Source organism: Bacillus sp. ISL-18 (assembly GCF_018613415.1).
GTDB lineage: Bacteria > Bacillota > Bacilli > Bacillales > Cytobacillaceae > Neobacillus.
The window spans coordinates 97155-154825 of record NZ_JAGGQG010000004.1; the positions used below are offsets into that span (position 1 = coordinate 97155).

Here is a 57671-nt window from a genome sequence, read left to right on the forward strand (position 1 = left end):
CCTGGGGGCTCTTTTTTCTCTTACTCGGTCGTCAATAGCCTCCTTTGTCTACCTGGGGGGCTGTTTTTACTCTCGCTGGGTCGTCAATAGCCTCCTTTGTCTACCCAAGTACTTCTTTTCATAGCCACTAGGTCGTCAATCAAATCTATTCACAACCCGTATCGCTCCTCTTATTCTTCCATCATAACATTCTTAAAATGTTATAAAATAAAAAAAAATCGAGCTTTTTCTTTACGAAAACAGCCCGATTATACGATATTATGCCCCGTTTCACGGCCCAAATTCATTTACCCTTTACCACTGAAAACCCCACTAAGTGCGGACCAAATCTGATCTTTTACTGTGAGAAGATTAGTGGTCAATCCAAGATCAAGATGAAAGGGCAGGCTGATAAAATTCAATGTGAGAAAGTAGCCGGCAAACAAGGTCTGGCCAAACAGGATTAGTCCTAAAATAACGGCCGGAATAAATTTGGTTTGAACCAATGCTGCCTTCCTTTTCGGATTGCTTCTCGACATAAAAGCTTGTCTGCACACTTTAAATGCACTAATCATCGACTGCATAGATAGCACCGATGCCAGAAATATACTAAGATGAACGAGAATCATTTCTACGTTAACATATGCAGGTAAAACCGGTACGTAGCGGAAATAGACGGGCAGGGCCAATAGAGCCATAACGGACAGTCCCCAAACCATACCGAATGCGTTGCGGACCCACAACAGTAATGCAACCACACTAAGTCCTAAATACAGATAAATAACGAAATGATAGTCTCCTCTCGTTACCAAATAAAACAACCCAATCGCGACCAGCGAGGCCCCCGTGTAACCTGCATACGAAATAAGTGCTCTTTTAAACGGTGAAGCAGCACTCCCCGTTGTCTGTCCAGAACCATCCCGATAAAGATGAATCTTACCACCTTCCAAGCAAGCACTGATCACGAGGTTAACTAAGTTATGGAAGTGGGCAAAATAGGTCCTTAAAAAGGGAAGCATGCTTCCCAGCAACGCTGCACCTAAATAAATCAAAATCAACGTGGTCGTATCCAATGTAAATCCCCCTCTCTTAGCTAGATAGAAAGAAAAGCACCAGCCCTATAAGGCGGTGCTCCTCCCTTGAATTATAATGCGGCCACTTTTTCCTTTTCACTCTTTAACTTTTCAAGTTCCTTATTTAGCTCTTCCTCGCTCACATAGTGATCGAATGTGGCATCAAACGGAGCTAACGGAGTGGCAAATTGATTGCCTGCCTGTACTTCTGCTTCCATCATTAAGATCTTTTCTTCCGCACGCGCCACTCCTCTTGCAATATCATCGGTATTGAAAGAAACGGTCACTTTCTGGATTTGTTTCATCGACTGAGCCACATTCGCACGGGATGCTAACAAGATTTTCTTTTGCTGCATTTGGTTATACGTTTCCTTGAGCTGGTCCAATTTTTCAACAAGGATTTGCGTTTGTCCCTTAATCGACTCTAATTGCTGCACGTATAGTTGCAGCTGATTTTCTTTGGTCATCTTTTCTTGCACGGCCAGCTTCGCGATAGTCTCTTCCCCTTGTTCCAGTGCCAGCTTCGCCTGACGTGTACGCTTGTCCACTACTAATTTCGTTTCAGCAATGAGTGCAGCCTGCTCTTTCTCTACAAAAATTTGTCGAGCTAAGGCATTCTGACCTTTAACAATTTCCTGTTCCATTTCTCTGGAATACTCATTTAACATCGCAATTGGATCTTCAATCCCGTCTAGTAATCTATTAAGTTCCGCCATTGTAATTGTTTTTAATCGTTTAAAAATACCCATTTTATTCATTCTCCTTTTTAGTTAAAATACTTTTTTCCCATTGATCCAAAATATCAGCATTTTGGTTTGTGACTGGTATATGCGAACCTGCAAGCGAGGGATCAATAAACTGTTGCATCGAAGACGATTTCGACTTCTTTCTAAGCCATCTTACTAGTAGGACAAGGACAGCTAGTCCAATAATAAGGAAAAGCCAAGGAAATCCACCGCCATGGTGCGGACCATTCATCATCTGGTGACCCGCAAATCCGCCGCGGCCTCCCATTTCACCATGTCCTCCTGGACCTCTAGCAAAAGCGCTGCTTCCTCCTAGAAGAAAATGAAGTACGTTGATCACCATGACAGTTGACGCAACGATTACTCCCCAGAAGATTCCTTTTTTCACTTTTGTATTCATCTCATTTTTGCCTCCTTTCGTTACCTGATGTAATGAATTTTAGACGGGAATGGTGAAAACTTGGTGAAAAGAGAAATTTATTTTTAAAAAGAGGAGAAATTCTACAATATTGAGGATGAAGTTCTACAATTTTTCCATTAAAAAAGCCAGCATACTAGATGCTGACTTTTTACAACATGATTAAATTAACTTTAATCCACTCACAAAAATCAATACCGCCACAACCGCCCGCAGCGGTCTCGCCGGAACTTTTGCGGAAATCGTACTTCCGATTAGGACTCCAGGAATAGAACCGATTAATAGATTGCCCACAAGCATATAATTCACATTTCCATAACCAATATGAAGCATCCCTGCGGCCGTTACCAGTAGAAACGCATGCGTAATATCGGTACCCACCATCTCGGATGTCTTCATTTTATAAAGATAGATCATTGCGACAGCGAATAAAGAACCGGAACCTAATGAAGTGAGTCCGACAATAAATCCAAACACGCAGCCTATTAAAATGGTTAGACCCTTTTTTTCGTTCAAAGGCTTCGTCTGCCAGCGATTAGGCCGTAACCGCTTCTCCATAAACGTTTTAATAATAATCGCAATCGAGACAAATACCAATACATATCCAAGGGCATGGCGGATGATCTGTTCTTGGTTATGGTAAGAGGCTTCAAAGAAGTGAAGGGCCGCGATGGCGATGACCGCACTCGGTATACTTCCCATTGCGAGATACTTAACCATTTGAACATTCACTGTTTTTTGTCTCCAATGCTGCACAACACCGAATAGTTTCGTGATTGAATTATAAACAAGGTCTGTTCCAACGGCAATCGATGGATTAACCCCTATTAAAATTAACACCGGTGTTAGGAGTGCTGCTCCACCCACACCAGTCATCCCTACCAGAAAACCCACCAATAAACCCATCAACGCAATCCCTATACTCATAGCGCACGCCCTATCTTGATTCTAATTCCAAGTATTTATATAGGATTATATATAATTATAGGAATCTTGTAAACAACCAATTTCCTATAAATTCTGGTAATTTATTAGATGGCTAAATTTTGTATAATAGAGAAAAAATCCGACCCCATTCTAGGCCGGATCTCTTCGAGCAATATGGCCAATCAACAGCAGCCAGTTTACTCACTATATGAAAATAGTAAATGAAACGTTTGATTTATTTTTTAGGCTCAGCTGGAACCGATATTTCTTTAAGGGCTTCTCCTGCCTCATCACTCGACTGTTGATTTACCGCCAAATCGCCAAGAGAGACCATTCCCACCAATTTTTCATTTTCCACGATCGGAAGGCGGCGAATTTGTTCATGGGACATGATTTTGGCAGCTTCCTCAACAGACATGTCTTTGGTGCCTGTCACCACGATATTATTTGATAGTAAATCAGAAACGGGTGATGCATCCGACACTTCACTTGCTAATCCTTTTATCACTAAATCTCGGTCGGTAATGATTCCCACTAACTTCTCATTTTCACAAATGGGAATGGCACCTACATCCAATTCTTTCATTTTTATCGCGACTTCTTTACAAGTACTTTCAGGAGTACAGCAATCCACATCGGTTGTCATAACATCAGCAACATTCATTTTAATGCCTCCTTTATTACTTCTTATGTGATTACTACCCGTCCTATTTTATTGCTAAACATCTTCTTTAAAAACCAATACCTATTTCTAAGGGAATTGGATTTTATCCCCAAGAAAAGAGATGATTCTACATAATTCAGCTAGGATTCTACAAAATAAAAAGGAAATTCTACAAAATCGAGGCCGATTCTACTTAATTCAACCAGAATTCTACGAAAACCAGAACTTATTCTACAAAAACTGTAAATTAATTTCCAATCCATCAAAACCCCCCCCAGCTGGGAGGTTTCAAAATTATGCTATATGCTTGCCACTTTCCACATTTTCATTCTTATCCTTCATCCGGCTAAAGATATTCGCCAAAACCGAACCAGATAAATTATGCCAAACACTGAAAATCGCACTAGGTACAGCTGCTAATGGCGAGAAATGAGCCGTGGCGATTGCTACTCCCAATCCGGAATTCTGCATGCCGACTTCCATTGCCACAGCCTTCTGTTTCGCCAGATCCATTCCGCATAAACGGGCAAAGAAAAAGCCAATCAAGAATCCTAATAGATTATGAAGGATGACAACTCCAAAAATAAGCAACCCAGTTTCGGCAATCTTAGAAGCGCTGCCTGCTACAACAGCCGATACAATCAACACAATCGCAATAACGGAAACAAGCGGCAAGGCTTTTGCACCAGCTCTCGCCTGTTTGCCAAAAAACTTTTTAATAATAAAGCCGATTGCCAATGGAACGATGACCACTTGTACAATCTGAAGGAACAAGGAAGCCACACTAACATCGACCCATTTGCTCGCAAATAGAAGAATTAACAATGGTGTGACAATTGGTGCAAGAATCGTAGAAACAGAGGCAATCCCAACAGCCAGCGCCACATTTCCTCTTGCTAAAAACACCATTACATTCGAAGCTGTTCCACTCGGGCAGCATCCTACTAAAATAACCCCTACGGCGACTTCCTTCGGTAAATGAAGTCCGACCGCCAATAAAAACGCTAGCAGCGGCATGATCACAAAGTGACCAACGACCCCGAGTGCCACTTCTTTTGGTCTCTTAAATACTTCTTTAAAATCCGATAACTCAAGCGTTAGGCCCATTCCAAACATCACAATCCCTAAAAGCGGAACAATATAGCCTCCAAGCCAGACAAAGTGTGTTGGAAAATTAAAAGCGATTACGGCAAAGATTAACACCCACAACGTAAAGGTTTTTCCAGCAAAGCCGCTGATTTTCTCGATGACTCCCATAAATGAATCCCCCTAAATTATTTCGTTTTTCCAAATATTTAATATTTTTATATATTAGAATAAATATTTAAAAAAATCAATATTTTCTATACAATAATTATTTTTCTGGAAAACGGGACATAATGCAAAGGCTTACAGCTTAAAAGGAGAATTTTAGTAGATCGTTCATCTGTGCATTTTTGAAAATTTTCTATATAATTAAAATTATATTTTTTAAAAGGAGCAGACAAAATGCCAAAAACACTTACGAGAGCACCCTTTAAAGCCGACCATGTCGGAAGCTTCCTTCGTCCAGAACGATTGAAGCAAGCTCGTCTTCAAAAAGAAAACGGTGAAATCACCGCGGAACAGCTTCGTGTGATTGAAGATGAAGAAATCATTAAATTAGTAGAAAAACAAAAAGAAGTAGGGCTTAAGGCCGTAACCGATGGCGAATTGCGCCGCGCTTGGTGGCACTTTGACTTCTTAGCGGGACTCGAAGGCGTTGAGTTTTTTGAAACCGACGCAGGGATTCAATTTAATGGTGTTCAAACAAGAGCCCACGGCGTAAAAGTAACGGGTAAACTTGACTTTGGCCAGCATCCATTTATCGAAGACTATAAATTCCTGCACAGCATTGCAGGTGACCACACAGCGAAGTTCACGATTCCTAGTCCGAATATGCTGTTTTTTAGAGGAATTATTGAGGAAGCTGCTTATTCTGACAAAGAGAAATTCTTCGATGATCTAATTAAGGCCTACCAAAAAGCGATACAAGCATTTTATGAGGCAGGCTGCCGGTATCTGCAACTAGATGATACGTCATGGGCTGTTTTCTTTTCTGAAAAAGGCCAAGAGCAAATCGCAGCAAAAGGCTACACTCCTGAAGAGTTGATTAAAATTTTCACACGGGCAATCAATGAATCGATTGCGGGCAAGCCGGAAGACATGGTGATCACGATGCATATCTGCCGTGGAAACTTTAAGTCTACTTATACAGCAAGCGGCGGCTACGACAATGCCTCTGAATATATCTTTGGCGAATTAAAGGTGGATGGCTTATTCTTAGAATTTGACGATGAGCGCTCTGGCGGCTTTGCACCGCTTCAACACGTGAATCGCAAGGATTTACAAATTGTTTTAGGATTGATTACTTCTAAGTTTGGTGATTTGGAAGACCCAGAACAAATTAAAGCACGAATTGCCGAAGCAGCAAAGTATGTGGATTTAGACCAACTATGCCTAAGCCCGCAGTGCGGATTCTCCTCAACCGAAGAAGGAAACCTTCTTACAGAGGAACAGCAGTGGGACAAGATTAAACATGTTATTTCCATTGCCAATGATGTTTGGAAATAAGCATAGGGACGGTTCTCTTGCTTCCTTTTCGGAAGCAAAAGAACCGTCCCCATGCTCACCCTTTTGGCATGTCGAGTGCTTGGTAGGCTAGCTGATACTTGCCGCCTTCAGCTACCTCTGCGTGGTACAAAGCCTTGAGGGCAAAGTTTTTCTCAAGCTCGTGTTCTTCCATCAACACTTTTAATCGTATTTGCAATTCCTTATTGTCCTTGATCAGCTGCTTCATTTGAGATTTGATAAACTTCATGATCGATATAACTCCCTTCTAATCCTATATATCTGTCTGGTAGGCATTCTTCCGAGCCATGGGTTGGGAGCGAAGACAGGTTTGTTATTATGACAATTTCTTAATAAACACAACCTTTAGATAGTTGCCCTCCGGAAATTCCTTGATGGTTTTAAAATCTTTCGGAAGGGAAAATTCCTCCACTACTTGATAGTTCCTGCTGGTTTCTTTAAAGGCCTGATCAATAAAACTTTTAAACTTCGTCATATTAAACGAACTAGAATTGGTAGACGCTACGATTACCCCCTCATCCTCTGTAATGGCAATAGCCTCTTTTAAAAGATTCTTGTAATCCTTTTCCGCGCTGAATACCATTTTCTTTGACCTCGCAAAGCTTGGAGGATCCAGGATAACCATATCAAACAAGAGCTGCTTTTTCACGGCATACTTAAAGTAATGGAACACGTCTTCGACAATGATATCCTGTGCGCCATCATCCAGCCCGTTCACTCTAAACTGCTCAATGGTCTTAGGTAAGCTTCTATTGGCTAAATCCACACTTGTCGTTTTAACCGCGCCTCCTACGGCAGCAAAAACAGAAAACGCTCCTGTATAGGAAAACGTGTTCAGTACGCTCTTTCCTTTCGCGTAAACATCGCGGATTCGTTTTCTGACATCTCTTTGATCTAAAAATACTCCAACCATCGCACTTTCATTTAAGTAAACCGCGAAGTTTACTCCATTTTCTTTTACGATAATCGGGAAGGTTCCTCTTTCTCCCGCGACGAAATCATCTTCTTCAATGTATTTCCCGCTGACAGCAAATCGTTTCTTTTGATAAATGGCTTTAAATGGAGTCAATTCTTTTAGAGCATTGATAATATACTCCCGAAAGCGGTAAATTCCTTTGCTATACCAGGTGATTAAATAATAACCATCAAAATACTCGATCGTTAATCCGCCTAAACCATCGCCCTCGCCATTTACGACTCGGAAAGCATTAGTATCCGGGTTATTAAAAAACGACTTTCGATCGTTGATTGCTTCTTTCAATTTATTCACAAAAAACCTTTGGTCGATTGGTTCATGCTCATTACGGCTAAGAACCCACCCATACCCTTTGTTTTGTTTGCCAAAATAGCCTCTCGCGATGAACTTATTCCGTTCATCAACAAGGCGGACAAGCGTTCCTTCTTCCGTACCTTCGTCCAAATTAATCAAGGCTTCCCTTGAAATAAGCGGATAACCGCTTCTATACTTATTAACAAACTTACCCTTTACCGTAAAACAAACATCATTCTTCATCTTGTCATCCAATCAAAATTATTTGGAGAAGCATGGGGACGGTTCTCTTGCTTCTTTGAAGCAGAAGAACCGTCCCCATGCTTCCAACCTACTATTATTATAAAGCATAATGAGGACGTTTAAACGATTAAGTTGGGACAAACCGTTTTAGTGGTCCGACGAGGTTCATAGATTTGAAAAAACGGGGATTTAAAGAAGGTAGCACGAGGGCTGTTTTCTTGCTTCCGGATTGATCTGGAAGTACAAGAACCGTCCCCATGCTTCTTATCGAAACTTTGTAACTGGAATGTGAAAGTATAGGATTAGAAAGGCGGTACATACGAAGCATAGGACCCATGCCCAAAGCGGCCGGGTATGGTGGAGGCGTAGTCCTATGAATAGAAATAGCCAAACCACGCATGACCAGCCAAAGTTCCATCCATGAGTATAAGAAATAAGTTTAGCACATCTAAACAAATACTCCATGATCACCTCAACAATAAACCAGATGCCAATATAGAAGACTTGCTTAGGCCAACGTGATTGATACGGGTATAATGATAAGTAAAGTAAGGTCAGGTTGGGGAAGGTAATAAAGGTTAACAGAAATTCCGCCATGGTATGGTTGGGAACGATTATCGAACCTTGAAAAGTCCATAATGGGTATTCAGACATAAGGACAGAAATAAAAAAATCCACAGCTATAAGGAAAAGGATGGTGGGATAGTATTTCTTCCAGTTTCTCCAATCAGCAAATCGCCAGGCGCAAATCAGATAAATAAAGGGAAGCACCATTCTTAAGTAAGATATTAAGGTATGTAACATGACATTTCCCACCCTTCCAACTCGTTCCAACTACCTATTAGTATTATTCATATGGTGGGCGTTTAAACAATAAGAAATAGAACGGTATTTTTTTTGAACGTATTTGATATAAAATAGGTTCTTCTTAAAAATAATCACTCAACCCAAAAGGAACATAAAAAAATGGCTTGGAGGTAGCTCCAACCCATTTCTAAATGACCCCATTTCCTTCTGTAAGCTTCTTCTTCTTATCTGAAGGAAACATTCCAAGCATCAGAACAACTGGCACGATATTAACAACCGCCAAAACCGTCCCTTGGAAGTCCGTACCACTCATTAACCCGTGTGCTGTTACTAAAATATACAGAATCGGGTTAAGAGCATGCAGCTTCTGCCACCGCTTGTAACCAATTTTCTTCCGGAATTTTGATGTGACAATCGTTAAAATTAAGAAATACGTCGCAATCGATCCTAATCCCATCGAAATCGTTTCATAGCTGCCGCTAAACGGAATTAGGATATCCGTCCAACTAAATTTCATGAAAGCATCAATCAATAAAATGCCTAAGTGACCGCCAGTCATAATCAAGGACCAGTCCGAGACTACCTCATGAAAATGAAGGAGACTAGTCACTTTCTTTTTCCGTTTCTTCTGTACCGCCGAATATAGTCCCGTTAATGCGGCCAAATATAATAATAGATATGCCACAATTCCAGTTGCCCGAATGGCGTACCATTCTAAAGACTCCATTTTATTCGCCACCTCTCCAAATATCTTTTGCTTCATTAATAAGAACTGCTGGCTTCTTTTTGACAGAAAGCAAGGCTTTCCCGCGCTCTTCTCCCAATAAAAGGACCACTTTTGCTAATACATCCGCTTCGACAGCCGTTGGCGCTGTTACAGTAGAAGAGATAATTGTGCTCGCAGAAGGTTCGCCTGTAGTGGCATCAATCAGGTGATGCTTACTTCTCCCATTCACCTTCCATCTTCTTTTCATTGAAGTAGAAGTAGCAATGGCTCCATCCAATACTTGGATGGAAGAGAGCATTTGCGATGAATCAAGAGGATCTTCAATGCCAATATTTAAGGGCCGCGGCAGACTTCCAAAAATCCGGATATCTCCGCCGACATTCACAAACCCAAATCCATACTGGGATAAGACATCCGCTGCGCGGTCCACCACCCAGCCCTTTGCAATTCCTCCTAAATCAATTCGAGTATGAAGCACCACCGTTTGCCGATCCTCATCTAATTGATATGGTCTCACTTTTGTAAACACGGGGGCTGTTGGGGAGGGAGCCGTCAACTCCCGCCCTTTAATCCACTCAATTGATTGGGTATAGCCGCTGTTTTCAATCGCTGATAAAATACCAGGATTAAAAACGCCATTTGTTTCTTCATAAAATCGAAGTGTCTCTTTTAAAATGCTAAATAATGGATCCGATACCTCGACTTCTTTTTCTAGCTGTTGATTTAACCGGGATAATTCACTATCTACTTTAAACCGGCTGCATGTGTCTTCGACAGATGCGAATAATTTGTATACGGGCATGAGGTCATTGGCAAACAGTTCTTGATTGATCGATAGTTGGACGGTTGTACTCATGGAATTGAAGTTATAATTATTCATTGTTGGGTTCCTCCTGTTGTAGTATTAAATGATCAAATGAGAGATCCTTAAACTTCATCAGGTTCCACCAGTGGTAGTATCAAAGCCTCCATGTTGACTTGGAAACGAATTGTCTTGTGAAACTTGTTGATCTGACGCTTGAGTTCCATTGGTGTCTGTTGACCTAGTTGTATCAGTAGTTGTATTGGTATCAGTAGATGGATTAGGGATATCATAGGTGATTGATGAATCTTGGTTACTGCTTCTTTGAGCTGATTGTGTTGTATTTTGGGTTGTCGCCACAGCGGCTGTGTTGGTTGTTGTATCTTTTTTTATTCCCATATATGACATCATTCCGGCAACGAGAGCGAGACTTGCAAAACTCACTCCCCAAGAGGTAAATTTCTGTTTTTTCATTGGTAGGACTCCTTTCAGTTTGAAATGCTTTCTTTATGTCCATGTCTGTATTATGAATCGACAACCTTAACTAAACCTTAAAAAATCCCAGAAATTGAAAAGAACTTCTTCATAGTGAAAAAGCCAATTGCTACAAGGAGTAGAAATTGGCTTTTTATAATTTTGAAAATAAATGTTTAATGTGATTTGGAACTAACGCCATTCGAGATATCTAGAACAAATGATGATCCAGAATAAGAAATAGCCCATTTTATCAGATAAAATGGGCCATTTCTTTTTGTCTAATCGACATGACTTCGACTCTATTTTATTTATACTTTTTTAATCAAACGTTTGGTTAAAAAAGTAAGATTTCACGTTTTAAATGAGTTTTACTCCTAAACTTGCGAAAAATATGGTCGAAGAATGTTAGTAATTTTTGCAGAAAAAATTACAATTTCCCGGAAAATTCTATTGTTTTTGATTGCACTTCCATCAATCTCATTTTTTCGCGATGATTCAACTTTAATCAAACAGTTGATTAAAAGCGAACTAAACTGCACCATTACTGGATTTCTCTCACAAAATGCTTGAAAAAATTGTCGAGAGTTGTCTCTTAATTAAGGAAACCCTACAATCAAATGACTTAGTCACAGGATTACTTCACACGAATTTTTTGACCGGCGATAATGACATTCGGGTCAGTAATTCCGTTCCAAGCTTGCAGTTGCGCGACAGATATTCCAAAAACTAAGGCGATTTGGGATAACGTATCGCCTGATTTTACCTGATAATACACAGGCCCTGACGAATGATTATCAGTTAACCTTAAAATTTGTCCAACATAAATAAGATTAGGATTTTCGATGTTATTTAATTTCACTAAATCCTCCACCGTTGCTCCAAATCTCGCCGCAATTTTGCTTAAGGTATCGCCTGGTTGAACAGTATAAGTAGATGTAGGAGAACTTTCAGGCTGTGATGCTGCTGCTCTGCTCCATGAGCCTGCATAATTGGCGAATTCATTATAATCTACTTGGATACCTGCTAGTGGTAGATTATGTTGATATTGAAGAATATGATGAAAATCTGCTACTTGGCCGCGGGACCAAGAAGTAGTCTGCCAATAAAAATCGACTGCCTTATGGTCATAAAGCATGGTAAGCACAGAATAAGAGCCATACACTCCTACTTTAAAACTTTGGTCAATGCCATTACGAACACTTGTAAAATAGGTTAAGATCGAGTCCATGTCTGCTGGCTCGACATCATAATCAACAGCAAAGTAAATCGCACTGCCTTCTGTCTGTACAAGCGCCTTTGCGTAGCGTGAGGCTTCCTGTGCATCTGAAATCCCTCGGGCCTTGGTAAAATAAGCGGCGTTAGTCGGATTGGTTTCCCAAATACTCACCAACTGTAACCCCTCGTTGAGGATGGCATCAGCTTCCGCTTTGTCCATCGACTTCCAGCTATCTCCAAGATAACGTCCAACATACTGAATACCAGCTGATTTAAGACCTGCGGCTAACGGACGATTAAGTTTTGTCGCACAGTCCACTCCGTTTAAATTTCGAATAAGATCACCTCCATAATCAGGGGGACGGTTCTCATGCTTCGGAAGCATAAGAACCGTCCCCGTGCTTCCCCGTGCTTCCAGCTTTCACTCAGGGTCAGGTGGTCCAATGACGACTGTTTCATCAATGGGGGATAATACTTTGGCTAGTTTCTGAGCATTTACATCGTAAGCGAGTTCAAAAACATCTGGAGGTGTTAATCGCAGCACATCAGAGCCCTCAATCGACTGGATTTGACCATCATTGAAGGCAACTAAAAGATGGGCTTCCTTGGTAACACAAGTAATCCAGTGCCACCAGCCCTTTGGCAGGAAGGTGACCTGACCTGGTTTCACATGATAGGTCTGCAGCTCTAAGGTTGACGGATTCAAAATTGAAATGATCACTTCCCCAGAGATAACGAAATCAAGCTCATCCGCATTGGGGTGCCAGTGCGGTTCGCGAATATGTTCCCGGCTCAGAAATAGGTCTCCTAGAGCCAAATCCTGCATCTCTGGTATTTGAGCGGAGGTAACTTCGTAAAGTACGTTTTGCGGATTTCGCTGAAAGCCCACATTATCGCTGACATCAAAAAACAGTTCCGGCGACGTCGTGGAGCCCCACCGCATTCCTTCTCTTCGTCGATTCATGGGTGAAAACATTTCTCTAATCATATCACTTATTGGAGCACCATTTATTGGTCCGATTACGACAGTCTCAGTAATCGGCGCCAGTACCTTGGCTAGCTTTTCAGCATTTACACCATAAGCCAATTGAAAAACCTCTGGGGGAGTTTTTCGAAGGACATCGGAGCCAAAGGTATTTTGACGCTTTTTTGTGTCGTATAAGGCCACAACATGAGCTTCCTCCGTAATGGAGATGATCCAATGCCACCAGTTTATCGGAATAAAAACAACATCCCCTGGTTTTACACGATAAGTTAGCAATTGCGGGGTGAACGGATCGAGTACAGAGATGATCGCTTCACCACTCACCACATAATCCAGTTCAGCCGCATTGGGATGCCAGTGCGGTTCTAAAATGTGGCCCCTGCTAAGAAAAATGTTATCTAAGCTAATATTTCTCAACACAGGTAACTGTGACGAGGTAACTTGGAAGATAATATTCTCAGCATTCCGCTTAAAGAACACACTTTTTCTGGTATCAAAGAAAAGATTGGCGGTGTTCGTTGTTGTTTTCCCATTAGATGATTTTGTGTTACCGGTTTGATTATTTTTCATCTGTTAAAATAAACCTCCTGTCCGAAATTACAGGTAAAAGGCTGTCTTCCTAAAAACCCGTCATCTATGAATATGCCAAGCAGGACAAGTGTGATTGGGTAAAATGCCTGTAACATTGGAACATGTAAGGTTTATTTATTAAATACGGTGGAAATGGTGTAGTTTATAATGAGGAATGAGAGATAGGATTTAAAAGGGCTGATACGGATAAAAAGGCATAAAAAAAAACGATCCCCAATTTTTATCTTTGAGAGTCGTTTCTAAACAAATCAGCCACAAACTGTAATTCATCTTTACTCATTGGTTTTAAAGTTAATGCTGTAGCTGCCATGTATTTTCCGTAAGTGTTCATAAAGTTTTCCATTTTCTTGATCATTTGATTACCACCTTCCAAAATTTATATCCTTATTATCGTTCAAAAGGGGTCCATTTGACAAAGTCTTGGAAAACGGAAACATTCACCAAAAAAGCGGGAACATTTTCTTTGTAAGCGTATATTTTACAGTGTTTCCTCACCTTTTCGCCGTTTTTCTTTATTTTTCACTTTGAAGGAGCATGGGGAAGGAGCATGAGGAGCATGGGGACGGTTCTCGTGCTTCGGAAGCAAGAGAACCGTCCCCATGCTCCCTATTCCCCAATCCTTCCCCTTTAATCAAACAGTTGATTAAAAATGAGCAAAGCCGTACCACTATTGACTCTTTCTCTAAAAAAGCCAACGCCAGCTATTGCAGGCAACCGGCTTTAGAATAGGGAAACTCCCCTGCTACTTATGAAAAAGTAACCTTATTTTTTCCTGTTCGTTTGGATACATAGAGTGCTTCGTCAGCGGAACGAATCATTTCCGAAGGTGGAACCTGCTGATCATCCCATACTGCCGCTCCGATACTGCAGCCTACCTTGATTTTTTGATCATGAAGGTCAAAGGGCTGATTCAGACTGTTGATAATCTTTTCAGCTACCACCGTTGCATCCTGGACAGAGTCATCGATCGTGGTATACAATATAACCAAAAACTCATCTCCACCCAGGCGGAACACTCCCTCATTACTCCGGACACAATGTTTCAATCGCTTAGCGGTTTCTTGCAGCAAACGATCACCGACCTGATGGCCTAAGGTATCATTGACCTGTTTAAATCCATCCAAATCGAGGTACAAGAAGGTAAGCCTATTCCCCATTTGTTTAGCTGTTTGCACTGCTCCTTCAAGAAACTGATCGAGAGCAATCCGATTCATCAATCCTGTAAGCGTATCATGGTGCGCTAGATTTTCCATCTTACCCAGATCTGAAACCGTGCGAACCAACGATTCCACCAGATCACGAAGCGATAAAGATAGAATCTCAATATCCTTAATTCCCTTATAATAAGGTATTTCCACCTTCTCTCCTGCTCGTAAGCGATTGGCAGAGTAGGAGATTTGTTGAAGCGGCTTGGTAATTAAGGCCGAGGCAAACCAGCCTAATAAGGCAAAAATAATCGATAAGACGACTCCGATCAGTAAGATGGACTTCTGTAATTCATGGACAGGAGCAAAGGCTGTTTTTTCTGGTACACGGACCAAAATGGACCAGCCCAAACCAGGATAGTTCTGATAACCATCACCAAACGCATAGCCAGTTAAATACTTCTGACCGTTTGGCCATGTTTCGATCCGCCAGTTATTCTGACCCTTTTTGGCAAGCTTCAAACTTTCTAAGTTTAACGGCCTGCCTATATTGGCAGATGGACCTAAGAGAACAATTTGATCTTTCTGGCTGACCACAAAGATTTCTGCCCCGTCTACCTTCTCTTTTAACGGTTTCAAAATTTCCTTTTGAACTTCACGGGACCATTCCCAGCTGAGGTGCGCTGCGATAACGCCGTTAAGCTTGCCGTCCGCTGTGACAATCGGTCTACTGATATCAACAAATTGCAATGGTTCACCACTGGGATTTGGCAGCAGTTTAGCCAGTAAGACCGCATCGTGAACATCTCCGACAAATGATCCTTTTATTCCTTCTTGATAAACTGGGCGTTTCGAAATGTCGCCGCCTGTTAAAATTCCATTGGTTGCCGCTAAGACCTTCCCGTTGAAATCCGTTACACCAACCCATGAAAAGGCAGGAATGCTCTCTTGCAGCTTGTTTAGAAGCACTTGAACCTGCTGGGGGTCAGCCGGGTTCTGGATATCTTTCAGCTGACTGATCACATTAATTTCCCCAGCCCTCGACCACATAAAGTGATCTAATTTATCCGCCATATTATAAGCCGTGGCAGAAAGCGTATTTCCGATCTGGTCCTCTACTTTTTGACTCGCTTGCGTTCCAATCATCATACTTAAAATAGCGGTAATTCCAAAGATTCCAACTGCAAATAGGACCGCTACATAGGTGCGCAGTTTTAAATTCACATAACTCCTCCATTCTAACTGGGAGAAAAGATAGTTTAGCAATTTCATATTATACTAAGTTTCAACCTTTTTTGAACAGTGTCTTTCTATGGATTGAATTGAACAAGGAAACAGAGTAAAGAGGAGGGTTTTGAAATCCTCTTCTTTCCCATTTTAGACTATGATACGCCTGAAGCCGTTACAACTAATTGAACGTTTGATTAACTTTTACAAGTGATGCCCGGTAGGTTTCACCGCAATTATAAAGAAAGCCGGCTAGCCTATCCTTGACCTGGTCCTTTTGCCTATTTTTCTAACAATCAAAAACGTCACCAGCAGGACGAGAAAAGCCCCGACAGAGTCAAATAAAAAGACATCCTTTATCGAAGCGGTTCTGCCTGGCATAAAGGATTGGTGATATTCATCCGTCATCGCATAAAGTACTGTTAGGATCCATGCAAGGATATAGGCGAATCGGTAGACTTCAAGACACTTAAAAAATAAAAAGGCAAGGAAGCCGAATACCGTAATGTGGGTGAGTTTCCGCACAATAAAGTTTAGCTGATCTACAACTGCATGGTTTACTCCGTCTATATGTAAGAACACCAGTATTTTTTGAAGAGTATCGGACGTATTTTTCCCCGTAGAATAAGGAACCTGTGTAAACATAAAAATAACTGCCATCCATAGGATCGCCGCCACAATCCACCATTTTCTTCTATTCATCTATATCATCTTCCTCCGTTTCTATCAATAACTCCTATAGTACTACCTAGCTGCTTAAGAGGACAATAGAATCTTGTAGGAGCATAGGGACGGTTCTCTTGCTTCCTTTTTTGGAAGCGTAAGAACCGTCCCCATGCTTCCCGTGATATAATCATAATTGGAGTAGTGTAAAGCCATCTTTTAAAATCTTTAAAAGGTGTAGCTGATCCGCATTCTCCTCTGTGGATACTGGTGTCCTTTTGGAGCCAGTGCATCTAGGGTTCAACCCCCTAAAGGGAATCCGCTCACGGCTGATATGGGTTTTGGCCAGTTTTGCAGGTAGGACCTCCATTGGCCAATCCAAGCTGTGGGTGGATTCCAAAATCTTAGAGAGAAGGTGGTAGAATGTTTGATATTATGATCATTGCGTTATTAATTATCTTAATTTTCTTGCTATTCATTTTATCCAAAAGACTTATTAAAACGATTACTATTTTTCAATATGAACGTGGAGTTAAGTTTCACAAGGGAAAGTTTCAGGAATTTGTAGGGCCGGGAAAGTATACATACTTTACTTCAACCACCCATTTGGAGATTTTTGATATGAGACCTGCCATTCTCCCATTAAACGGTCAAGAATTATTAACGGCTGACAATATTAGTGTAAAAATTAGTTTAGCAGTCAAATATCAAATTCTAGATCCCCAAGCACTGATTTCAGAGTATCAAAACTTCCAAGACTATTTATATATGAGCATACAGTTTAAACTCCGAGAAGTGATATCTTCAATTGAAATGGATGAGCTATTGAAAAGCCGCCAAAAAATAAACGATGATGTCAGAAACTTACTGTTGGAAGACAAATCATTAATTGGGGTTTCTATTCATTCAGTGGATTTGAAGGATATTATGTTATCAGCAGAATTAAAGAAAGTTTATTCAGAGGTGCTTAAAGCAAAAAAAGAGGCCCTTTCGTAATTAGAGAGGGCACGCGGGGAAACGGCAACATTAAGAAGCTTAGCCAACACCGCTAAGATGTTGGAAAACAACCCTGAATTAGCCCAACTTCGGTTAATACAAACGATTGAAGCTTCACAAGGAAATACCTTTATTATTGATATTTTAAATAGTAACAAAAAGAAAATCTAGGAGCACGGGGACGGTTCTTTTGCTTCCATTCAGGAAGCAAGAGAACCGTCCCTATGCTCTGCGGCCAACCGTTATTCCGTGAGTTTATTCCTGTCCTCAATTTGTGGAGGTTCTTCCATCCAGCCGTTTTGGATCATAATTTTTCCTCCTTGGTGTGCAAATCTGAAAATATCCGCTGCAAGTACCGCCATTTTGGCCGGCAGGTCATTTCGTAAGCTAAAGGCACCGCCTAATGCATTACTTCCAAGTCCAAAGGTGGTTAACAAACTGGTATTGTACAACATTAATTTATCAGAGAATGGTGCAACTTTTGACGTTGTTGCTTTTCCCGCATGGGTAGCGGGTGGTTCAATGAAACTTTGTCGCAAAAACTCGCCTAAGTCCATTTCAATTTTTCTGGACAATTTCATTCCCTTGACAAGATAGTCTTGAACATCCTCATGTGAAGCGACTTGGGCAAATCCAATCATTAATTGCATTCCGACAAGGTTTGTTTCAATTGCATGATGGATCAGGGAAACCTCAATCGTATTAAGAGATCTCGGCTCATTTAGCAAATTAAAACCACTCCGATAATCGGTATTTTGTACAAAATGCACTTCTTTCGGCATGGATACATAAGCTGGACGAACCAAAACCCCTTTTTCTAAAAGGAATTGGGTGGAGTCCCTATTTAACGCTTGCGCTTCTGCCGTCAAGTTGATAAAAAGATCATTAATATCTTTCCGATAAGACATGCCGCAAAAAAGCGAGTACAGACTCATTTCCACCTTCGTCATCATATGTAAGTACATGATATTGAACATGTAGTCAAATAACTTTGGCACACCTTTATGAACATCCTCTTCTGTAAAACCCAGAGGAATAACTGCCCCTTCTTGTTCAAAAATCTCCTTAATGGTCTCTATCGTCTTGGAAGCCCCATCATAATGAGTTTGCAACAATGGTCTTTCATCATTCTCAGCGTGCTCAATAAAATGCTCTAAAATTCTCATGATCATCGTCTTTTCTTGATAGGCCATCCACAAATTCGCTAATTCTGAAGATGTAATCGGAATTCCATTCAAAGTCATTATGATAACCCCTCCTGTTAGATGCACGGGGACGGTTCTCTTGCTTCCAAAGGGAAGCAAGAGAACCGTCCCCACGCTTATTTAGTAAGAAAGATAGGGAACTTTTTTGGGCTTGTAGGTGATGACATCGGATGAATAAATTTCTACTTTTAATTTGCCGCGTAACATTTTGGCTTGAATGAGGATGGGTTGGTTGTATTGATTTTTAAAGATCAGATCAGGTCCATTCCAGCTAACCGTGGCATCACGCTTTGGAGGAACGTATGATACCTCTTTGCTGTGGGAGTATCGATGAATCACTTTCACCCCTGCACTATCAATGGCATTAAAAAGGGTGGATGAAACCTGACAAATGCCGCCGCCAAAGTCTTCTGCATATTCCCCTTTAACAATTACAGTAGCAGGCACATATCCTTTCCTTGCGGTTCTTTCCCCTACTACTTGATTAAAGGAAAAGGTTTCACCCGGAAAAAGAACAAAATTATTAATTGATTTTGCGGCAAGATAAATATTATGATTTCTTTTTTTATTATTGGAATTAAAGTAGGTTAGGTATTGGCCTATTTTTTCAATCCGTATATTTCCAAGTAATTCACTATCAACCTTAGGAGAAATCATTTGTAAAGGCACTTCCAATTCTGATGCTCCCTTATTAAAATAATAAGCAAGAACCTTTTCCGTGAAAAGCTCGCGATTTAAACGATAACCGACCCGCTCGGGGATGATCGTTCCGTTTTGATCAATAATGGCATTTCTAGGCACGGACGACACCTGCTTGTCCAATTTGTCCATATATGTTTTTAACTTTTCCGGATTAATAATGGGTAATTCCGGCATAATGGTCGAAAAATTAGCACGGTTCACCACTGAGATAGGATGCCCATTGTTCGTGATTAATAATTCGCCTGGCATATTCACTTGCTGCGATAACATGACGAGCCCAAGTAACCAAGTAAAGTTCATGCACTGAAACCTCCCTACCTTTATTATGAGTAAAAGTAACGATTTCATGTAATTCACTGTAAGCAAAGGAAGGAAATAAAAATGACACAAATTACATTTCTAGCCTCATCCAAACCCTTTAAAATCCCCGATGAAATCGAAGAATACAATAACCGGACATTTTTTGAACGTGAGGAGGATATTCTCTTTTTCTCTGTGCAGGAAGTCGATAAATATTGGGAAAGGATAGTGGATGGTTTATTTTCTTTGCCCTATATTTATGAAGTTAATGGAGTTGGAAACCGTTTATTTTTAACATACATTGAAAAGTATATGGAAATAGGAGAGGTGCTAGAAATTTACCATGTGCCAAATCAACATGCCTTTAAGGAATACAAACAAAGAATGGAAGCACAACCGGAGCCGATTGAAGTGAATGTAGGAAGGTTCACTTATAAAGACATTTATGGATTGTATCAATTCCATCCTAAAAAGTGGCTAGAAGAACTGAGCCACCGAAATTATCTGAGTCATTATGGGATTACAACATTTGTTAAGTATTAAACATCATTATTTGTTTTAACCCCTAAATCAGGCCTTTTAAAAAAAGACAAACACTTTATAAAAACAATTGTCATTTTAATTAATATTATCCAAAAATAGAATTTTCAGGTTTCACTTATGGTACAATTCTCCTATATTTATTTATTTTTAGGGGGAAATTTAGTGAGTGAAATAACAGCAAACGTACAGCATAATTTCGCTACCCATACTCAAGAAAAGTCTTATTTTGATGGTGGTCTTTTTCAGTACATAGGATGGTCTATCTTAGGAGGACTTGTAACTGTCTGCACATTGGGAATTTGCTATCCCTGGGCGATTACGATGATTTTAGGATGGAAAACACGCCACACGGTTATTAATGGGAGAAGATTACAATTCACTGGATCTGCAGTTGGATTGTTTGGAAACTGGATAAAATGGTGGTTCCTTTGCTTAATTACATTAGGAATTTATAGTTTTTGGTTGTTTATTGCAATGGAAAAATGGAAAACAAAACATACTTCATTTGCTAATTAAACGCTTGGGAAAAATAAGGCCTCCGATTGGAAGGCTTTATTTGATTAATGACCAGCTCTTCCCTTGCGATAAGACTTTTCCTCAACTAAAAGCTTTTCCAACTGGAGTTTCATGCATTTTTCGTATCGCTACTTTTATATGTAAAGAAGCAAGAGAACCGTCCCCCTGCTTCACCATAAATGATCGAGTATCGTCGACTGAATAAGGTTCGTGTCGATATTACAAGTTTTTCCATCTATTCCATACTGCCAGATCGAGATCTTTATATTCTTTGGTGCACCAGGCTGAAAGGCTGGGGCCTTATTTTTCTTAGTGACACCAGGATCCGGATTACTGCTCCAAAGGATGGTTTGAGTTTGAACGCTTTTATTTTTTGAAACAGCCGCTTGATAAGCTGCGGACAGTTTACTTTCTGGTGTAAAAACCCCATAAATCCCTGGCTTATAAGGTGAGTTAGCTAAAGTCTCCACCCATCCTCTTATAAATGCTTCATCGACGGGATACGTTGGTTCTATATCTGCAAAAATTGCGACTCCCTTAGGTATTCCTATTTTTTGCGCGTAGGCAATTGCCTCCTTGGCCTCAGCTACTCCATTTTGATATCCGACAGCATCTTTAAAGTGGTTAAAAATCGGAAGGATCTTGATGCCTTGCTGATGAAGTAAATTGACTTCTTCTTTGGACAAACCGATTGACACGTCGCCCTTTGTCTCTAAATATCTTCCAAACACAGTCGGTGCGCCATAGTTGTCCTTTACACACTGCAGGAATGCTTGGTCAACACGAGAAGCGGTGTCTACCCCCCATACAATCGTAGGCTTTTGTTCTTGAGCTGGTTTTTCTTGGGCTTGATTATCTTTAGGGGTTGTATCATTTGGGGGCTGTTGGCCTTGTTTCGCTCCATCTTTGGCTGGTTCACCTTGTTTGGCTGGATCCTTTTGGGGTTTCACCACTTTGGCTGCAGGAACATCCTCGGCTACTTTTGGAGAATTTACTGGAACTGGAGTAGTATTATCGTGGAAGAATACAAGAAGTAACGGAAGAACCAAGATGGCAGTTAAACCAATACTCGAAATCCATTGGGGTTTCTTCATATCATCCATTCCCTCCATACGGCAATCTCAAGAGCCAGTATATTCAGAATGGCATATGAATGTGTGGGCATGACGAAGCAAGGGGACGGTTCTTATGCTTCGGAAGCATAAGAACCGTCCCCTTGCTCACTCCTCTCTCTATTAACAGATACAAGTTTTTCGTTTCACACCAATTTTGTTACGCTCTTTTATTTTATTTATATATGGAACGGCAGGAGGGACTTTACACGCTGTCTTGCCCATGTTGACATGGACCTTGCCAATTGTTTCGGCAACCCTAATGGCTTCATCATGTAAGGCAGTTACATAGGCTCCTACACTAATCACAAAGCCGTTCATACAATAGCGAACTCGGTTTTTTTCTTGGTGAATGGTTGTTTCAGCCCTTTTGAGCAGGGCGCGGATTTCTTCTAAGTCCAACTTGTCATCAGGGGTAATCGATAAATAGTTTGCATAGGTGTTCCAGCCTGCGACCGCTGTCATTTCTTCATCGGAGCCCATCCATTTACGTGCGAGGTCCAAGGCAAACGGGCTTTCAGCAGCTACTCCAGCAACCGTATATTCTGCAAGTAGATACCAGTTCGCTTTTTGAACCCATTTTTGAAGCGTCTCCTTTGTCATCAATTTAGGATTAACAGACAATCCGGCTAAATACATAGCGTCAGAGTTTCCTGTATCGTATAATGCCAAAGCCAACTCCTGGTCTTTTTTAACATGCTTGACGAGCTTTTTTAAATCTCCCACCTTTACTCCAAAAACACTGCCACTCGCTCCGTGATTAATAAATGTGTTTTTGGTTTGTTCTGAACCCAGCTCTTCCAGCTTCTCCATGATCTCCTCGACGTTCATATAAAGCCCCCCATTAAAAGGTATTTTCATTATTTTACCATTTGCCGGTAACTACTTTCACCTTTTCAGAATAAGGGTGCTCCGATTATTCATGAAGGGATGTCAAGCCGGATAGGAGCAAAGAGTTCCTGGAAAATAGCACTCCCGTTAATAACTTCTCAATGGGAAGAACTAAATAAAAGTTAAAAAAACCTCTATCACACACGAATAGAGGTTTTTTAACCCTTATTTCTTCTCAACCCCGCTCAAGTCAATAAACGGAGTGGCTCCACCCGTTACACTTGGCAGGCGTCCATCCCACTTTTCGAGGGCCTTTTCTTGAACCTCAATTTGCTTTAATTGGATTAACTCCGGTGTGACTTCCTGCTTTTTCAACCGCAAGGCCTCTGCTTCTGCACCAGCTTGGGTGACTTGCTGCTGCGCTTCAATCTTGATTCGTTCTAAATCCCTTTGAGCCTTTAGCGCATTTTGTTCGGCTGTTTGTTTCAATTCAATCGCTTTATTGAATTCATCACTAAAGGCAAACTCTTTAATATTGATATCTTCTAGAAACATATAATATTTGGTTAACTTGGTGGCCAGCATCTCCTTCACTTTAGCTGACACTTCTGGACGTTTGGAAATTAGCTCCTCTGCGGTATATTGAGCTGTCACCGCCTTTAATGATTCAGCGATGGCAGGGTCGACGATGCGAGAACGATAATCAGGACCGATTTCTTGGTATAGCTTATTGACGGCACCTGGATCAACCGAAAAGTTGACCGCCACATTAGCTGTGACCATTTGTAAATCCTTTGAAGCGGCTGTCTGAGAACTTTCTTCTTTTTGGACTCGAACCTCCACTTGTTCCACATTTTGAATGAACGGAATTTTAAAATGAAATCCCTCCGTTAAGATCGTTGACTTGACTGCCCCTAATTGCAATAGGACCCCTCTATTACCAGATGCCACCGTAGTGCCCGAAAAAATAAAAAGCACAACCACCACCACTACAATCAAGCCGCTTACCAATAATTTGCTGTTTCTCATGATGCCTCCCCCCTCCTCTTAAGACTATATGTGCAAAGGGACGGTTCTCATGCTTATTTCGAAGCATGAGAACCGTCCCCTTGCACCTTAAATATCAAACTGGCCGACACACCCAAAATTCTAGCTGCCTGCCGCTGTGACAAACCTTTAATTTTTTTGATTTCTCGTAACAGATCATCTCTTTGCAGCCTAGGCAGGCCCTTTACCTGGGCGATCTCGATTGTACCAAGTATTTTCTTAATTTCTATTCTTGCCTCTTCATCTGTAAATCTTCTTCTGTAGATCTCTTGTTCATTCAGAAATTCACCTTTGAAATCCTGCTCATTGAATTCTATAAACCGAGCTTTGGCCAGGGCTGAATCGTCCGAAAACAACTTGAGGATATAATCGGTATCATACAGCTTGTGAGGAAAAGACTGTTTACCGTAATACCCAGGACAGCTGCTCCACCTCCAATCACCGACTCTGTCCACCATTCCCGCTTTTACTGGATTTTGATGAATGTATCGAACCACATTTAATAAGCCCAGAAAACTATCTATACAGATACTTCTAAATCGATCCTGAAAAAGGTGGCCGGTTGTTTGATATTTCTCGTTATAATAAGAAACAAAGCTTACGCCAACCCGTTTCATGGTAGCTGAAAGTGTTTCATTACCTTCTTTCACAAGCAGATGGACATGGTTACCCATTAAACACCAAGCATAGATGTTCACTTCCGCTTTCATTTTGTATTTCTCGACAATACTAAGAAATCTTAGGCAGTCTTCGTCATCATGGAATATTTCCTGTCGATTCGCTCCTCTCAACATGACATGGTAAACACCGCTGCGACTCTTCTCGCGAGCAACTCGAGGCATCTTGATCACCACTTACCAAAGATAAATTTTTTATAACTTTTGAAAAAAAAGAAAGGGATTAAAAAGTGAGAATCGGGGGAAACAAACTATTGGTTAATAAATGGCGCTTTTTGAATCAATGTGAAGTTTACATAAAATTAGAGTGAAGAAGATAGAATAAGTTGGAAGAGGACTTTCCACTGTTTCTGGGTTTTGGGAGGATAATTATACAAATCTATCATATACTAAATTATCAGACCTTTCACTATTTATTTAATATAAAAAAAGAAGCAAAAAAACCGTCCCTTTGCTTCGAAAAGGAGTCCGTTCATGAAACGAATAGCAGTTTATTGCGGTTCAAGTTTTGGTGCTTCAGAGGATTATAAGGTTGGAGCGATGGAATTAGGAAAAGAGTTAGCGAAGCGGAATATGACTTTAGTTTATGGTGGTTCTAGTAATGGCTTGATGGGGGCTGTTGCGGATACGGTATTGCAGGAAGGCGGGCAAGTCATTGGGGTTATCCCTAAAGTGCTAGGTGATCGTGAAATTTCACATACGGGGTTAACACAATTATTTACCGTTAGCACCATGCATGAGCGAAAAGCAAAAATGGCAGAATTAGCCGATGGATTTGTGGTCCTGCCTGGAGGGACCGGAACGTTAGAAGAGTTCTTTGAAATATTCACATGGGGCCAAATTGGGCTGCATCAAAAACCATGTGGCTTACTGAACATTCAGCACTACTATGACCCGCTCATTAGCTTATTTAACCACATGTTCAACCAGAAATTCCTCCAAGAAAAATTCCGCTCCATGCTCTTAATCGAAGAAAAACCAGCCACACTCATCGACCAATTCTACCATTATGTAGCACCGACAATAAAATCATATGATTAAGAAGCATGGGGACGGTTCTCATGCTTCCTTCAAATATAAATGGTCAAAATTGGTTTATGTAAAAACATTGAATATATAAACATTTTTTTGTATAATTATTCTGGGTTGGATGGTAAATGTGTACATCACTGTATTTAGCGTAGGTGGGGCTGATACAAATTAAGGCAAGAGTTATTTGGCTCTTTTTATGAGTAAAATCTTACTGTATATAATTGGATTTTTATGAAATAAAAAGCCGACATTAACATTGAAAACGTTAATGCCGGCTTTATTTATGTAATCTAGGAGAATTACGGGAAATCACGGGGACGGTTCTCATGCTTCGGAAGCAAGAGAACCGTCCCTGTGATTCTTTCTATCTACTCTTCACATAAAAAACCTCTGATTGGAAGTCTCCGCCGCGTAGGGCTTGTTTGCTATTGGCACCATTAAATTCGGTTGGAAGCGGCAGTCCCACTTGAATAAGTTCATCTCCATAGTAGTCTCTTCCTGCTGCGTGATAGACTCTCCCTTCATCTAATCCCCTTAAACGTAAGGTCTGATGTTTCCGTCCATTTGGCGTAGCCAAAACTTTATAGTACCCGACCATCGCCTCGGATTGATCCGGACTTACCACCATCCAAGCGGTCTCATTCCCCTCAAACGGACTTAACAGGCGATAAAACTGGCCCTCACGGATTAAGCGGCGGTGTTGTTTATAAAAAGCCACCTGCTCCTTAATTTCTTCCCGTTCTTCTTCCGTTAACAACAACGGATTTAATTCATAGCCAAAGGTACCAAAATAAGCAGTATTGGCCCTCGTCGATAAAGGCGTTTCCCGTAAGGTTTGATGATTCGGAACAGCAGAAACATGAGAACCCATACTATATAAAGGATAAGCAAAAGATGTACCATATTGAATCTTCAATCTTTCCACCGCATCCGTATCATCACTCGTCCATGCCTGCGGCGCGTAATACATCATCCCAGGGTCAAAACGTCCCCCTCCGCCGGCACAGGACTCAAATAACACGTGCGGAAACTCACTAGTCAGGCGTTCATAAAGACGGTAGACCCCTAAAATATAACGATGGAAAAACTCCCCCTGCTGGCTGGAGGATAAGACTTGCGAAAAAGCCTCGGTAATATTTCGATTCATATCCCACTTAATATACGAAAGGTTCGTCCGCTTCATGATATCGGACATCTTCTCATAAATATAATCGACAATCTCAGGTCTCGAAAAATCTAGCACAAGCTGGTTCCGCCCCAGCGTGTAAGGCTGACCCGCCATACCGACAGCCCAGTCCGGATGCTCTCTAAACAACTCACTATTAGGACTAATCATCTCCGGCTCAAACCAAAGCCCAAATTTCATGCCCGTTTTCGAAATCTTCTCCGCTAAACTTTCCAGACCTTCAGGCAGCTTATCAAAATCGACGTGCCAATCCCCCAATGAGGAAGTATCGTCATTTCGTTTGCCAAACCAGCCATCATCCAGGACAAACAACTCGATCCCTAATTCACTCGCTGACTTGGCAATATCCACGAGTTTTTCCTCATTAAAATCAAAATAAGTCGCTTCCCAATTGTTAATCAAAATCGGACGATCTTCCGTCTTCCACTGCTTTGGAATCAGATGTTGACGATAAAGCGTATGGAAAGCTTGGCTCATCCCGTTCAAACCTTGATCCGAGTAAACCATAACCACTTCCGGTGTTTGAAGGCTTTCATCCGGCTGCAGATTCCACTTGAAACCCATTGGTTGAATTCCGACGGTCAGCCGGGCCATATCATAATGGTCAACCTCTACCTGCATCAGAAAATTGCTGCTATAAACAAAGTTAAAGCCATATACTTCCCCCGAATCCTCGGTAGCCGCTGGCCGTTTAAGCGCTAAAAACGGATTATGGTGGTGCGAGCTGGCTCCGCGCAGGCTGGAAATCGATTGAATGCCCATTTCCAAGTTCCGCTCCTTCACATGCCGTTCCCGTGACCAAGTACCTGCTAAATGGGTAAAAATAAACTCTTTATCAGGCAGGTCGACAGATGCCCCCATTAACCGATCAATCACCAAATTCCCGGTTCCTTCATTTTTTAGAGAAGCACTTCTTGTGATCACCGGTTGATCTCGAAAAATCGTATAATGAAGCGTCAATTTCGCCTGTAAAAATGCATCTCTCAAGACAATCTGGAGTGTGCCCGCTTCCTCATCCTCGTTAACATAGGTAGAAGGCAGCCCTTCAATCCTAGGTTTCCCCTCTATAATTTTAAAAGAATCATAGATAAAATTCGGGACATGTGGCACATCTTCTTTCCCGACACTGATCGCAGGTTCCCGAAAATCAGAGTTCCCATAGGCAGGATATTCTTGACGCAGTGTTTCTAAACTAAACGCAGGATCATCTTCATACGGATGACAGCTGGCAGGGGTTGGAACATCATACGTTTGCAAATGGGTAAAATCACTTCGGTGCCTTAATGCTTTCCCATAATAAAGATGGCCTAGCTGACCATTTTTCATCACATGAAAAATATAGCTGACCACCCCGTTGGTTAAATGAAATTGATTATTTTCTTGATTAGTATATATGAACATAAAAAGCATCACCTTCTCCAGAATAATATAACTACAAGTGAAAGAGTCCCTCACATTGCAGGACTCTTCCATCGTACTAAACTCTTTGAATCAAAAACTCAAATTCGATATTTTCATTGGCTTTAATCAGGTGTTCCTCGTGTACCGGTGCTCCCCAGCTGTCGTCACCGCCGACCCCCATCTGCCTGCCGGCCACCGTGACAACCGTATAATGAACATTCGGAAGCTCATAGATATGCTGCGCATTCTCAAGTTCGAAAGCGGTATAGGGGGAGAAATTGCACTCCAACGGCTTGCCCACAGAAGAAATTCGCAGACCACGTCCGTTTTCATTCGTCACACTCACTCTGCGAACCCCTGTCCGATTTCCAGACTCCTGCGGCATCACATAACCTGATAGATTATCAGTTACTTGATTTTTAAAGATCCCAAGCCTTGCTCCCATCGCACGGTCACAATAATTCTCTTCCGGACCCATCGCGTACCACTCCAGTTGGTTGTAATCAGCCGGTACCTTGAACGACACCGCAAAAATTGGCAGCTGCGGCAGATTCTCAGCACCTTTATAAGCTGACTTCACTTGAACATTTCCATCTGGATACACGGTGTAAACCGTCTTCACCTCAATCTCGCTGTTAATCGAGAATTGGTACGTGAACGTAACACGCACTTGACTAGTGCTTTCTTCCACTTGAAAATCGACACATTTCCTTGCCAGGCTGGCCGCATACCAAAGACCGGAATGGAAGCTTTGGGAATAGCCGCGGTCATTGTCCGTCGTCGCTCTCCAGAATAATGGAGCCGGTGGAAGGGCAATCATTTCTCTTCCTGCATAATTCAAGGAAACAAGGCTTCCCACCGATTTTGAAAACATAACAGTGAAATCGCTGCCGTGAACGCCAATGTTCACATCACCATGCGCGACCCGTAGTTCTCCTTTTACAGGAGCTTCTTCTTTCGCACCTACATAATAGACAAATTGTCCAAATGCAATCTCATATCCTGCTTCTGCCCAAACCATACGTTCTTTCAGCTTGAGCGAAGCTTGAATACAATATTCACCGGACTCAGCTGCGATGTCTTTAGGCAGAGCAAACTCGAAACGTCCCTCACTGTGCGGTGCCACACTGGCTGAAAGTCTGTTTCGATAGAATTCCCTGCCCTCTAGGAATAGCACATATTCCAATTCAAAGGCATCCGTGTTGGAGAAAAGGCTCTCATTTTTAACCGTAACGCCCGTCTGATCTGGCAGCAGTTTAAAGTCTTGATATAAATATTTCACTTCCTGCATCTTTGGTGAAAGTTCACGGTTTGCATACACAACTCCATTTGTACAAAAACCATAATCGGTCGGACGATCGCCGAAATCACCGCCGTAGGCAAGGTATTCACGACCGTAGCGGTCTTTTTTATAGAGCGATTGATCGATATAATCCCAAATAAATCCGCCTTGGTACATAGGATACTTCTGCTCTAAATCCGTGTACTTATACATACCTCCAAGCGAATTCCCCATCGCATGCATATATTCACAGCTGATGTACGGCTTCTCCGGATTTTCGGTTAAATATTTTTCAATATCAGCTGGCTTTGCATACATCCGGCTTTCCATATCACTAGTTGCATTATAGTCACGGTTATGGAAAACTCCTTCATAATGCACCAGGCGGCTTGGGTCTGTGCTCCTAAAATAATTCGATACGTTTAGAATGACTTCACCTGCATAGGATTCGTTACCACAAGACCAAATTAAGATGGAAGGATGATTCTTGTCCCGCTCCACCATGGAAATCGCGCGGTCCATGACAATGTTTTGCCACTCCGGCTTATTCCCTGGAACATTCCAAGAAGGTTCGACCGCCCCCATCTTTTGCCAAGATCCGTGTGTTTCTAGATTCATTTCATCAATCACATAAACCCCGTACTCGTCACACAGCTCGTACCAATAGCTCTGATTTGGATAATGAGACGTACGAACGGCATTAATGTTATGACGCTTTAACGTTTTAATATCCCATAACATATCTTCTTTTGTAATCGCCCGTCCGCTTCTTGGGTTAAATTCATGACGATTCACCCCTTTGAACACGATCCGCTCCCCATTAAGGCGCATCACTTTATCCACCAGTTCAAATCTTCTAAAACCAAGCTTTTGCGGCACGACCTCGACCAGCTGGCCCGCTTCATTAAACAGCTGCACATATAATTGGTATAGATAAGGACGTTCAGCGCTCCACAATTCCGGTTTATCAACATTCATGGTGAACGAACATTGGTCGTCCGCCTCTTCAACATTGGCGAACGCAACCATCTCACCATTCTGATCGAACAACTCAGCCATAACACTTGAAGTAGCCGCCCCCCGCAACTTTAAGTCTGCGGTTAACGTCCCTTTTGAAAAAGCAGCGTCTAACTCCGGACGGACATGTAAATCAGCCACATGAATTTCCGGTACGGTATAAAGGTAAACATCACGGAAGATCCCCGAAAACCGCCAAAAATCCTGGTCTTCAAGCCAGCTTCCCGTACTTCTTTGGTATACTTCCACCGCCAGTTTGTTCTCTCCTTCTGTTAAAAAAGCGGTAAGCTCAAACTCTGCCGGGGTAAAAGAGTCTTCACTATAGCCAACAAATTCCCCGTTCAACCATACATAGAAAGCAGACTCTACACCTTGAAAGGAAATATAAACTGGCTTCTTTTCCATATGGGCTGGAATCGTAAAGGTTTTTACATAACTGCCCACAGGATTATAGTCTGTCGGAATTTCCGGCGGGCGGATCTCGTTATGTCCGTCCCACGGGTACATCGTATTCACATATTGCGGCTGACCGTAACCCTGGAGTTGAATGTGGCCAGGAACGGTAATATTCCCCCATCCAGACACATTAAAATCTAGTTTGTAAAAATCCTCCGGACGGTTGTCTGGATTGACCGCATAATGAAATTTCCAGTCGCCATTTAACGAATGGCGCAGTTTCATTGGAGCCGCGCTTTTTGCTTCATCCATCGTTTCATAGTATCGATGGTCAGAATGTGCGGGAAGACGGTTGACCGCAAATACATTTAAATCTGTAAGCCAATTAGTAGTTGGAATCATTTTTATCTTTTACTCCTTTTAATTTTGGGTTCTCTTTTGATCGAACGGCTGTCCATTTACCAAAGTCGCGCTCGCATTCCCTTTTGGGGCAATGAACCGACCTTTCATTTACCGAAGTCGAACTCCTTTTCAGCTCTCGGGTAATGAACCGACTCTTCATTTACCGAAGCAGCCCTCTTTCTTTCATTCGAGGGCAATGAACCGTCTTTTCATTTACCGAAGCAGTCCTCATATTCCGCTCTCGGGCAATGAACCACCTCTTCTTTTACCGACGCTGCCCTCTTTTTCCTCCCTAGGGCAATGAGCTGCCTCTTCATTTACCGAAGCAGCCCTCATAACCCAATTTTCGTCCATGAACCATATCAAAAACAACGGAAATTTTTCAAAAAAATGACTATTTCACCGATCCCATCATCCCTGCAACAAAGTGCTTTTGCATGATAAAGAAGATCAATGCAGCCGGCAGTGTAGCGATCACGATCGCCGTCATAATCATCCCGAAGTCTGGCGAATAACTCGACCCAAGAACAGAAATCAATAACGGGATCGTCTGATGTTCCGGAGACTGCAACACAACAAGCGGCCATAAATAACTATTCCAGCTGGCCATAAACGTAATAATCGCACCTGCAGCATAAGTCGTTTTCATCGTTGGCAGATAAATTCGGAAAAAACAGCCAAGCTCGGTCAAACCATCAATACGGCCTGCTTCCAAAATATCCTTTGGAAACATTTTCGTACTCTGGCGAAAGAAGAAGATCAAAAACGCTGTCGTCACGGTTGGTAAAATAACCGAAGCAAACGTGTCAATTCCTAAAAACGGGACAGATTGAGAAATCATCCCAAACATTCTGAACAAAGGAACCATGAGAGCCGCAAACGGAATCATCATCGACAGCAGCAAGAAATTAAACACCATGTCTTTTGCTTTACTTTGATAAATCTCAAATCCATAGCCCGCCAAAGAAGCAATCAGCAAAGAAAGCACGGTTGTTGTAACGGAAATCTTGGTTGAATTCAGCAAAGCGGGTACAAGGTCGACCGTGTCCAACAGATTGTGTAAGTTCTCCAGAAAATGACTGCCTGGTAATAGACGGCCCTTTGTCACATCGACCGATTTATTGGTGGCGCTGACAATCATCCACAAAAATGGAAAAATGGAAACGATGGCACAAACGGCTAAAAATCCATAACTAAATACTTTTTTAATCATTTTTATCACCTGCCACTTTGAACTGGATGATCGAGAAAATCACAATCATAATCACAATTGCGTACGATACCGTTGCTGCATACCCGAAGTCAGGAGTGTATTTAAAGGACAAGTTGTAGATGTACTGGGATATCGTCATCGTCGCATTGCCCGGTCCACCTTGGGTAATATTCATGACCTCATCAAACAACTGAAGGGTACCAATCGTTGACGTAATTGACGTAAATAAAATGATCGGCTTCAACATTGGGATAGTAATTTTGAAAAAAGTTTGAAAGCTTGATGCTCCATCAATCTTGGCCGCTTCATAAATCGATTGGTCAATATTTTGCAGGGCAGATAGATAGAAAATCATGTTATAGCCGGTCCAGCGCCAGGTAATCGCCACAATAATCGCGATTTTAGCCCAGAAGGGATCAGTCAGCCAATGAATCGGCTCGGAAATAAGTGATAATTTTACGAGGAAAATGTTAATAATCCCTTGCTCACCAAACAAATATTTAAAGATAACCGAGTAAGCAACCAGTGAGGTGACACATGGCAAAAAGATCGCCGTACGGAAAACGCCTTTCAGTTTCATCGTTTTGTCATTCAGCATAACGGAAATAAATAAGGCCAGAAGAATCATCACCGGTACTTGAATAATTAAATAAATGACCGTATTCTTCACGGTTGTAAGGAACGTTGGATCCTTCAATAAGCGGGCATAATTTTCAAAGCCGACAAATGTAAGGTTTGTACCGGTGCCGGATTGCAACGACATAATAAAAGCCTGAACCATCGGATAAAAATAAAATACACAAATCATCACAGCAGCAATGGCAATAAAAGACCAGCCAATTGCGGTATTTTTGAGCCGAAAGCTTCGGGTAGAATTAACTGTTTGGATATTCTGCTTCGTTTTTGCGGTAATCAATTGACTCAACTCCTTATTAGAAAAGCGCAAGCGTCCTGTTCAGCGGCGTATGGCCTGAGTGCTTTGACTGAGATAAAGGAAACACGAATAGCGATAGCGATTCGATGTTGACTTATCGTAGGGAAAAGCGCGAAGGACACTAGCCGCTAGGACGCTGTAGCTAGACAATTCTCAATGCTATTTTTTTAGAAAAAGCCCCGGAACCACCCACCTGACACATGTTGATCGCTCCATTAAACCAATTAGGAGAAGCCGGTGAGTTCCCGAGGCTTAATTTCTTATTAAATTCAGCTTATTTAATTTGCGCCTCAGCTTGTTTTTGGGCATCTTCTAACGCCTTATCAAGCTTTTTACCTTTAATATAGTTCTGAGCTTCCACCGCTAAAAGATCTTCAATCGCATACGTATGCAAACCATAGTTGATTTGTGGAATTTGCTCGGTCCATTTCGCAAAATCAGAAACAACCTTCTGTCCGCCAAAGAATTCGTCAGCTGCCTGATACGCTTCACCTTTAGTTGCAGGGGCATACGTACCGATGGCACCCATTTCTTTGTTTAATGTCTGATAGAAATCAACGTTTGAACCAAATGTTTTGGCAAGGAATTCAGCTGCTTTTTCTTTACCAGGAACATTTAGAACATACCATGAGCTTCCGCCTAAGTTTGTAGCGTTAACGGCCCCTTCAATATCAAGACGCGGCATTGGAACAACTGCCCATTTGCCAGATTGTGCTGCTTCTGCCTTTACAGATGGTGTAATCCAGTTTCCTGTAGGAACGGTTGCAACATCACCATTGTTAAACCCAGCTAAGAATTGGCTCCAGTCAGAAACAGGTGTCACTAAATCGGCATCTAAAAGCTCTTTATACGTTTCAAAAGCGACTTTCAACGCTTTATTTCCAGCTAAGTTAGGTGTTTTGCCATCTTCTTTTGTATACCAAGAACCAGCTGATTGGATCATCATACGAATCAGACCGAGGTCGTTCGGGTCTTGAGTCAGCATGTTTTTACCAGTTGCTGCTTTTACTTTTTTCCCAATTTCAATGTACTTTTTCCAGTCAATATTTTGTAAATCGGCTACTGTGTAGCCAGCTTTTTCTAAATAGTCCGTTCTAACGTAAAGTCCTGCGACACCAGTATCAAATGGAAGGCCATAGTTTTTACCATCCACGCTTGTTGGAGCAATTTTATACTGAGCAAAATCTTTTGCATTAAACTTTCCAGTTAAATCATAGAACATATCAGGATAAGCCTGAAGGAAGCTTTGCGCACGATAATCTTCAATTAGCACAATATTTGGCAGCCCCTTAGTCGTACCAGAGCTTAAGCTCGTATTCAGCTTTTGAATAATGTCATCTTGGGCATTTTCAATCACCTGAATATCAACGTCTGAATTAATCGAATTATAGGCATCTTTCGCTAGATTCATAGCTTTAATATTAAAATTAGGGTCCCAAGCCCATACCGTTACTTTATTGGTATCCTTTGAATCTCCTGAAGCTTCCTTTGTTTTCGAGCCTGAAGAACAGGCGCTTAACATCAGGATACTGACTAATAATAGTGCAAGTATCTTTTTCATCTAATTTCCCCCCAAGTATAATTCAGTATCTTTGTAAGCGTTATCCTGCTTACATGTACTATGTTAGCACCCTCTAAGGGGAATCCGTTAGGACGATATTTTTATAAATTTGTACTATCTTCACAAAATGAATCCGCTTACTATTTTAAAAATTGTACTATTTTTAGATTTTAGGATTATTTTTGCATGGGAAGGGAAACTCGCACCTTTGTTCCTTTCCCTAGCTCACTTGTGATGGTTACCCCGTAGGATTCACCATAGATCAGTTGAATACGCTCATGAACATTTCTTACCCCGATCCCGGAGAATGCCTGTTTCCGCTTCGTACTAGGCAGATGGCTTTCCTCTGAAATTTCCATCCCATCCCCATTATCGACAATCTCGCAAATCAAACGGTCGCCCTCCTGCCAGACGAGGACATGAATATACCCCTCAGGCTTATGGTTGAAGCCGTGAAAAAAGGCGTTTTCCATAAAAGGCTGAAGAAGCAGTTTTGGTATTTGCAGGTCCAGACAATCAGGTGAAACGAAGTAGTTGACCTTAATCCGATCTCCGTAGCGTTTTTGATTAATGAAGACATAATTCCTTAAATTATCGACTTCCTGCTTTACCGTAATCGTTTCACTGACATTACCAAGCGTGTTCTGCAATAAGGAAATTAACGCTTGAATCATCATTTCGGTATCTTCCTTACTTCCCTGCCCCACCATAAACTTGATTGAGGCCAATGTGTTGTATAAGAAATGCGGGTTAATTTGCTGCTGCAGAGCGGCGAGTTCGGCATTACGGCGCTGTTTTTGTGATAATACAAGCTGATCGACATACTCGTGGAGTTCATCCAGCATCGAGTTAAACGCCGTGCCGATCTGCCTTGTTTCATACGTTCCAGACACCGAAACATATTCGTCAAAATCATGTTCTGATGCACTTTTTATTTGCTTGACCAGCTTTGACAAGCCGTTTGTTAACCGCCTCGAGGCAAAAAGCACGAAAAATAGAGCAACAAGAACGATTCCCATTGAAATAAGCAGGATTTTCTTCTTATCGATTAAATCTCCAAACGCGGTTTCCTTATCAATGATGTTAAGCATGTACATATCAAAAGATGGGAGATATTCCATCATAATGATTTGTTCCTTACCCATAAAATCCCCGATGATTTGATTATCCTTTTCGTTCTTTCCGATTTCGACGGCATAATCCCGCAGCTCGGGTGATTTTTTACCGATAAGGTTAGACAGATTACTCGATACAATCGTGCCTTCCTTATTAATTAAAAAAACATTATTACCTGGAGTGGTGTAACTAGAATAAAATTTTCTAAATTCACTCTCGCGGATGGTAATATACATTGACCCATAGACAATTCCAGACCGATCCATTAACGCCTTGGACGCAATAATGTAATTACCTTCCTCTGTATCGGTACGGTGATCATATTGGTAGAGCAATCTTTTCGGGTTTTCCATTGTATTCCGTGTCAAAATGCTTTTCGTTAGCGCTTCATCAGTGATTGGCCAATAGGTACGATCATTGGTCGCATAGTTGACGCCATTATTCCCTCTAACCATGATGCCAACATCATAAGAAGCCAAAATCGGTTCAATCCGTTTTGTCAGTTGACTAAGGGTAAAAATAGACGCTAAACGATCGACGTTCGATTCCTCTTTCGTGGTTAGCACGTCCTTGATGGCCACACTTTGCAGCAAGCTGTTAGAGGCCATCACCACCGAGTAGTGATACTTCTCAAAACTGTCTTGTACTTGGTCCATCACTTTCGCATTGGTAATGCTGAACTTTTCAAAAAAGAACTGCTCCGCCATGCGAATCGTTGTCCATGTGATCGTGATGGAAACCGTGACAATCATCAAGACGGTAATCAAAAACATCGTGATAAATAAATTGTTATGTCGAAAACGTTCCGGAATGAATCTCATAAGGTTACCATCACTTTTCACATCAATTGTTTTCTTCGGAACTGGCTCGGTGACAGTCCTTTTATTTTTTTAAATACCTTGCAAAAATAACTGTGGTCTGAATAACCAACCATCCCGCTGATTTCCGAGATGCGGGCCGTTCCTTGAATGAGCAGCTTGGTTGCTTCTTCAATCCGGACCCGATTCAGGTATTCAATAAACCCTTCGCCATGATGGGTCGAAAAATAGCTGGACAGATAGGAAGGATTAAAGTGAAAATACTGGGCCACGCCCGTAAGTGTCAGCGGCTCGGTATAATGGTCATTCAGATAATCTAGTATTTTCTTGATCTGGTCATTTTCCGGTTGAAAGGCAGAGGTATGGATCGCTTTTTTGGCTTCAGCAATAAATTCAGCCAATTGTTCCACTGCTTCTACCGCAGATTGAGCGTCCTCAAAGGCTTTAAAGTAGGTATACTTGGCTTGCTCTAATTCCTTTACATCGTATTCCATATTGCTAAGCAGAATTAGGATATTAAAAATAATGTTGCCGAAAAAAGACTTGTATTCATACACATCCGTTGTATAGCAGGTAGATAATACGGTTACATGCTCTTGTAAATAATCAAACGCGGATTCAAAGTGCTGTCGCTTAAATTCACTCGTAAACCAATCTAAATTAAACTTCTCTAATTTAGGCGGAAGCACCGGCAAATCTTGTTTTGTGAGAACCAGCTGCTCAGGAAAGTAAAACTGATAGTTTAATAGCAGTAATAATTCTTCTTTGTAGACAGCACCAATCTTTGAGAAGTCCGCAAACTCCTCAGTGAGTGCAAAACGGAGACCTGCTTCGGATTCTGCTAAGTTTTTAGCAAACGGAATCAGTCTAGAAAAATCATCACCGTTGACAACGACGATATTTTTTTCAAAATAAAAAGAATAGCTTTGCTCCGTTAATCCTGTGGTCATTTTTTTCTTTACATCATCAGGCAGTTCCGCTTGTCCGCTTTTAAGGTTCACACCCAATAAGCAAAATCTTGGATTTGGAAAGGCCGTAGATAGTTGTGCAGTATCATAGTCTGCTTGATAGCCAGAAATCAGTTTCGTAATGATTTGTTCAATAGAAGGACTTGCGTCAACTGGCTTGTCCACCGATTTAAGCGATGGTATTCTGCTAGCTGCCTTCTTGAGCACGTTTAAGAGGCCTTCTGCGTCAAGCTTCGGCTTTAAAATATAATCAACCACACCACTTTGAAACGTGGAGCGGACATAGTCAAAGTCACCATAACTGCTTAAGACAATTACTTCAATAGAAGGATACCGTTCCTTCACAATTCTCGTTAATTCTTCTCCATCCATGATCGGCATGGCGATATCAGTAATGATAATATGCGGGTTTACAACCTCAATCATTTCAAGCGCTTCAGCACCATGCGAGGCTTCCCCAACCACCTCAAAACCTTCCTGCTCCCAATTAAGATAATGCTTAACCCCTTGCCTAATCAAAACCTCATCATCCACAATAAGAACCCGGCCTCGTTCCCCAGCTGTCATTGATATCCCTCCAGAATCAGGGGGACGGTTCTCTTGCTTCCGAAGCATGAGAACCGTCCCTTCGCTTACTAAAAAATTTTTCCCTTTACCCCTATATCGACACTGTTTTTAACTACTACCAATTATAGTCTATCTATAGGTCTAATATAAATAGGGGGAATTATGTATGAAGTTTGCAAAATTTATTAAACTCTTAGTTCCTGTATGTATGCTTTTTACTTTGTTATTACTGCCCTCTTCTCTATCAAACGCATATGCACGAACTCAGGTGGCTAAGCACCCACCTACGGAGAATGCAGCCACCTATATTACTTCCTTCAATCTGGTCAATGGTAAATGGGTGGGGAAATTTGATTATATCCAATGGTATTTTGGCAAGGCTGCTGATAGAGAGTTTAGTAAGGACTGTAAATGCTCGAAGGACATGGATCATGCCCCTGATGGATACTGGATTCGAAACGTTAATCCCAAAATACGGACCTTTACCATTTCAAAATCGGCCCGCTATGTATTACAAACACGAAGTTTATACAAAATCACCTGGAATGAAAATGTAACGAGAAACCAGTTTATCACCTTTTTGAAACAACGAGATACGCACCACCAAATTCCTTTTCATATCGAAGTAAAAAATGGGGTTGTCACGAAGATTACCGAACAATATATTCCTTAATAGAAACAGGGGGACGGTTCAAAACCGTTCCCTTCTACTATCTAGTACTCTCGATCTTTACAACACTTTCTTTTCTTGTGGCACTTCAAAGGTACTTCTCTAACCTTGTCTGGACCAAGCCTTTTCACCATTTGAGAAACCTGTTGATTTAGCATTTTTACTTCTCTGCTCTCTTTACGCTTTCTATGGTGTCTGCGGCAATCCCCTGAACTACAACTCTCAAAAGACTCGAATTGATCAGCGTCTCCCGTTGAACTGAATGCACCAGAGTTAACCATTGAACTTAAAGGTTCCATCATTCTTCTGCGCATGTCCTTTTGATGGCAGCCGCAATCCTCAGAATCACTACTCTCTACAGGAACAAACGAACTATTGCTCTCAAAAGAATCAAATGGTTCATTGGCGGATGCAGAACTAAACCCGGCTGCGTTAACTGTTGAAACAAAACCACTAGCAGAAACAGGGTCATTCAACACGACTCTACTTTGTCTAGCTACAGAACACTGAGTGCCATTGATGAAGGGATTACTGGCAGGAATGATGGGGAACATGACATTTTGTGGATCATTATTGTGACCACTGCCAGGGTTTGAAGGATCATTAATCGTAAAACTATTAGGGTCATTGTTATTCAAAAAGCGCCCAAATAGAACATGTCCAGATTCGTGGGCAAGGGCATACGAATCGAAGGCTCCGTCACTTATAACAGCATGTCCAACAAGTCCAAAATCGGTAGTACTATTAAAAAATGAAAAAACTGGACCTGCGTTGCCGATTGCACCAGAACTTAACGTTTGTTCGCTTAAATAAACGACATATATAGCAGTCGCATTGTTGGTTTGTGTTTTGATATCATTAAGCAGACTTACAACCCTTGGGTCGCTATTGTCCGCAACGGTACTTGCAGGAATGGTATAATCAGGGCGATAGAACACGCGTGACGAGACAAAATTTATCCCGCAAGCTACTCCTGGAGCAATCCCAGTATTCCAGACTTCATTAGAACGGCGGATATCTGCCTGAACTCTCGCCAGCATATCAGTGCAAATGGCACAATTTTGGGAGCATAGGGACGGTTCTCTTGCTTCCCGGTGTTTTCCCCTTAAGAAAATACTTGAAATTGCAAACGCTTTCATTTATAATGTAAATAGGTCGGATGGCAAACGTGGTCATCATGGTATACAGCGTAGGCGGGGCTGATACTACTGCTTTTTGGGTAAGAGCTATAAAGCTCTTTTTTTATTTGCCATTTTTTAAGGAACATCAGAATAAGGATAGTTAGGAAAAGTAGTGATTATTACCTATCTAAATTGAAATTTATTCCCATTTACACTGTATTAATAGTATAATAGTTGTAGCAATCTCGATATTACGGCAAAACGTTTAGTGAATAATAAAGGAACTTATCCATGGCCGATTGTGGGAGAACAAGACTATTATTTTACATAAGGGGATAAAAACGTATGAGACCAGACCTAAATCTAAATCACCCGGCATATTATGATGGAAGAAATTTAGACCAACTAGCAGCAAGAATTCAAGAAAATCAAAAAAATTGCCATTCGGTTGTGGTAAAACCAAAAATTCCAGCGGGAAAACCACTGCAGCTTCGTTATCCCCACCCATTAGAAGATGTGACTGTCAAACATTAATTTTTACATAATAAAGAACTGACGCAAAACACGCTGGACTTAGCGTGTTTTTTCATATTAACAAAGACACTCGGTCCTGCAATAAACTTTCACCTATAGGAGTCGAAGCCCCAATTTGGTGCATATAGTACATTATTGAAAAAAAGCAGGAGGAGATGCTCGTGGTCATACATGTGGTCCGCAGCGGAGAAACACTCTGGCAAATCGCCAATCAATACAAAGTCAATATGAACCAAATTGTTCAATTAAATGGGCTTCAAAACCCCAATCAGCTAGTAATTGGCCAGTCATTAGTCGTCCCTGTCCCTGGTACATCACACATTGTAAAGTACGGAGATACGTTATGGGCGATTTCACAACAGTATGGTGTGTCAATTAACTCGATCATTCAAGCCAATCAACTCACCAATCCCTCTGTCTTATATCCAGGTACAAAGCTAATCATCCCTCCAAGGATTCATATCGTTCAAGCCGGGGAAACGCTATGGCAAATTGCCAATCGTTATGGGATTACCGTTCAAGCATTGATCACTGAAAATCAGATTCAAAATCCAAACGTCATTTATCAGGGCACCCCTTTAAGAATACCGACCCGAAAACCGACGATTGAAGTCAATGCCTATACGTATCAACCCGACCAGGCAGCAGCAGATACGGTAAACGAACTGGCTCCCTATCTAACCTATATCAGTCCGTTTGCTTACTTGATCAGTGAAAGTGGGGATCTTACTCCAGCCCATGATGAGTTAACCATTCAAGCTGCCTTAGCTAAAAATGTGGTACCGATGATGTCGATTACAAATTTCACCTCATCAGCAGCCGGCTCCAATGTGGCACATACTCTTTTATCCACCCCTAGTTTACGCGAAAAAGTCCTGACTAATATGCTTCAGATTATGGACCAAAAGGGATATAAGGGCGCCAACATCGATTTTGAAAATGTATTACCAGCGGATCGTGAGAATTACAATACTTTCCTTCAACTTGCAGTGGACCGCCTGCATCCTAGGGGATATTTTGTTTCGACTGCCTTGGCTCCAAAAGTCAGTGCGACCCAAGCAGGTTTATTATACGAAGCACATGATTATGAAGCACATGGCAGAATTACCGATTTTGTGGTTCTGATGACATATGAATGGGGGTACCGGCTCGGGCCCCCACAGGCGATTTCACCTATTGACCAAATGAGCCGTGTCGTGGAATACGCTAGAAGCGTCATGCCGGCAGAAAAGATCTTTTTAGGTTTCCAAATTTATGCTCGCGATTGGCTCCTTCCGCATGTCCAAGGGCAAGAGGCCGAAACGTTTAGTACACAAGAAGCGATCGCCCGTGCCGTCAAATACGGAGCTGCGATTCAATATGATACCACTACCCAATCACCGTTCTTCCGTTATACAGATGAACAAGGCCGCGGCCATGAGGTCTGGTTTGAAGACGCTCGGAGTGCACAAGCGAAGTTCGACTTGGCCAAGGAATTTAATCTTCGAGGGATCAGTTACTGGGCATTAGGGTATCCATATCCGTCGAACTGGGCGTTGCTGGGGGATAATTTCACGATTAGAAAAGGTAGTCCGGCAATATGAAGCAAGGGGACGGTTCTCTTGCTTCCGAAGCATTAGAACCGTCCTATATTGGCACCTATTCCTAGTATTGCGGATAAACCATACCAACTTGCGCATCCTATTTCAATTTGCGGATTGCCCCGCTTACTTGCGGATATCGCCATCCTATTTGCGGATAGCACTACCTTATTTGCGGATAAGCCCCGCTTAATTGCGGATATCGCCACCTTATTTGCGGATAAGCCTTTCCAACTTGCGCATCCTAATTCAAATTGCAGATGCGTGTAAGTATTCATAACAATTGTAAGGCCGGGGTCCTGTCCATTCAATTTCGGAACATCAAACCCGGATAAAATAAAGTGATATTTCGGCACAACATTATGCCTATTTAAGCAACTCTTAGTACATGACAAAGGGCAGCCGTCTATTGCAATAATATCTCGTTCTGATTTTGCAGTTCGAACCAGTGGTTTCACATCACCTCCGACACCAACAATACAAGACATTTCAGCAACATCCTCTCGATCCATTTTTATAGCAATCATATTGGCAGTTTGGGCGGCAGAGGAACACCCAGAACATGAATACACAAGGGGCAATGATTCCTTTTCATTTGTTTACTCCTTTCAAGAGTCATGTGATTTGTTGTTTATTTTAATTCTTGCCGAATATTCCGTCTGTGATATTTTACACAATTCAGTATTTTCTTTCCTTTCCTCTAGCGACTCTTAGATTCCTTTTATATTATTCAACAACAAATGGCATGGAGTTTCGACAGATTTCCGCCTACTTCCGTTATGTGCTATACTATTCAATCGTTTGATTAAAAAAGCTGCAAGTACTGGTCTAATCGTAATTTTCCTTCCAAAACTATAAAAAGATTGTCGAGCCATTAAATTGGAAGTACGGGGACGGTTCTCTTGCTTCCCAGACTCTACGAGTAAACTAGCAACTCGGATTTTCATCTCTATAACCGAAATCTCTCCTTAATCATGTTCGCCACTTCAATCGCACTTAACTTGGTATTGTTTATTTTCACATAATTTTCTTTGGTAATTTCTCCATCCAATGAATTTAACCGATACCTTTCCATTGATTCTTTTAAGTTGGCTTCAGACCATTCCACGTTTCTCTTGGTTGGCTTATGTTCAAGACGATGCGGGCTTCGATTTCGCTCAACTCGTTCCTTCAAATCTGCCTCAAGTTCAACAAAGTAAACAGTCCCGCCCTTTAATTCAAAAATCTCACAAACTTGACCGATGTAATCCCAATCTTCTTGAAGGTCAAATGCCCAAACATAGGTAAAGATTAGTCCATATAAGTTACTCTTAGAAACTGCCTCAAATATTTCCTGACGGAATAAACTAACTAGTCTATTCCCCTCTTTAGTGCCGTATTCAAAAAAGGGAGTAACTAATTCAATCGTCATATGATTATGAAATAGTTTCAAGTCCGTTATTTTCTCCAACTCATGCCCAACTGTCATCTTACCAACTGCCTGCGGTCCAACTATCAGTACAAGTTTCATAAAATCTTCGACACTCCTATAACTATCTAGTTAATTCTCTTATTTCCCACAGTACCATTCTATCTTTCATTCTACTAACTATTTATCATTAAATTCACCCATAAAACGACAGTGCAGCCTAAATTCAACCGTTCTCGACCTTTAAAAAGCAAGATATAAAGAAGCAAAAGAACCGTCCCTCTGCTCCCTCTTAGCCTCTAGAAATATGCGAAAGGAGCCCAACATTAGTTAGGCTCCTTTCAATACTATCTTCGTTCTATTACATGAATAAATTCCCGCAGATAGTCTGGTAGATCTGGTGGACGGCGGCTTGACACAAGATGTCCATCGGTTACAACAGGTTCGTCATACCAAATGGCCCCTGCATTTTCCATATCATCTCTTATACCAGGTGTACTCGTAACTTTTTTCCCGTTCAGGATTTTAGCTGAAATCAACACCCAGCCCGCATGACAAATTTGTCCAATTGCTTTCTCGCTCGCATTCATCTCCTGAATCAGCGTTAGCACTTCAGGAAAACGACGGAGCTTATCTGGTGCCCAGCCACCTGGAACTAGGATCGCATCATAATCCGCTGCTTTCACATCACCATAGGCGAAATCACTTTCCGCAGGCACACCATATTTCCCTATATATTTTTCCTTTGCTTTCTCTCCGGCAAGATGGACCACGGCCCCCTCTTCGCGAAGTCGTAAAATAGGATACCACAGCTCTAAATCTTCAAATTCATGATGGACTAAACTGATAACTTTCTTACCTTGTAATCGCATATAACCCAATCCCCTTTCCTTAATAATAAAAGCTGTAAATGCATACTCTTGGTTTGATTAAAAGTCAATCTCATGCACGGCTTATCGTGCATGTGAAAAAATGGCCGACAACTTATTCTAACACTAACTGTTCATTCTATAATCTCATTTTGGCGTCGTAAGTGCGAGAAGAAGATATTCAAGGAAAAGACTCACCAGTATAAGGAAGCAAAAGAACCGTCCCTATGCTCACAAATTAGGGAAAGAGCCCTTCCATTTTAATTTTCTAGACATATGTTATTAATGAATAAGTTTATAAAGGAGGTCTATTCAATGTTTGGTTATGGTGGTTTTGGTGGATATGGTGGCTGTGGCTACGGTGGTTTTGGATATGGCGGAGGTTTCGCTTTGATCGTCGTATTATTCATCTTGTTAATTATCGTAGGAGCAGTAATCTGTTTCTAAGATCTATGTAAAAAGCCCTTGAAAAAGGGCTTTTTTCATTGGAGACTTTCCTTTTATAGGTTGAAGTCTACGCCTTGAATATGGTTTTGGCTGGCTACACTTTAGAGTATGCAGTAGATGATTTAAATCCCCAAGGGGTTAAGCCTTATTTTATTTTAATGTAAATCAGCTCTTGTCCATTCATCTTTACTTCTTAAACATATGCTATTACTACACCAAACAAACATATTGTTTCTTCCCCCCGAAAACGTCTGCCAAGCAGGCGTTTTTAACATTTAGGCAAATTCCTGATTTTGTCCTACCTAAGGACATTTGTCCAAACCATCTTTGCCTTCAAAAAATATACTAAAGTGAAATCAGATATCCGAAATGATTGGTGGTGAAAATAATGGGCTGGTTCGGAGGATACGGCTTTGGCGGCTACGGTGGCTACGGCTACGGCGGTTACGGTTACGGCGGCAGCACTTTCGTGTTAATCGTTGTATTGTTTATTCTTCTTATTATTGTCGGTGCATCATTCTATTAATCCTGGTTAGAAACACGGGTAAACACAGGGACGGTTCTCCTGCTTCAGAAGCAAGAGAACCGTCCCTGTGATTTTTCCAGCTACAAACCGATGCTCCCCACCTCACTAAAATTTAGCTGAGTGTGGATCAATTCCCGTTTTGAGGAAAATAGTTTGATTGAATCTTTGGCAATCTGCCAACCTTTTCTAGAGATATCATAGAAAACCGGAACGATATCATTGAGACTGGAACAACAATGACGAGAACTGTTAATGGGGCATAAAAAAGCACCATCACAACCCCAATCCACATCAAGATAATCGCAAAAGTAGTCTTTCCGTCAATAACAGAAAACGTAAACGATTGTTTAACGAGGCCCCATCCCTTAGTTTGATAATGAACCAAAATGGAAAACAATAAAGCACTAGTCATCAGATATAAAATAAAAGCCGTGACTGTTATTACAATAAGTACAACTTTTAAGTTACTTGGAACCAGCAAGAAAAAGTAAGCATCCAATAAAAGCAGCAGCCCAAGGAAGATCCATGGAGTTCCCACCATAAGCCCTTGTTTAAAAAACAACCGATATTCATGGATAAAACTCCGAATGACACTTTCATCCTTATAAAAATGCCACTTTCTAATGACCCCATACATGGCAGCAGTTGAAGGCCCAATGGTCATTACAGGCAGGGAACAGATCACCCATAATAAATTTAAAATGACGATGTTCGTCACAGTTTTCAAGAATACAGAGGTCTTTCCTTCCCAAGGATTCATGGTAAACACCCTTTCTTATTTCCAAGTAGATTCAAGATGATGCAGCTCTACATTTTCTAAAACAACTTCCCCATCCAAAACCTTGAACTCTAAGGTAAATTCGGAATCTAATGGAAAAAATAACTCTGTCATGACACTGCTACCCTGATTGACAAACAGCTCAATGGAAGTCTTATCGAGTATCAATGTAAAATCATTGAACTCTGACACCGGCATCCGATCAACGCTGGCAAAATGCTCAGAAAAAGATACCTGGCCACTTTCCTTGCGATCGATCCGTACTTCTTTTCTTTCGGGATCAAAGACGATGCACAGCTGTTCCTGCTCTCCTCTAAAGGTGATTAAAAACTCGGAAGCCGTACTGTTCATCACATTCGCTTTCGCAAATAATGGGCGGTTATCCAATTCAACTTGATAGGTCTCACTAGACCTTAGAGTGATCGTTTCATTTGATACTGCCACTTTCTTAAATAATGAAAAAAGATCAATAGGGGATTGAATTAAGGTGAACTCCCCATCAACCCGACGCAGGCCCAACTTCCTAGGTATCGACATAGCACTCCTAAACGGCTCAGATGGAACTTGATTGGCATATTGCCAGTTACTCATCCAGCCAATCCAGATCGGTTCAGGATGATTACTCCATGTAACGGAAGCATAAAAATCACGGCCAAAATCAGCCCACTTCACAACCTCAGGACGCACATCACAAATAAACTCCATACCATCAAATTCGCCAACAAAATACTGGACAGCAGACCCTTCATTCGGCCCGCCTGGATTTATACTGACAATCAAGACCCATTTCTTTTGATCTTCACCATCAACCTGCAGCTGGATTAAGTCTGGGCATTCCCACACTCCTCCATGTGCTCCATACTCACGGCCAAATTCAGAGAGAAGCCCCCAGTCAATCAGATTAGGCGATCCATAGAAACGAATGCAATCGCCACTCGCCAAGGACATCACCCATTTTCCTGACTCCTCATGCCAAAACACCTTCGGATCGCGGAAATCCTTTTGCCCTGGATTTGGAATAACCGGATTGCCTTCATACTTAACCCATGTTCTGCCTCGATCATTGGAATAAGCGATACTTTGTTTTTCATTATCCTCCCCGTGGTGCGTAAAAATCGCAACTATCACATCTTCATCTGACGTCTTTAAGCCGCTTGTATTCTGCGCGTCAACGACAGCACTACCTGAAAAAATCTGCCCTAACTCATCGGGATAAAGGGCGATCGGCAGCTCCTCCCAATGCAATAAATCTTTACTTACGGCATGGCCCCAATGCATGGGCCCCCATACCATACTGTAAGGATGATATTGATAAAAAAGATGGTACTCTCCCTTGTAATACACCAAGCCATTCGGGTCATTCATCCAGTTTTCTTTTGGGCTGAAGTGATGCTGGGGCCGATATTGCTCATCATACATGTTGGACACCTCTAGTTATTTTTTCTAATTCCTCCAAAGTGGGTACGACACTGAATCCGCCCTTTATGGTCGTAGAATGGGCAGCAACTCGGTTGGCAAACTGGAGGATATCCGTTAAGTCCTGCTTTGTTAATTCACGGATTGGCTTATTTTTATCTAGATACTGATGCAGCACCGATGCCATGAAGCAATCCCCAGCCCCTGTCGTATCCACAGGCTGTACCGCATGTCCCTCTTCTTCAAGGACATGACCATTACAAACGGCCAACGCACCTTCTTTTCCTTTTGTCATGAATAACAAAGGAATATGGTGGGTTTCGGTAAGTACTTGGGAAGCCATCAAGGTATCTTCTTCATTCGTAATGAACTGTACTTCCTCATCCGAAATCTTCACGATATCTGCCCACTTAAACCCTTCAACCATCCACCTTTTTGCCTCATCTTGGTTATCCCATAATAACGGACGATAATTCGGATCATAGCAGATGATTTTATGGTTTTCTTTTGCCACTCTCAATGCTTCCAAGGTTGCTTCTCGGGACGGATTATGAGTCAAAGAAAGCGAACCGAAGTGAAACAACTTAGCTTCACGAATCAAACTCCCATTTATTTCATCCTTCGTTAACAGCTGGTCCGCCCCAGGATTTCGGATAAAATCAAAGGTTCGATTCTTATTCTCATCCAAAGATACAATCGCAACGGTTGTGGAGGCAGCGGCATCAGTCAATACAGAATCGGCATGGATATTTGCCCCTTTTACTTGTTTCTTCAGAAAAGCTCCAAAAGCATCGTTACCTACCTTTGGGATATAAGCAGTGGTGTGGCCCCACTTGGCTAAACCCGACAATACATTCACCGGCGCACCCCCAACCTTCGCTTCAAGGAAGGGGCTTCAGATGTATAATCGTTATGGGGGATTAAATCTATTAATAATTCCCCCAAGGAAACTATTTCGTACATGCGTTTTTCCTCCTTCATCATCCTTTCACCCCACTAGAAGTGATTCCCTGAACATAATAGCGTTGGAAAAATAGGAATATCAGAATGACTGGAATAGTTGTTAATGTTAGGGCAGCCATGATCTGTCCGTATTGGATGTTATTATCCGTGAATAGATACTGAATCCCAATTTGTACCGTTTGAATAGATTGATCGGTAGCTACAATAAGCGGCCACATAAAGTCACTCCAATGGGTAACAAAGGTTAGAATGGCTGCCGTAGCAAATACAGGTTTCGAATTTGGAACCACAATCTTGATAAAGGTCTGCCAAGGTGTCGCCCCATCGATTTGGGCCGCTTCTTCCAACTCCTTTGGAAAGCCCATGAAAAACTGTCTAAATAGGAAGATATTAAAGGCGCTAGCGATAAACGGAACAATAAGTGCTGGAAATTGATTAATCCATCCCAATTTATTAACAACAATATAAAGAGGAATCAATACGCTCTCAAATGGCACTACATATAAAGCAATAATAATCAATAAAACATAATCACTACCTGGAAATTTCAATTTGACGAGTGCATAGGCACAAATAGAATTAACAATGGTGCCAAGCAGGACAATCATTCCAACCGTGAATAAACTATTTCCCATAAAGTGAAAGAAATTAATATTGTCGGAGAATAGGATTTTTGAATAGTTATCAAAAGTCGTTTGTTTAGGGATAAACGCTTCAAATCCCATATCCTTAAAAATTAACGTTTCCGGTTTAATCGATGCGATTATCATCCAAAGGAGCGGGGAGATAAACAAAAACCCAAGTACAAGAATGCTTATCGTAATACCCGTTTTTCCCAATCGCTTTTTCATACGGTTTGTCATCAGATAGCCACCCCTTTATTGTTTTAGTATTTTTTTAAGAATCATAGATGTAACAAGGACCACTAGGAAAAAGATGACCGCAATTGCTGAAGAATATCCAACATCACGGAACTGGAAACCATTTTCATAAAGCATGAAAACTAACGTTTTAGTCGAATCACTAGGCCCTCCGTTGGTCATGACATACGGCTGGATGAATAAACGAAACGCCTGGATGGTGGTGATAATCAGCACGAATCCAGTAACATGCTGAATAGACGGCAAAGTAACATTTCGAAACTTCTGCCATACATTAGCCCCATCGATTTCAGCTGCTTCGTATAACTCCTCTGGCACATCCTTCAATCCCGCAAGAAAGATCATCATTTGAAATCCGGCAGCCTGCCAAATCGACATAAAGATAATCGAATTCATCGCTTGGTTTGGGCTTAACAAAAACGGCTGGTTTTTGATTCCGAAAAAGTTCAAAGTATGATTGATAAGCCCGTTATCCACGTTGTATAAGAAAGTCCATAAAATCGCCACAACGACCATGGAGGTGACGACGGGGCTAAAGAAAAACACTCGGCCGAGAGAGGCTGCCTTTACCTTTTTATTTACCAGAATGGCCAAGAAAAGCGCTACTCCACATTGAAGCGGGACAACAAGAACGGTAAAGTATAATGTATTTTTCAATGCTGTGAAAAAGATTTTATCTTGAAATAGTCTTATATAATTATCTAAGCCTGTAAACACCTTTTCATCCGGATTTAACATATTGTAGTTCATAAAGCTATACACAAATGCCAAGATCACTGGCAAAATCAAAAATGTAAACAATAAGGCTAAGGCTGGTAGAGAAAACAACACACCCAGCACTTTTTGCTGACGCTTGTACGTCATGTGGCTTTCACGTTTGTACTTGACCGGGCTTTCCCCTTTTCTAACGATTGTTTCCATTTTTCACACCACCTTGTTTGAAAAAAGGCAATCAGATGATTGCCTTTTATCTAGTTTTTATTTTTTTCGCGCAATTTCCTTGTCGACTTCATTCGCTACCTTATCTAACTCTTCTTTTACATTTCCGCCTAGGAAGATGTTTTGGACTGCCTGACCGTACTTTGTTGATAATACAGGGTAAGCAGTTGTTACAGGTCTTGGATGGGCCGTATTTAATACTTGATCCTTTAAGATGTTAAGAGGCGCTTCGTTCCATTCTGTCATTTCTTCAAAGGAAGACATACGTGCCGCCGGCTTATTATCTGCCTTAGCTAGTTTAATCACATTTTCCTTATTCAATAGGAAGTTTAGAAGAGTTGCCGCTTCTTTCTTATGCTTGGTATCCTTTGAAATCCCCCAGTTCCAATCACCTGATGGTGATACTTGTTCGCCATTATTGCTCTTAGGATAATAAGTGATGCCCCACTCCGTTTTCGGATAATCTTGTAGTTTTCTCCATTCCCAAGATCCCATTAACATCATCGCAGCCTTGCCTTCCTCAAATTCAGTAGGTTTAGGCTGTAAGTTGACTAGACCTTCTTTCGTAAACCTTTGAAGATACTTCAATGCTTCCACAGTTTTTGGTCCATTCACATAACCATCCGCTTTTGAACCATCTTTCGCGATAAAGCTTCCGCCATTACTCCAAACCGTTGGGCCTGAGAAGTAGATGATCCATTCACCATAATCGAGTGTCCAGTTGACACCATAAATGCCTTTCTTTTTATCTGTTAACTTTTTAGCAGCTTCATAGAATTGATCCCATGTCCATGCATCTTCCAGCTTGCTAGGGGGTTGGATGCCCGCATCGGCTAGCATTTTTTTGTTATAAAACAAGGCCACAGTTGACTCAGTTGCTCCAACCGTGTATAACTTCCCATTATAAGTACCTTGAGTAATAATCGACTTGACGAAATCATCTTGATTTTCAACTAGACCATCAATTGGCTGGATAATACCAGAGTCCGCATAGTTGGCGACATTCGGGCCATCCATTGCCACTAAATCAGGAAGTGTGTTACTTGTTGCGGCTGCAGAAACCTTATCTTCGTAGGCATATTTATTACCCCTTGGGATAAGAGTTAGTTCCGCTTGAATTTTCCCTTTATATTTCTGATTGAATTGATTAATAATTTCTTTATATGCATCAGATGTGTCTCCCTTTGGATGCCATAAGGTTAATTTGACGACTCCATCGTCACCGCTTGAAGAGCTTTCCTTACTGCCACAAGCGCTTAGAATTCCTAGTAATAAAACAACAGCCATACTAAGTGCTAAAAACTTTTTCACCTAATTTTCCCCCTTTTATCTTGTTCTTCGTCATAAAGCGCTTCCATGTGTATAGAATAAAATAAATGAACCGCTTTCAAAATGCGGTATTCTTCTTATCAATGTTTAAATTTTTACTTTCTCAACAAAAAGAGCCTCTCAAATGTTTGAGAGGTTATTTGAACATTTTCCGGTATTCACTTGGTGTTTGATTCATTTTCTTTTTAAATACCTGAGAGAAATACCGTTGATCGGTATAGCCCACCTTCTCAGCAATTTCATAGGTCTTTAATTCAAGGTTTTCTAATAGCAAGCATGCATAATCTACTCGAACATTGGTCAGATACTCCAGGAAAGTGATCCCAGTTCTTTGTTTAAAAAGGCTGCTAAAATAACTGACACTTAGACCGACTCGCTCGGCCACTTGCTCAATTCCCAAATCCTGCTCAAAACGACTTTTAATATACGCTATCGCATCATCCATTAAGTCCACCGCGTTTTGCTTCGGTTTGTACTCCTGTTTAATCAGTTCGTCTGTAATAACGACACTTTTGGTGAAAGCATCAAACTTAAGCAGTTCCCTCGCATGGTTAACAGACTTTTTAACGTCCGATAGACAATTTACTGGTTCTCCAATAGCAATAATGCATTTTTGGGAAACCAGTTGGAGGATTTGCTGTGCTAAGTCAATAACATATTCTTTTATTGAATCATCAGGCCGTGTTACTACAACCATTACCTCTGCGTCTGACATTCTGTACACATAAAGCTTCTCATGTATTTGTTGAACGATGGCCTCCACGTTTTTTTCAAAGGATTTCAAAGCCATTGCTATATAGGGCTGTTCTTTATTTGGGACCTCGGCGACTGTTTTTTCCTTTGTTATTAATTCATAGATTAGGAACTTTTCATACTCAGATTCATTTTGTTTTTGCTGATCCAATTTGGCAATGGCACGTTCAATACATTCCTGTAATTCATCATAATCGATGGGTTTTAGAATATAGTCGAGGGCATTGTTCTTGATCCCTTCCTTAGCGTATTCAAAATCATCATAGCCGCTGATTAACAGGGTGATGGGCTTATACGGAATCTGCTGAATCTCCTTTAATAAATCAATACCAGTCATCCCGGGCATAGAGATGTCCGTCAAGACGAGGTCAATCCGTTCCTTTTTTAAAACTGCTAATGCTTCATGCCCATTTTGCGCGGTACCTGCAACCATGCAGTTAAGTGCCGGCCAATCAATGATTTGGGTTAGATTCTTTAAAATTAAAGGCTCATCATCCGCTATTAGTACTTTATATACCATGTTTATCCCCTTGAATTGAAAATGATATTCTAATCTTCGTACCACTATTTTCACTAGAACAAATCATTAATCCATAATTTTTGCCGTAATAGAGTTCCAGCCGTTCCTGAACGTTACGGATGCCATGTCCACCACTTTTCGGTTTTTCTGAACGATCGAAATTCAACCACATGTGAGGATCCATCCCCTTACCGTTATCCTCAATGAGGAATTGGCCGTGTCCGTTGGCAATCGTCCCGCTAATTTGGATGCGGCCTGTATGACTTTGATCAAAAGCATGGATTAAAATATTCTCGACTAAAGGTTGAAGGATCAGTTTTAAGACCGGCTGGTTTTCTAATGCTTTTTCAACCTCTACTTCATAGGAAAAACGGTTATCATATCGAATTTTTTGAATCTCTAAATAGCTCATCACGTGACGTATTTCATCTTTGACGGTGACTTCATATCCACCATTGATACTGATACGCAATAATTTGCCTAGATTAATCGTCATTTTACTAATATCCTTTTGACCATTTAAAGAAGCAAGCGCATTGATGGATTCAAGGGTATTATATAAAAAGTGAGGATTGATTTGCTGTTGCAGCACCTTGAATTGTGCCTCCCGCTTCCGTTCCTGTTCCGTTTCCACTTCTCTTAACAACTGTTGAATCCGTGTAATCATGTTATTGAACCCCATGGCTATATTCTCTAATTCTTTGATTTTATAGCGTTTTATCCGAATGCTTAGCGTACCTTTTTCTGCTAGTTTCATATATTTTAATAGCTCCTGAATAAAAAGGGCGATACGTTTCAAATAGAACATATTAAAAAGACCTGCGACGATTAATGCTAAGCCCACAATTAATAGGGTCATATTTCGAATATGAGTAATATCGTTAGAAATATCCTTCCATGGTTCAACTGAAATTATCATGAGGGAAGATGAGCCTGTCCCCCTTTGGAAGCTTGAAGGCATATACGTAATTAAGCTTTTCTTCCCCTTCCACGTATCAATCAGGTAGCCGCTTTTCTTGGATTGAATATCTGAAAAGTGCTCAATGGCAAATGGTTTGCCAATTAAATTTCGATTTAATGAATAGACGATGGTGCCCTGTTGATTGACTAACATCCCATAGGCGGAACCTTCATGCACATCTTTAAAAGTCGAATCAAACAGGTTGATGTTGACATCTAAAATGACATATCCTAAGTTATTTAGCGTATTAATATCCTTAACTACTCTGCCTAATGTGAAGGAAAATCTATTATCTTGCGTAAACGGCTGATGTTCAGAAGGAGTCAACCACACCCCCCTTCCCATTTCCTTAAGAATTTGCCGGTAAAAATTACTGGACCTAAATTTTTGAAAGGTCGGGATTTGAGTGTCCCTTAAATGGGTAGCGCCCCCACCTTCCCTATATAAAATAAAATCAGCAATTTGAGAATTTCCCAGCATCATCCCCGCGACTGCCTGCTGCTTATTATAAAAATCAATCATAGAGGTTGTATCATTTGTACTTAAGTATGACTGAATTTCACCGGATGAAATCACATAATCAGAAAAGGCATCTACCTCTGAAACAGAAGACATTACATTCCGATCAACAGCCTTCAATGTTTGAACGGTTTGATTACTTATCTTTTGTTCTAGTGTGGTGGATGATATTTTATAAGATACAAAGCCTAATACAATAATAGGCAGTAGGATAAAAATCAAAAAGGCGATAATCATTTTTTGTTGAAATCTTAACATGCAGACACCTTTCTTCTATTTTAAATCCTTATAATGATTAAACATGTTTTCAAGATTGATAAGAAAGTCTTCGATATTCTTATCATAGTAGAATTGGGATGAAAATTTTCGGAAATCTGATTCTGCAGCCGTTCCTCCTGACCAATAATGGTTGGGCCAATTTACTGACTTGCCCTCAAGAATTCTTTCGTTTAACATTCTCAACTGTTCTTTATTCACGGTTACTCCTTTAACTGTACTAATGGAGCCCTCATAGTCCGATAATCTTTGGGCAGTTTCTTTTTTAGTCAAAAACGCTAAAAATTCCTTTGCTTCCTTAGGATGCTTCGTGTCAGCGGCGATAGCAAGGCCTATATCCACTCCGCCTAAAACTTTATTTTGTTCAGGCTGATTAGTTGCCGGAAATGGGAATATTCCATATTGAAATTGGGGATTGTATTTTTCTATTTCCGGTAAAACCCATGTCCCCATCACATACATGGTCCCTTCCCCCTTGGCAAATTTCTGGTTCACGGCAAAATAATCGTCTTGAAACGAATTTGGTTGTACAAAAGAAAGGGCCTTGACAGTCTTTTCTGAAATTTCTCTCCATGCTTGATCCTTCAATAAAGAAAATGAGTCCTGACTCCAATATTTAGTATTAATTTCATTAGCCACGAGGTTTAAATTAAATACACTCGTTTTGTCGGCATCTTCATTGGGCATTAACAAAGGGGTTTTTCCTGCAGCTCTTAATTTTTCCATCACCGCAATAAACTCATCCCAGGTTTTAGGGATAGAAAGGTGATATTCTCTAAATTGATCCTTATTATACAATACTCCTACTGCATTTTGCGTTAACGCTACCCCATACATTTTTCCATTTACTAGATAGCGATTTTGTATGTTTGGATTGATATTTTGGATGAATCCATCTTGGGTCAGATCTAATAGATACCCTTTTTCTGCTCTAATCCGATAATCTTGTTCAATCGGATAGGTAATAAAAATATCCGGGATATCCCCTCTCGCAATCCTTGTTTTTAATACTGTCATTCCTCCTGGTACGACTTCTTGTTTGATTACAATTGAGGGATGTTGCTTTTCAAATTCATTGATCAACTCATTAAAAACTCTCTCTGTTTCAAATTTGGGTGACAAAAACTCAAGTTGGACCTTCTCTTTCTTGGCTGTTACTGCTTCTAACTGGCGGCCATCACACGCAGTCATTAAAATGACGATCGTAAAACAGATAAGACGAAAAAGAAACCTCATAGAACCTCCTAATTCCCCAAATGTATTTAGCTTGAAATCCATTAACAACCCTATTTCCATAATACTATAAAATCATCCTATAAAAATCCATCTTAGCCATTAGTTATCAATTACCAAAAATACGCATAGGGACGGTTCTCCTGCTTCCGAAGCAGTAGAACCGTCCCCGTGATTTTTTTTGACACCTTTCCCTATATTATGCTAGTAATCAAACATTTGTTTAAAAACGAGCTCATCCCCGTGATTTCAGGATTTCTCATTCCAGTGGTCTGAAAAAAACGTCGAAAGCTAAGCTGGAAGCAAAAGAACCGTCCCCATGCTTCCTAAAACTCAACCTGAAATGTTTTCACGATTTCAGGAAAGACATTCTTTATGAAGTTATTTATTTGTAGGTTATTCTGCGGGATTTGTGCAACTGAATAGGAATAAACAATATCATTTTCTTCGGCAAGTTTGACTTCGGCTCCAGTGTTTAAGGAGGTCCACTCTTGTTTCTCATACATATGGAAACTAAACAATAAAGGTTTATCAGCTGATTTGTAATATACATTGATTTCGGATAGCCATTTCTGATTATCCGAATAATCGGCTCGTTCAAACGTCACACGATCCAGCCATTCTTTTGGGATCGAAAAATGATAGCCTTCAGAAACATAAATCATGGTGGAAGCAATCGATTTTGAGATCATAATCCCATGACTCTGGAAAAAGGCAGTGTTTAATACGTTTTGAATATCCGAAAAAGACAGATGATATTGAAGCGTCCCCTCAGCAAACGAGGCATATTCATAAGGTGGAAAATACAACATTAAACCATCTTTCGTTAAATAAACCTGTTCTAAATCATCCGAACTGATTTGTTCAAACTCCCCCATTGCATCAAGCGTATGGAAGACATCTTGTTTCACGACGAGGTTGCTAAGGATCTGTTGGGTTTGCGGCGAGCCATTAAATAATTCCTTTGCCTCAACGATTCTGCCATTATCCAAATCAACCAAAATTGGAACGCGCGCCGGCATGCCATGTGCAGCCCCGCTTAGATAAAAATATTGGTCATACACAAAGCTAATCAAGTGGTCATTCTGAAAGGTGATTTTGTAGGTTGAATCAAACGATGACGGCGTACTTGGATCCTCATTCGTCATTTGACTCTCATCGGCCGCGTTGGCCTTTTTCTTTAAAATATCATTAATTTGTGCTTGAGTGTTTTTGTCTTTGATGCCTTCAATTTGCGGATAGGTAATATTGATAATCGGGGAGTCTTTCACAATGGACTCATCATGAATTTTAATGGGTAGGTTGGTGGTTTTCGGTTGATTGCTAGGTTTTACTGATTTGTCAGTCGTACTTCCTGGTTGAGCGTTAGGTTTTTCTGTTTCATCGGCAGGCTTCTCCTGCTGTCCTCCGTTTTTTTCCGGTTGATTGCCTTGTGGTTGTTCTGAAACAGGCTTTTTTTCTTGCATACCGCTGCAGCCTGCAGTGAAAAAAACAACGAGTGCCATTGCTAGTGTCAATTTCAGTTTCATCCGCTCACTCCCTTTAGTTGATCGTCAT

52 protein-coding genes and 3 pseudogenes are annotated in these 57671 nt (G+C 41.1%); 10 read left to right on the forward strand and 45 right to left on the reverse strand.

The genetic code is table 11. From position 1 onward, the window contains the following. Positions 1-287: 287 nt before the first annotated feature. The 6 genes from J7E81_RS08025 to J7E81_RS08050 all read right to left on the reverse strand — a co-directional run bounded on the left by J7E81_RS08025 (position 288) and on the right by J7E81_RS08050 (position 5064). Complete coding sequence (locus tag J7E81_RS08025) at positions 288-1052, reverse strand: M50 family metallopeptidase (protein ID WP_215041639.1); 765 nt, start codon at positions 1050-1052, stop codon at positions 288-290. Positions 1053-1123: 71 nt separating this feature from the next. Then, on the reverse strand, positions 1124-1801 hold the full coding sequence (locus J7E81_RS08030) for a PspA/IM30 family protein (protein ID WP_215041640.1): 678 nt from the start codon (positions 1799-1801) through the stop codon (positions 1124-1126). 1 nt (position 1802) lies between these two features. Then, positions 1803-2198, reverse strand: coding sequence for a hypothetical protein (locus J7E81_RS08035; protein WP_215041641.1), 396 nt, complete (start codon positions 2196-2198; stop codon positions 1803-1805). A 180-nt stretch (positions 2199-2378) separates the two neighbouring features. Beyond that, positions 2379-3143, reverse strand: a complete 765-nt coding sequence (locus tag J7E81_RS08040; protein WP_215041642.1) for a sulfite exporter TauE/SafE family protein — start codon at positions 3141-3143, stop codon at positions 2379-2381. A 235-nt stretch (positions 3144-3378) separates the two neighbouring features. After that, on the reverse strand, positions 3379-3807 hold the full coding sequence (locus J7E81_RS08045; protein ID WP_215041643.1) for a CBS domain-containing protein: 429 nt from the start codon (positions 3805-3807) through the stop codon (positions 3379-3381). A gap of 294 nt (positions 3808-4101) precedes the next feature. After that, positions 4102-5064, reverse strand: a complete 963-nt coding sequence (locus tag J7E81_RS08050) for a bile acid:sodium symporter family protein (protein ID WP_215041644.1) — start codon at positions 5062-5064, stop codon at positions 4102-4104. Positions 5065-5295: 231 nt separating this feature from the next. On the opposite strand from J7E81_RS08050, the gene J7E81_RS08055 reads away from it, so the two are divergent. Further along, on the forward strand, positions 5296-6399 hold the full coding sequence (locus J7E81_RS08055) for a 5-methyltetrahydropteroyltriglutamate--homocysteine S-methyltransferase (RefSeq protein ID WP_215041645.1): 1104 nt from the start codon (positions 5296-5298) through the stop codon (positions 6397-6399). 55 nt (positions 6400-6454) lie between these two features. Here J7E81_RS08055 and J7E81_RS08060 read toward each other — a convergent pair whose 3' ends face one another. The 12 genes and pseudogenes from J7E81_RS08060 to J7E81_RS08100 all read right to left on the reverse strand — a co-directional run bounded on the left by J7E81_RS08060 (position 6455) and on the right by J7E81_RS08100 (position 16608). Further along, positions 6455-6646 carry a hypothetical protein gene (locus J7E81_RS08060; protein ID WP_215041646.1) on the reverse strand — a complete coding sequence of 64 codons (192 nt, stop codon included), beginning with the start codon at positions 6644-6646 and terminating at the stop codon, positions 6455-6457. Between the two features lie 87 nt (positions 6647-6733). Further along, a complete protein-coding gene (locus J7E81_RS08065; protein ID WP_215041647.1) occupies positions 6734-7930 on the reverse strand; it encodes a class I SAM-dependent rRNA methyltransferase in 1197 nt (398 codons plus the stop codon). A 264-nt stretch (positions 7931-8194) separates the two neighbouring features. After that, the gene (locus tag J7E81_RS31310; RefSeq protein ID WP_374104007.1) at positions 8195-8734 is read right to left on the reverse strand and encodes a CBO0543 family protein; all 540 of its coding nucleotides are present in this window, start codon (positions 8732-8734) and stop codon (positions 8195-8197) included. Between the two features lie 190 nt (positions 8735-8924). Continuing rightward, the gene (locus tag J7E81_RS08070) at positions 8925-9464 is read right to left on the reverse strand and encodes a ferric reductase-like transmembrane domain-containing protein (protein ID WP_215041648.1); all 540 of its coding nucleotides are present in this window, start codon (positions 9462-9464) and stop codon (positions 8925-8927) included. A gap of 1 nt (position 9465) precedes the next feature. Continuing rightward, complete coding sequence (locus J7E81_RS08075) at positions 9466-10344, reverse strand: FAD:protein FMN transferase (protein ID WP_215041649.1); 879 nt, start codon at positions 10342-10344, stop codon at positions 9466-9468. Positions 10345-10401: 57 nt separating this feature from the next. Next, complete coding sequence (locus tag J7E81_RS08080; RefSeq protein ID WP_215041650.1) at positions 10402-10740, reverse strand: hypothetical protein; 339 nt, start codon at positions 10738-10740, stop codon at positions 10402-10404. A gap of 637 nt (positions 10741-11377) precedes the next feature. Continuing rightward, the gene (locus J7E81_RS08085; RefSeq protein WP_215041651.1) at positions 11378-12343 is read right to left on the reverse strand and encodes a DUF1906 domain-containing protein; all 966 of its coding nucleotides are present in this window, start codon (positions 12341-12343) and stop codon (positions 11378-11380) included. Between the two features lie 45 nt (positions 12344-12388). Next, a pseudogene (locus J7E81_RS31315) lies at positions 12389-12934 on the reverse strand (cupin domain-containing protein); the annotation flags it as partial. Between the two features lie 99 nt (positions 12935-13033). Then, a pseudogene (locus tag J7E81_RS31320) lies at positions 13034-13513 on the reverse strand (cupin domain-containing protein); the annotation flags it as partial. A 241-nt stretch (positions 13514-13754) separates the two neighbouring features. After that, positions 13755-13889, reverse strand: a complete 135-nt coding sequence (locus tag J7E81_RS30860) for a hypothetical protein (RefSeq protein WP_275677264.1) — start codon at positions 13887-13889, stop codon at positions 13755-13757. Positions 13890-14280: 391 nt separating this feature from the next. Further along, a complete protein-coding gene (locus tag J7E81_RS08095) occupies positions 14281-15903 on the reverse strand; it encodes a sensor domain-containing diguanylate cyclase (protein ID WP_215041653.1) in 1623 nt (540 codons plus the stop codon). A 255-nt stretch (positions 15904-16158) separates the two neighbouring features. After that, entirely contained in the window at positions 16159-16608 is a 450-nt protein-coding gene (locus J7E81_RS08100; RefSeq protein ID WP_215041654.1) for a VanZ family protein, read from the reverse strand. Between the two features lie 384 nt (positions 16609-16992). Between J7E81_RS08100 and J7E81_RS08105 the strand changes: the two genes are divergently transcribed. After that, positions 16993-17565, forward strand: coding sequence for an SPFH domain-containing protein (locus J7E81_RS08105; protein ID WP_215041655.1), 573 nt, complete (start codon positions 16993-16995; stop codon positions 17563-17565). A 242-nt stretch (positions 17566-17807) separates the two neighbouring features. On the opposite strand, the gene J7E81_RS08110 is transcribed toward J7E81_RS08105, so the two are convergent. Next, complete coding sequence (locus J7E81_RS08110) at positions 17808-18812, reverse strand: DUF3231 family protein (protein WP_374104012.1); 1005 nt, start codon at positions 18810-18812, stop codon at positions 17808-17810. Positions 18813-18890: 78 nt separating this feature from the next. Beyond that, positions 18891-19772, reverse strand: coding sequence for a VanW family protein (locus tag J7E81_RS08115; protein ID WP_215041657.1), 882 nt, complete (start codon positions 19770-19772; stop codon positions 18891-18893). A gap of 81 nt (positions 19773-19853) precedes the next feature. Here J7E81_RS08115 and J7E81_RS08120 point away from each other — a divergent pair, with 81 nt between their 5' ends. Both J7E81_RS08120 and J7E81_RS08125 read left to right on the forward strand, forming a co-directional pair. After that, complete coding sequence (locus J7E81_RS08120) at positions 19854-20315, forward strand: hypothetical protein (RefSeq protein ID WP_215041658.1); 462 nt, start codon at positions 19854-19856, stop codon at positions 20313-20315. 171 nt (positions 20316-20486) lie between these two features. Next, the gene (locus tag J7E81_RS08125) at positions 20487-20831 is read left to right on the forward strand and encodes a DUF898 family protein (RefSeq protein ID WP_308162174.1); all 345 of its coding nucleotides are present in this window, start codon (positions 20487-20489) and stop codon (positions 20829-20831) included. Positions 20832-21001: 170 nt separating this feature from the next. Here J7E81_RS08125 and J7E81_RS08130 read toward each other — a convergent pair whose 3' ends face one another. From J7E81_RS08130 to J7E81_RS08145, 4 genes are all read right to left on the reverse strand, one after another. After that, complete coding sequence (locus J7E81_RS08130; RefSeq protein ID WP_215041660.1) at positions 21002-21925, reverse strand: glycoside hydrolase domain-containing protein; 924 nt, start codon at positions 21923-21925, stop codon at positions 21002-21004. A gap of 141 nt (positions 21926-22066) precedes the next feature. After that, on the reverse strand, positions 22067-22774 hold the full coding sequence (locus J7E81_RS08135) for a DNA alkylation repair protein (RefSeq protein WP_215041661.1): 708 nt from the start codon (positions 22772-22774) through the stop codon (positions 22067-22069). Between the two features lie 225 nt (positions 22775-22999). Beyond that, complete coding sequence (locus J7E81_RS08140; RefSeq protein WP_215041662.1) at positions 23000-23803, reverse strand: prohibitin family protein; 804 nt, start codon at positions 23801-23803, stop codon at positions 23000-23002. Between the two features lie 53 nt (positions 23804-23856). Continuing rightward, complete coding sequence (locus tag J7E81_RS08145; protein ID WP_215041663.1) at positions 23857-24663, reverse strand: REP-associated tyrosine transposase; 807 nt, start codon at positions 24661-24663, stop codon at positions 23857-23859. Between the two features lie 309 nt (positions 24664-24972). On the opposite strand from J7E81_RS08145, the gene J7E81_RS08150 reads away from it, so the two are divergent. Next, the gene (locus J7E81_RS08150; protein ID WP_215041664.1) at positions 24973-25539 is read left to right on the forward strand and encodes an LOG family protein; all 567 of its coding nucleotides are present in this window, start codon (positions 24973-24975) and stop codon (positions 25537-25539) included. Between the two features lie 355 nt (positions 25540-25894). Here J7E81_RS08150 and J7E81_RS08155 read toward each other — a convergent pair whose 3' ends face one another. The 7 genes from J7E81_RS08155 to J7E81_RS08185 form a co-directional block, all read right to left on the reverse strand. Beyond that, positions 25895-28117 (reverse strand): alpha-galactosidase, encoded by a 2223-nt coding sequence (locus J7E81_RS08155; RefSeq protein WP_215041665.1) that lies wholly within the window; start codon positions 28115-28117, stop codon positions 25895-25897. Positions 28118-28193: 76 nt separating this feature from the next. Continuing rightward, positions 28194-31214 carry a beta-galactosidase, LacZ type gene (gene lacZ, locus J7E81_RS08160; protein ID WP_215041666.1) on the reverse strand — a complete coding sequence of 1007 codons (3021 nt, stop codon included), beginning with the start codon at positions 31212-31214 and terminating at the stop codon, positions 28194-28196. Between the two features lie 394 nt (positions 31215-31608). Continuing rightward, positions 31609-32427, reverse strand: coding sequence for a carbohydrate ABC transporter permease (locus tag J7E81_RS08165; protein ID WP_215041667.1), 819 nt, complete (start codon positions 32425-32427; stop codon positions 31609-31611). Next, positions 32420-33340, reverse strand: coding sequence for a carbohydrate ABC transporter permease (locus J7E81_RS08170; protein ID WP_374104013.1), 921 nt, complete (start codon positions 33338-33340; stop codon positions 32420-32422). Before J7E81_RS08170 ends, J7E81_RS08165 begins: the two co-directional genes overlap by 8 nt. A 295-nt stretch (positions 33341-33635) precedes the next feature. Next, a complete protein-coding gene (locus J7E81_RS08175; protein ID WP_215041668.1) occupies positions 33636-34922 on the reverse strand; it encodes an ABC transporter substrate-binding protein in 1287 nt (428 codons plus the stop codon). A gap of 176 nt (positions 34923-35098) precedes the next feature. Beyond that, complete coding sequence (locus J7E81_RS08180) at positions 35099-36859, reverse strand: sensor histidine kinase (protein WP_215041669.1); 1761 nt, start codon at positions 36857-36859, stop codon at positions 35099-35101. A 17-nt stretch (positions 36860-36876) separates the two neighbouring features. Next, the gene (locus tag J7E81_RS08185) at positions 36877-38391 is read right to left on the reverse strand and encodes a response regulator transcription factor (protein WP_215041670.1); all 1515 of its coding nucleotides are present in this window, start codon (positions 38389-38391) and stop codon (positions 36877-36879) included. Between the two features lie 166 nt (positions 38392-38557). Between J7E81_RS08185 and J7E81_RS08190 the strand changes: the two genes are divergently transcribed. Further along, positions 38558-39064, forward strand: a complete 507-nt coding sequence (locus J7E81_RS08190) for a hypothetical protein (protein WP_215041671.1) — start codon at positions 38558-38560, stop codon at positions 39062-39064. A 41-nt stretch (positions 39065-39105) separates the two neighbouring features. Here J7E81_RS08190 and J7E81_RS08195 read toward each other — a convergent pair whose 3' ends face one another. Further along, the gene (locus J7E81_RS08195) at positions 39106-40101 is read right to left on the reverse strand and encodes a zinc-dependent metalloprotease (RefSeq protein WP_215041672.1); all 996 of its coding nucleotides are present in this window, start codon (positions 40099-40101) and stop codon (positions 39106-39108) included. A gap of 426 nt (positions 40102-40527) precedes the next feature. Here J7E81_RS08195 and J7E81_RS08200 point away from each other — a divergent pair, with 426 nt between their 5' ends. Both J7E81_RS08200 and J7E81_RS08205 read left to right on the forward strand, forming a co-directional pair. After that, positions 40528-40716, forward strand: coding sequence for a hypothetical protein (locus tag J7E81_RS08200; protein ID WP_215041673.1), 189 nt, complete (start codon positions 40528-40530; stop codon positions 40714-40716). A gap of 161 nt (positions 40717-40877) precedes the next feature. Continuing rightward, on the forward strand, positions 40878-42299 hold the full coding sequence (locus J7E81_RS08205) for a LysM peptidoglycan-binding domain-containing protein (protein ID WP_215041674.1): 1422 nt from the start codon (positions 40878-40880) through the stop codon (positions 42297-42299). 239 nt (positions 42300-42538) lie between these two features. Here J7E81_RS08205 and J7E81_RS31075 read toward each other — a convergent pair. The 3 genes and pseudogenes from J7E81_RS31075 to J7E81_RS08220 all read right to left on the reverse strand — a co-directional run. Next, positions 42539-42877 (reverse strand): annotated as a pseudogene (locus tag J7E81_RS31075) (putative zinc-binding protein); the annotation flags it as partial. Between the two features lie 368 nt (positions 42878-43245). After that, positions 43246-43806, reverse strand: coding sequence for a DEAD/DEAH box helicase family protein (locus J7E81_RS08215; protein WP_215041675.1), 561 nt, complete (start codon positions 43804-43806; stop codon positions 43246-43248). Positions 43807-44051: 245 nt separating this feature from the next. Beyond that, on the reverse strand, positions 44052-44576 hold the full coding sequence (locus J7E81_RS08220; protein ID WP_215041676.1) for a type 1 glutamine amidotransferase domain-containing protein: 525 nt from the start codon (positions 44574-44576) through the stop codon (positions 44052-44054). A gap of 312 nt (positions 44577-44888) precedes the next feature. On the opposite strand from J7E81_RS08220, the gene J7E81_RS08225 reads away from it, so the two are divergent. Beyond that, positions 44889-45020, forward strand: a complete 132-nt coding sequence (locus J7E81_RS08225) for a YjcZ family sporulation protein (protein WP_215041677.1) — start codon at positions 44889-44891, stop codon at positions 45018-45020. A 388-nt stretch (positions 45021-45408) separates the two neighbouring features. Continuing rightward, positions 45409-45546 (forward strand): YjcZ family sporulation protein, encoded by a 138-nt coding sequence (locus tag J7E81_RS08230; protein ID WP_215041678.1) that lies wholly within the window; start codon positions 45409-45411, stop codon positions 45544-45546. Positions 45547-45673: 127 nt separating this feature from the next. Here J7E81_RS08230 and J7E81_RS08235 read toward each other — a convergent pair whose 3' ends face one another. From J7E81_RS08235 to J7E81_RS08280, 10 genes are all read right to left on the reverse strand, one after another. Then, positions 45674-46306, reverse strand: a complete 633-nt coding sequence (locus J7E81_RS08235; protein WP_215041679.1) for a YesL family protein — start codon at positions 46304-46306, stop codon at positions 45674-45676. 15 nt (positions 46307-46321) lie between these two features. Next, complete coding sequence (locus J7E81_RS08240; protein WP_215041680.1) at positions 46322-47743, reverse strand: glycoside hydrolase family 32 protein; 1422 nt, start codon at positions 47741-47743, stop codon at positions 46322-46324. Then, positions 47736-48599: a carbohydrate kinase family protein gene (locus tag J7E81_RS08245; RefSeq protein WP_215041681.1), complete on the reverse strand. Its 864-nt coding sequence runs from the start codon at positions 48597-48599 to the stop codon at positions 47736-47738. Before J7E81_RS08245 ends, J7E81_RS08240 begins: the two co-directional genes overlap by 8 nt. A gap of 121 nt (positions 48600-48720) precedes the next feature. Further along, entirely contained in the window at positions 48721-49566 is an 846-nt protein-coding gene (locus J7E81_RS08250; protein ID WP_251028528.1) for a carbohydrate ABC transporter permease, read from the reverse strand. A gap of 15 nt (positions 49567-49581) precedes the next feature. After that, positions 49582-50505, reverse strand: coding sequence for a carbohydrate ABC transporter permease (locus tag J7E81_RS08255; protein WP_235741343.1), 924 nt, complete (start codon positions 50503-50505; stop codon positions 49582-49584). A gap of 57 nt (positions 50506-50562) precedes the next feature. Next, positions 50563-51834: an ABC transporter substrate-binding protein gene (locus J7E81_RS08260; protein WP_215041682.1), complete on the reverse strand. Its 1272-nt coding sequence runs from the start codon at positions 51832-51834 to the stop codon at positions 50563-50565. 154 nt (positions 51835-51988) lie between these two features. After that, complete coding sequence (locus J7E81_RS08265; protein ID WP_215041683.1) at positions 51989-53125, reverse strand: response regulator; 1137 nt, start codon at positions 53123-53125, stop codon at positions 51989-51991. Continuing rightward, a complete protein-coding gene (locus J7E81_RS08270; protein ID WP_215041684.1) occupies positions 53115-54863 on the reverse strand; it encodes a cache domain-containing sensor histidine kinase in 1749 nt (582 codons plus the stop codon). The genes J7E81_RS08265 and J7E81_RS08270 overlap by 11 nt, the downstream gene beginning before the upstream one ends. Before the next feature lie 15 nt (positions 54864-54878). Further along, positions 54879-56117, reverse strand: a complete 1239-nt coding sequence (locus J7E81_RS08275; protein ID WP_215041685.1) for an ABC transporter substrate-binding protein — start codon at positions 56115-56117, stop codon at positions 54879-54881. A 323-nt stretch (positions 56118-56440) separates the two neighbouring features. Beyond that, positions 56441-57643, reverse strand: a complete 1203-nt coding sequence (locus J7E81_RS08280) for a DUF3298 and DUF4163 domain-containing protein (RefSeq protein ID WP_215041686.1) — start codon at positions 57641-57643, stop codon at positions 56441-56443. Positions 57644-57671: the final 28 nt, after the last annotated feature.

Coding starts and splice junctions, on each gene's coding strand:
- J7E81_RS08030 (WP_215041640.1), bottom strand. CDS start 1,801: ATGGGTATTTTTAAACGATTAAAAACAATTACAATGGCGGAACTTAAT.
- J7E81_RS08035 (WP_215041641.1), bottom strand. CDS start 2,198: ATGAATACAAAAGTGAAAAAAGGAATCTTCTGGGGAGTAATCGTTGCG.
- J7E81_RS08040 (WP_215041642.1), bottom strand. CDS start 3,143: ATGAGTATAGGGATTGCGTTGATGGGTTTATTGGTGGGTTTTCTGGTA.
- J7E81_RS08045 (WP_215041643.1), bottom strand. CDS start 3,807: ATGAATGTTGCTGATGTTATGACAACCGATGTGGATTGCTGTACTCCT.
- J7E81_RS08050 (WP_215041644.1), bottom strand. CDS start 5,064: ATGGGAGTCATCGAGAAAATCAGCGGCTTTGCTGGAAAAACCTTTACG.
- J7E81_RS08055 (WP_215041645.1), top strand. CDS start 5,296: ATGCCAAAAACACTTACGAGAGCACCCTTTAAAGCCGACCATGTCGGA.
- J7E81_RS08060 (WP_215041646.1), bottom strand. CDS start 6,646: ATGAAGTTTATCAAATCTCAAATGAAGCAGCTGATCAAGGACAATAAG.
- J7E81_RS08065 (WP_215041647.1), bottom strand. CDS start 7,930: ATGAAGAATGATGTTTGTTTTACGGTAAAGGGTAAGTTTGTTAATAAG.
- J7E81_RS31310 (WP_374104007.1), bottom strand. CDS start 8,734: ATGTTACATACCTTAATATCTTACTTAAGAATGGTGCTTCCCTTTATT.
- J7E81_RS08070 (WP_215041648.1), bottom strand. CDS start 9,464: ATGGAGTCTTTAGAATGGTACGCCATTCGGGCAACTGGAATTGTGGCA.
- J7E81_RS08075 (WP_215041649.1), bottom strand. CDS start 10,344: ATGAATAATTATAACTTCAATTCCATGAGTACAACCGTCCAACTATCG.
- J7E81_RS08080 (WP_215041650.1), bottom strand. CDS start 10,740: ATGAAAAAACAGAAATTTACCTCTTGGGGAGTGAGTTTTGCAAGTCTC.
- J7E81_RS08085 (WP_215041651.1), bottom strand. CDS start 12,343: ATGCTTCCGAAGCATGAGAACCGTCCCCCTGATTATGGAGGTGATCTT.
- J7E81_RS30860 (WP_275677264.1), bottom strand. CDS start 13,889: ATGATCAAGAAAATGGAAAACTTTATGAACACTTACGGAAAATACATG.
- J7E81_RS08100 (WP_215041654.1), bottom strand. CDS start 16,608: ATGAATAGAAGAAAATGGTGGATTGTGGCGGCGATCCTATGGATGGCA.
- J7E81_RS08105 (WP_215041655.1), top strand. CDS start 16,993: ATGTTTGATATTATGATCATTGCGTTATTAATTATCTTAATTTTCTTG.
- J7E81_RS08115 (WP_215041657.1), bottom strand. CDS start 19,772: ATGAACTTTACTTGGTTACTTGGGCTCGTCATGTTATCGCAGCAAGTG.
- J7E81_RS08120 (WP_215041658.1), top strand. CDS start 19,854: ATGACACAAATTACATTTCTAGCCTCATCCAAACCCTTTAAAATCCCC.
- J7E81_RS08130 (WP_215041660.1), bottom strand. CDS start 21,925: ATGAAGAAACCCCAATGGATTTCGAGTATTGGTTTAACTGCCATCTTG.
- J7E81_RS08135 (WP_215041661.1), bottom strand. CDS start 22,774: ATGAACGTCGAGGAGATCATGGAGAAGCTGGAAGAGCTGGGTTCAGAA.
- J7E81_RS08140 (WP_215041662.1), bottom strand. CDS start 23,803: ATGAGAAACAGCAAATTATTGGTAAGCGGCTTGATTGTAGTGGTGGTG.
- J7E81_RS08145 (WP_215041663.1), bottom strand. CDS start 24,663: ATGCCTCGAGTTGCTCGCGAGAAGAGTCGCAGCGGTGTTTACCATGTC.
- J7E81_RS08150 (WP_215041664.1), top strand. CDS start 24,973: ATGAAACGAATAGCAGTTTATTGCGGTTCAAGTTTTGGTGCTTCAGAG.
- J7E81_RS08155 (WP_215041665.1), bottom strand. CDS start 28,117: ATGTTCATATATACTAATCAAGAAAATAATCAATTTCATTTAACCAAC.
- lacZ (WP_215041666.1), bottom strand. CDS start 31,214: ATGATTCCAACTACTAATTGGCTTACAGATTTAAATGTATTTGCGGTC.
- J7E81_RS08165 (WP_215041667.1), bottom strand. CDS start 32,427: ATGATTAAAAAAGTATTTAGTTATGGATTTTTAGCCGTTTGTGCCATC.
- J7E81_RS08175 (WP_215041668.1), bottom strand. CDS start 34,922: ATGAAAAAGATACTTGCACTATTATTAGTCAGTATCCTGATGTTAAGC.
- J7E81_RS08180 (WP_215041669.1), bottom strand. CDS start 36,859: ATGAGATTCATTCCGGAACGTTTTCGACATAACAATTTATTTATCACG.
- J7E81_RS08185 (WP_215041670.1), bottom strand. CDS start 38,391: ATGACAGCTGGGGAACGAGGCCGGGTTCTTATTGTGGATGATGAGGTT.
- J7E81_RS08190 (WP_215041671.1), top strand. CDS start 38,558: ATGAAGTTTGCAAAATTTATTAAACTCTTAGTTCCTGTATGTATGCTT.
- J7E81_RS08195 (WP_215041672.1), bottom strand. CDS start 40,101: ATGCTGGCGAGAGTTCAGGCAGATATCCGCCGTTCTAATGAAGTCTGG.
- J7E81_RS08200 (WP_215041673.1), top strand. CDS start 40,528: ATGAGACCAGACCTAAATCTAAATCACCCGGCATATTATGATGGAAGA.
- J7E81_RS08215 (WP_215041675.1), bottom strand. CDS start 43,806: ATGAAACTTGTACTGATAGTTGGACCGCAGGCAGTTGGTAAGATGACA.
- J7E81_RS08220 (WP_215041676.1), bottom strand. CDS start 44,576: ATGCGATTACAAGGTAAGAAAGTTATCAGTTTAGTCCATCATGAATTT.
- J7E81_RS08225 (WP_215041677.1), top strand. CDS start 44,889: ATGTTTGGTTATGGTGGTTTTGGTGGATATGGTGGCTGTGGCTACGGT.
- J7E81_RS08230 (WP_215041678.1), top strand. CDS start 45,409: ATGGGCTGGTTCGGAGGATACGGCTTTGGCGGCTACGGTGGCTACGGC.
- J7E81_RS08235 (WP_215041679.1), bottom strand. CDS start 46,306: ATGAATCCTTGGGAAGGAAAGACCTCTGTATTCTTGAAAACTGTGACG.
- J7E81_RS08240 (WP_215041680.1), bottom strand. CDS start 47,743: ATGTATGATGAGCAATATCGGCCCCAGCATCACTTCAGCCCAAAAGAA.
- J7E81_RS08250 (WP_251028528.1), bottom strand. CDS start 49,566: ATGACAAACCGTATGAAAAAGCGATTGGGAAAAACGGGTATTACGATA.
- J7E81_RS08255 (WP_235741343.1), bottom strand. CDS start 50,505: ATGGAAACAATCGTTAGAAAAGGGGAAAGCCCGGTCAAGTACAAACGT.
- J7E81_RS08265 (WP_215041683.1), bottom strand. CDS start 53,125: ATGGTATATAAAGTACTAATAGCGGATGATGAGCCTTTAATTTTAAAG.
- J7E81_RS08270 (WP_215041684.1), bottom strand. CDS start 54,863: ATGTTAAGATTTCAACAAAAAATGATTATCGCCTTTTTGATTTTTATC.
- J7E81_RS08275 (WP_215041685.1), bottom strand. CDS start 56,117: ATGAGGTTTCTTTTTCGTCTTATCTGTTTTACGATCGTCATTTTAATG.
- J7E81_RS08280 (WP_215041686.1), bottom strand. CDS start 57,643: ATGAAACTGAAATTGACACTAGCAATGGCACTCGTTGTTTTTTTCACT.